Consider the following 52,439-nt stretch of genomic DNA (forward strand, 5'->3'; position numbering starts at 1 on the left):
CAAAGAAAAGTAGTTTTTCGGTCATCGTGGTTTTCCCGGCGTCCGGGTGAGAGATGATCGCGAATGTTCTTCTTTTTTGAACTTCATCTATATATTTCATGTAAATTTTCCTTCCGTTATCACGAATTGTATCTAAAAAAATATATCACAATTAAAAAGGAACTACAACGAGAATTGATTCCAATTCGTACTGATGAAAAATCTGAAGAATAGGTTAATGTGTGATACAAATCACAGATTTGCATGTAAGTTCTCACTATACTAAAAGTAGCAATAGAAAATATATGAATGAGGTGATCTTACATGTTTGTAGCATATTTCCTAACTGTAAGTATTATTCTGATCTGTGTCGGTTTTACATTCCAAATTATGAACGGTGTTAAAGAATTGGATAAAAAAGACTCACTTAATCAATAATCTAAGTGAAAAATGGGAGAGGCCAGTTTTTCAACTAGCCTCTCCCATTTTTTCGTCATCAAATAAAGGAACCCTTCCATTCTATAGCAACCCGGCCGCCATAGAGAATTCTCCTTAGGCCCGTGGCTTTGCGTCATCGTTTTTCAACAATTTTGCCTTTTGTATAGTTTGGTCTTTTATCTATGAAGTATATAATCTATCTTGTTTGTTTTAGTTGTTTTTTATCTAATTGCTTTACTCATACGCTGATACTTGCGTTGGATACTAATTGGGCTCCGGTTTAGTCTTTTTCCAATATCGGAAAATGGAGTGCCTGTGGCGACTAACTCAATCATCGAGTGAATTTCAACGGTTGTCCACGCTCTGTATGTAACCCTTTTGCGCTTAGAACGTTCGCTTTCCACCCAATGAGGCTCTGGAACAATTGCATTTTTTTCAACTTTCGAGAAGTCAATTCGGTCTTTATTGTTCAGTGCCCAATCCCAAAAATCTTCAGGTTTAATAAAGTAGAACTTTCGTGTGTTTCGTGTTGCCTTTTTTGTGTACTTCAACCCATGGTTATCAATCCATAGCTTTACAGACTTTGGATCAATTTTTAATAGAGTCGCCAATTCATGCATGGTTAACTGGCCCGTGAAGGATTTCGTATTTGAAATTCCTAGCCTCTTGATTTTCAACTCAACCGCCGTTTCTGTTCGATTTAGGTGGTTGGCAATCGTAGAAATTTTCATTCGCCCAACATTATCCTTCAAAAACTCTATTTCCTCATACGTCCAAGTTCTTTTCTTCAACTCAAAAAACTCCTTTTCATTCTTAATTGTACTAAGAATGAAAGGCCTTTTGATGACATACCACTATCATATCATACTATTGAACTAAAAAAATACAAGATTCTTCAATTCCAGAGTAATTGTCAAGTGCTATTTAACCTTTTCTGGATTGCAAATAAGTTTGCAACAATCTAGGTATAAGAGGATTAATATTTTCAGGAAGATTATATAGACCAAAGAATTTTGCATCCAATCCCTCTTCTCTGTTCACCTCAAGTTCACCACCGATAATATCTCTAGTGACATAAGCAATTGTAATTGGGTAAAACTGATCGCCGTTCGGAAGTTCAACAAAATATTCTTTACCGGAGATCACTCCAACTAGCTCTAGTTTTCCAATCTGTACTCCTGTTTCTTCTAGTACTTCCCGCCTACCAGCATCTTCAGTAGACTCCCCCAATTCTAGAAATCCACCTGGAACACCCCAAACTCCATTCAGTCGCTGTTGGAGTAAAACCTCACCTTTTTCATTGATCACGCCTACTGCCACACCTACTAGATTTAACGGACGATTTCCAACTATCTTTCTTAGATTTTCAATATATCCCATATACTCTCCTCCTTGACAGAAAATTTTAACTTAATAAAATAATAACACATACATATATGTATATTTACAATAATTACCTTATTATGACGACAATTTTTATATCCAAATCTAAACAATTAGCCTTAGATTTTAAAATTTGCTGTCACTTGATTTAACATGCTGTCGTTTCCCGGGAAATGTTGTCGGGAATAGAAAATAATGTCGTTATTCCCCCTAATAAAACAGGCCCAAACCGTTGTCCTGGTTTAAGCCTGTTTTTATTATTCTATTCCTGTATTATTGCTTGTTAGAATTAGTTTTGCAGTTTCCAACTTATTTCCACGATAGAAGCTTAACTCAACCTCATCACCTATTTTTACTTTTGTATATAGATATTTACGTAGGTCCATTGAGCTTTTAACTTCTGTATCATTTATCTTAACGATAACATCCGTCATTTTTAATCCTGCTTTTTCAGCTGCAGAGTTTTGAGCAACACTAGTTACGATGACTCCCTCTTTGATATCTTCAGGAAGATCTGCATAATACATTCTTGGAATTTCACCAAGATCCGCTAAACCAATACCGATAAATGGCCGCTCAATTTTACCACTTTCAATTAAACTGTTAATAATCGGTACCACATCATTACTTGGAATCGCAAACCCTAATCCTTCCACTCCACTATTTGCAATCTTTAAACTGTTGATTCCAATGATTTGTCCTTGTGTGTTTAAAAGGGCACCACCACTGTTACCTGGGTTAATCGCTGCATCCGTTTGAATAACATTCAATTCCCAGCTACCTGCAGAAGTATCAACAGAAATACTACGGTCCTTTGCACTCACAATTCCTGATGTTACTGTTCTTGATAAGTCTAGTCCAAGTGGATTCCCAATTGCATAGACTTGATCACCAGGTCGAAGTGTTTCAGAATCACCAAATTGGAGGACGGCCTCCACGTTTTTTGAATCTATTTGTAAAACGGCAAGGTCGGTTAACGGGTCGGTTCCAATTAACTTAGCCATTGTTTTTTCACCATTATATAATGAAATTTCTACTTCATTTGCATTTTCAATTACGTGGTTATTTGTAACAACATAGGCTTTATCGCCATCCTTCTGAAAAATAACCCCTGATCCTGTACCACTTGGAATACTCTGTGAATTATTTCTGTTAAAAGGATTTTGTTGTTGTGCTTGCATGCTAGTGATTCCGACAATTCCTTTAGATGCTTCCTCCACCATATCTGCAACTGAAGCAGCTGAGTCTTGAACGGCAGTTGGTTGGATTTGAACTGGTCCGGTTGCCTCGATTACCTCTGTGTTCTGCTCTGATGTTGCAGAATCAGAGTTGAAGTATCCTTGAAGACCGTCAATATGAGGCGCAACTCCTAGGGTTAATGCAGAACCTAGAACCCCGGCAGTGACCATAGACAAAAAGCTTTTCATCTTTGAATTTGATTTTTCCTTTTTGAGCATTGAGGTACGGAGTTTTGTTTCCTCAGTGACCGCTGCTTGATGAAGAGTCTCCATTTGAGGCTGTTGTGGATGTATTGTTTCCTCTTCACGGTATTCTGCCTCAAGAATCGGCTCTTCTTTGTTGACTACTGTATCATTATCATAACTATCTAAGTTGTTGGGTTGATCATCATTATGATTAAATTCATCAAAACGTTTATCGTTTTCCATTATGAATTCCTCCTTAAACTTGCTCCATACATATATGATAGTCAAAAATTATGAACAAAATATTAACAAACCTTGAAAAGAACTGGAAAAATCGAATAAAAATCCACCAGAAACGGTGGATTTACTCAATTGGGAACCGAATTTCGAACTTGGTTCCCTTTCCTTTTTCACTAACCACCTCAATTTTCCCATTATGAAGATGGACAAGCTGTTTCACTATTGAAAGTCCTAGACCAAATTGCCCGAATGGCGTGCCTGTACGAGAAACATCCGCCTTGTAAAAACGATGCCAAATTTTCTCGATTTCTTCAGCGTCAATTCCCATACCTGTGTCCTCAATTTCAATAATCGTTTCATTCTCTCCAGCTTTTCCCCTTATCCAAATCGTGCCGTCTTCTGTGAATTGGATGCTGTTTTTAGTAATATTGATTAAAATCTGAATAAGTCGATCATAGTCTGCATTTATTAATAACGATTCTGGTACATCAATAATGATCTGATCATTTTTCTCTTCTGCCTGTGGCTCTAGAGTCTCTTGAACAACCTCAAGTACTTCACTCAATTCAATCGTTTCCTTTTGAAGGGTAACTTGATTTGAACGAATTTTTTCATAATCAAGGTTTTCGTTAACGAGGCGAATTAATCGCTTCGTTTCCTGACTCACTAACTGTATGCCTTTTTCCTTTTCCTCTTCAGGAATCAAATCATTTCTCAATCCTTCGATTACACCACTAATGGTTGTTAATGGTGTTCTCATCTCATGAGAAACATCAGCCATGAATTTCCTTCTCCTACCCTCAAGGCTCTCAATTTCCTCCATTGATTTTTGAAGACGTTTCGCCATTTCATTAAAGTCTTTGGATAGCTCGCCAATTTCATCAAAATCAGATGAAGGCAATTTCACTGAATAATCTCCAGTAGAAATCATGGAGGTTGCCTGCCTCAATCGTTTAATGCGCTTCACATGGATGGTTGATAAAATCCAACTCATTAAAAGAGCAACGACGAGAGCGAGAAACATGGTGTAAAATAAGTATTGATTGATTTCCTGAATCATCTCCTGTGTCCCACTTATTGGTGAAGCAAGAAGAACTCCTCCAATAAATGTCTGTCCCAGCATGTATGGAATGACAATAAATGTTACCTCTTGTTCAAAGCGCTTATAATCTTGTTTGACCGATACAATATGTCCGTTACGGACCTTGTCCCATTCTTTCTTTCTTAGTTCTACTTGCGGGACAAATCCACCAACCGTACTCAAGCTAACGCCTTGTTCATCAAATACCGTAAAGAAAATATTCCGTTCTCCGAGCATACTCGAATATTGCCGTATTAATGAATCGACATTCGAGGTTCGTTGGATATCATTAATAATATTTTCACCATAAACGGTCAGTTCTTCCACCTTTTCCTCGAAAACAAGATTTTCAACATAATGGGCAAAAACCATGCTTAAGATTAAAAAAGCGACTACGATAACACTTATATGGCTAGTTAGCTGTTGAAACATATAGCGAAATTTCATTTTACTTCCTCAACGGATTCGTCAAATTTATAACCTACTCCCCACACTGTATGGAAAAAAGGTTGATCAGCAGTACCTACCTTTTTTCGAAGTCTTTTGATATGGACATCAACCGTGCGCTCATCACCATAAAACTGGTATCCCCAAACACGATCTAGTAATTGTTCCCTTGAAAATACTTGTTTTGGATGCTGAGCAAAATAATACAGTAAGTCAAATTCCTTTGGGGTTAAATTTGTAATTGGCTTCCCGTTCAGAATAACTTCTCTTGTATTCTTGTTGATTTTAAAATGATCCGTTTTTAGTATTCCGGTTTCGACCTCTTCTGAAGGTTTGCTGTTGTAGCGTCTTGTAACCGCCTTTATTCGTGCCATCAAAGCGAGTGGACTGAATGGCTTAGTGACATAGTCATCAGCGCCCATCTCTAAGCCCAATACTTGGTCGGATTCGCTATCCTTCGCCGTTAACATAATAATGGGAACAGAGTTTTGTTCCTCGCGAATCTTTCGACAGATCGTTACCCCATCCATACCTGGCAGCATCCAGTCAACAATTAGCAAGTCCCAACTATCTTCTTTGAAACGGTTGTAGCCCGCTAAACCATCATGGACAAACTCACCTTGTATACCTTCCTTTGAAAAAAACATCTCAATCATTGAACAAACACTTTCATTATCTTCTATAACGAGAACTCTCATGTCTCCCACTCCTACTATTAAGTACTTTTATTTTACAATATAATAGTCATTTATTGAAAGAAGGGACCATCCAAAGGATGCTCCCAAAGTGAATCTAGAAAACTTATACCCGCATTTCTCCATGCTCAATCTCTGATTTTTCAATTTGAATCGTGGTATGTTCGATTTTAAATATGTCTCGTATTTTATTGATTGCTTGTTGTAAAATTTCCTGACTATCATGGTCGTCCTCAATTAAAATATGGCATGTCAGCGAATCCATACCTGAGGTAATCGTCCAAATATGGAGATCATGAACATCAATAACCCCATCGATTTCTTCAAGTACAGCTTTGACTTCTATTTGATCAATCGTAATCGGAGTGCCTTCCATTAAGATATGGATAGAATGTGTTAACACTCCCCATGCACTTTTTAGAATAAGGATTGCTACCACAACCGAGATAATAGGGTCTGCAATATACCATTCAAACAATAGCATTAGCAGTCCTGCTATGATTGCCCCAACTGAACCCAGTGCATCACCAAGTACATGAAGATAGGCACTGCGAAGGTTGACGTTATTTTTCACATCACCTTTGCTAATTAAAGCCCAAGCACTTACTAGGTTTGCTAAGAGACCAACTCCGGCAATAATCATCATTGTTCCACTAGCAACTTCCGGTGGTTCTACGAATCGTTCAAACGCTTCAAACACAATAAATCCAGCGATAATGAACAAGGTCACTGCATTAAATAGAGCCGCTAGAATTTCAAATCGGTAAAATCCGTATGTCTTCTTCGGAGATGCTGGTCTTGTTGCAAACCAGAAAGCGATTAAACTTAATAACAGTGAACTTGAATCACTTAACATATGTCCCGCATCGGAAAGTAGAGCTAAGCTATTCGTAATAATTCCGCCCACAAATTCAAGTAGCATAATACCCGTCGTAATAAGCAACGCAATCAATAAGCCCTTTTTATTTCCTTCTCTCACATCATCAAAATGATGGTGATGATGATGACCATGGTGATCATGGCCGTGATGATGGTGGTGATGTCCCATCATACTTCCCTCCTATTCATGTTCAATATGATGGATGACTTGGTGTAGTAATGTGATAACATGTTCATCATCATATGTATAAAGGAATGTGTTTCCTTCGCGTTTATATGTGACTAGACGTAGATTTCGAAGAGTGCTGAGTTGGTGTGACACAGCGGATTGTGACATTTCAAGAACTTCTGCGATATGATTAACCGAGCATTCCTCTTGTGATAGTAAATAGAGGATTTTGATTCGCGTCGGATCAGCAAGCGCCTTAAAGATACGTGATGCTTCGTCAATTGTCGACGCTGATAAAAAAGAATGATCGTTTTGTTCCACTTCGTAAACCTTCTTTCTTATTTGAGAGTAGTAGCTTGAATATGCTGGAATATGTATTTTGCGTCATCTGCGACCCCTTGTAATAAAGCCGAGCCTCTACGGCTTTGCCATGGTAATCCTAAGAAGTACAGACCTTCGATGTTCGTTACTCCCTTTATATGTTGTGGGTGGCCATTTTGATTGAATACGCTAGGAACCTGTAACCATTCATAATTAGGTTTGTAGCCTGTAGCCCAAACGACATTCAAAGCCTGTGTTTCACTATTATCTTCAAAAACGAACGAATCTTCCTTTATATTTACTGTTCTAGGTTTTATCGTTATTTTTCCAGATTTCACGGCTTTCTTTAATTCATATCCAAATATCGGATCCGGACGATTTTTTAGTAAAGTACCTATCTTTGTTGCTGCATTTACTTTAAGGATACCTATTTTATCAAACCACCAAAAAATGCTTCTGCCACCTAAGTCCTGCGGAAGATAGGTGAGTTTTTGACTCACCGAAAGGTACACCTCCCACCGCTCAGAAAGTTCAACAGCGATTTGTGCCCCGGAGTTCCCTGCCCCCACGATTAAAACCGGTCCGTTCTGAAGTTGAATTGGATTTTTGTATTGTGAGGAATGGATCTGAAAAACATGTTCTGGTAGGTTTTCTGCAAATCTTGGGATTGAAGGTTCCTGAAATGGACCAGTAGCAATTACCACATTTTTAGCTATGAGTGATTCATTGTTTGCTTCAATTTTAAATCCTCTATCTGTATTGATCATACGAGTTACCTTTGTATTCAATTGAACCGGGAGGTCATGATATGATACGTAGTTTTTTAAATAATCGACAATATCGTTCTTTGTAGGGTAGCCTTGCCTTGGACCTCTCATCTGAAAACCAGGGAGTTCGCTATAAGCTCTTGGTGTGAAAAGGGTTAAAGAATCATACCGACTTTCCCAAGTCTCACCAATTTTCTTAGCCCCATCCAAAAGAAGAAAGGAATGATTGGTCTTCTTCAAAAAATATCCCATCGCTAAGCCTGCTTGGCCGGCCCCAATTATCACAACATCATACATAGTATCCCCGCTTTACTAATAACTATATGAACATATGCTCATATATAATATTATGATAATTTAAAAAATGTGTCAATTCATATTCAAAAATTGTTCAATTTGATTTGACACTTACTATGTATTACTAGAAAGAAGGAATAAAGGTGGATTAACAATTATTGTAAATCATTTTATACTTTTAGATAACCCTTTCAAATTGGAGGTATTTTAATGAAAATAATAATGTGTGATGATTCTGTAGGGAAATTAATTACATCTAAAGAAACTAACTTTGTTGCAACAAGATTGATTAGAGACGGTGTTGGAATTCGAGTAGGGTATATGTTTTTTAAAAAAGGGGATAGAGTTGAGTTTCATGAAGCCTCAGTTGACCAACTATTCTTAGTGATAAATGGAGAAGGCTGGGTGGCTGGTACAGATCGCGATTCTGTAGAAATACACAAAGGCGAAGCCGCTTTCTGGAAACAAGGAGAGATGCACGAGGCTGGTACAGAAAAAGGAATGGAAGTCATTTGTATTGAAGGTAAGAACCTAGACGAATACAATACACCAGTCCTACAATTTGATAAATAATTCATAAAAATAATGGGGGATTCTATGATTAAGTAAAATGATATAAAATCCCCCATACAACTAGTAATAACATATCTAAAAGGTCGGCATACTATTTCTCTTTCTCCCACTCTTCTCTAAGCAATCCCATGCGAATCGAATCATAATAGACACCGTTATAGTATCGACATTTTCTCATCCGGGCTTCTAGTGTCATCCCAAGTTTTTGACCGACTTTAACCATCCGATGGTTACCTGACCATGTTGTATATCCAACTCTTTCGATGTATGGGATTGACTCAAATAAGTAATCAATCCAAAGCTTTAACGCATCAGTTCCGTAGCCATCTCCCCAATATTCGGGACGATAGATCACAATCCCCATTTCAAGCCATCTTGTTGCTTCACTTTCCCAATAGAAAATAACCATGCCGATGATTTGGCCATCCGCTTCGATAATCATTTGATCTAAAGGATAGTGCTGCCTTGATAGTTCATACTCAGCCTTATTTATATACATTTCCTTATCAATGAACTTATGCGTAAAATACGGAGCATCCCACTTTTTCCATTCTGGGTCTGGGTCACCGTAGCGTAACTCCCATAGTGTTGGTAAATCTGCTTTTTCAACTTGACGTAGTATTACCTTTTCTCCCTTTATTTTGACTAGATTCATCTTAATCCCCCTGATAATCATTAAACATGGATTTCCAATATATTACCTATTCATATAGTTTTTATTCGGTACTATTAAGTAAAATCCCTTCTTTAATTAATGAAAGTGTAATTTCCCTCTTATTAAAGAACAAAAAAAAGCATGCAGTTGAGTCCTCCTGCATGCTTACCTTCCGACTACTTCTAAGAAATTATCTTTGAATGATTCTTCTTTTTGGAATTGCATTTCTTGTTGCTGCTCGATTTCAGTTCGTCTTCCAATCTCAAATTCTTTTAGTCTTGATTTACTAATGTCTCCATCAAGTAACGCTTGTTCGAGAATCGGCGCCAATACATGAGCATCTTTAATCGCGCAGTTAATTCCAATAGCAGCTGTTGGTGTCATTGTATGTGCCGCATCGCCAATGATCACTAGACCATTCTCCGCCCAAGTATCCGCATTTGAACTGAACACGTTTAAGCAGACGAAGTTCTTCCAAGACTGAATATGTTGTCTTACGATTGTTTCCAATTCTGGAAAGCTTGTTAAAAGTGGTTGTAAAAATACTTCAAGAGACTGCTTACGTAAGGTATTGAATGTTCCTTTTTCAATGTTCCAGCCGATTTGAATCATGCCGCCAGTTTGTGTAAACAATGCAAGCTGATGACCATTAGCAAGAACCATTTTTGTTGAAGGCTCCCAATCAGCTGGCGCCGGAATCTTTGCCCAGAGGACATCATAACCATGAGTTTCCTCCGTTGCTGAAATACCTGCAAGTTTTCTCACTGTTGAAAAACGCCCATCTGTTCCCACAACGATTGAACTTGAGATATTAATCTCTTGTCCATGTTGCTTCGCTCTTACTCCTGAAAAGTTTCCATTTTCATCCTGTACCAACCCCGTAACACTAGTGTTTAGAAGCAGTCGGTAATTCGGAAACCTCGCTGCTTCGTTGGATACAGCAGTTAAAAAGTGCGGCTGCGGTATATGAATTCCAACATGATCATCTTGAGTTGGTGTGATTGTTTTAACGATATGACTTCCATATATATATTCGACTTTCTTCATTTTTAATAATCCAAGTGCTTCTATTTTATCGAAAAGATGATGTTCCTTTAAAATGGCTTCCGTTTCTGCGTTGATGTGCTCGCCTCTAAATTCACGTTCTGTTCCGGACGTGCGTTCAACAACGATGGTCTCTATTCCTTTTTCCGCTAATAAATAGCCGAGCAATGCACCCGCTGGACCTCCGCCAACGATACATACATCTGTTTGTAGATTCATGTATTCACCTTCTTATTATCATAAGATGCAAAAAAAGTTTTGTCATAAGAAACAAAGTTCACTAGTTAATGATTAAATGATAACAACCAGTTTATAATTGGTCAACTTATATTCATTTCCAATTAGGTTTCAAAAATAATGGATAAAACAGTAATTAAGTAATAATATAGAATTTAACATACTTGAGTAGTTCAAGGGAGAGAAAAGAATGAAGAAAATTCTACTTTTAACTATTTTCACCTTACTTATAGCAGGTTGTAACAACCAACAAACAACTCCTTCCCCAGAAAAGAATGTAGATGAAAACACAGCCTCCCAACAAGCAGAGTCGGAGGAAGACAAAGAACAATCATCTTCGCAACAAGAAAAAGAAGATAAAAATGAAAATACATCTTCACAATCTCAAGAAGAGGATACGAAAGAAGTACCTTTTGAAAGCGATACAGCGACTTTTGAGGATGGGCAACTTACGATTCACTATCCTCAACTAACAGATATGCAAGATAAAAAGCTCGAGCAACAAATGAATAATCTCATTAAAGAGGAAGCAACGTTATTTCTAACGCAATATCAAGATAGCGACGCACCACTAACTTTGGAATACGAAGTTTTACTACCAGAGTCTGATACAATCAGCATTCTGTATAAAGGGAATTATAATGGAGGGATGTATCCCACAAACCTATTCTTCACGACTACTATCGACTGGAAAAAGGGAGAAAAAATCAGGTTTTCCGAAGTTTTTGTCGTAGACGAAGCATTTATTGGGACCTTAAAAAAGGCTAGCTATCTTGACTGGGAGCAACCAACACAGCCAAATAAGGAAAAACAGGATGCCTTATTTGAATACTTAGACACATATACAACTCAGGATCTCATCGAGTTTATTTCAAAAGCCGACCAACCAACTCCCGAAGCAAATCCATATGGTGTTTATTCATACTACACTAACAATACAGTTGTCCTCAGTATACAAGTACCACATGCACTAGGTGACCACGCTGAATTTGAGATTAACCTTGAAGATTTGGTAAAGAAATAGGCATTAAAAACACTAGTTGATGTAACTAGTGTTTTTTTAACTCTTTTCCAGGGGTTTGTTGCATCCCGCAGGGAGCGTTAGAACTCAAAAATTAAAAACAGCGTTACCAAGACTGGTTTAACGCTGTTTTCACCTTCAAAATTATTGATCCAATACACTAAATCCAATCCAACCAATAAGTATAAATACGGGAACTACCAATAAAACCGCTAACCATATTTTACTTTTGGAAAGTGACAAGGCTGCTCCTAAATAAAAGAATGGGAAAATGAGTCCCCAAAATTCAAATCGCGGTGTAGCTGCGAGATACAGTGACATAGGTACTATTAATATTGAAGATAGTACGAGCAAAAGGGGCTTTCTTCGCGATATTGATAATATGGAAAGAAGTAATGATGCAATCATGAACGGCCAAAATAGAAGTGCCATATAAACCTCCTCTATATTTTTCATGTTACTTAGATTCAACGAAAAGAAGTGTTAATCCTGCATGATTAACACTTCTAAAGACTGTTTATGTTTTTAAAAAAAGCAAGACGATGAGAAAAATAATGAGCCCAATCATAAAAATCGTTCCTAGACTCGCACTGTAAACGATATACACATTCACATGAAGAATCACATGCACAATTAGGACAACCAGTATCAAAACCAGCAATAAGATTGCCATAGGAATATTTCGGTTTCGCTTCAAATAATCAGCACCTTAATGAGATTTAAAAAGGGGTGTAATATACGTTTATTCCTTATTTGAGAACATTATTCCTATGACGGCTCTATCCCATTTAGCTTTTCAGTTAACGGCATTTAATTTTTGAATAAGAGTAACAGCCTGATCAATATGGTTCACATCGAATATTTCTATGTTTAGGTTCCTAGATTGTTTTACCTGATTAGCTTCTTTGGCATTATCGCTGGGTACGATGATGTAAGGAAATCGTTTTTTCTCTGCAATCCTGACCTTTTCTTCTACCATGCCGATTGGTAGTACATCACCATTTGGTTTTAATGCACCCGTAATCCCAATTGTTTTATTGTTCAGTAGCTCCCCTTCAGCAATTAAAGCGGATAATGCTAACCCCAAACCCGCACTGTCTCCTGAAAGATCCTTTCGTTTTAAGAACTCATCTATGCTTGTTGTGTTACCGGCGAGATAACTATTGATGTTATCTACCATTTTAGAAAATTCGTCTTCTCTTTTCAAAATCCAACTCACTAACTCACCATTTTTGCTTTTATAGCGAAATGTATTATCGATTTTTTGTAAATTAAGGACATCTTTATTTTCATTTTTAAAGCTATCCAAGATGAGGTTTTTATCTTCTATATATTCGATGTCCGTTGAATTTACAACCATTAGATGTATGCCTGATTCTTCAACCACCTCTACGGGAGATGCAAATATACTTACATGGTATGTAATGGATTCATAATGTAATAGTTTTAAGTCAAAAATTAAAAAAATAATTAATAGAATAGTGGAGATTCTGATTATCCTTACATTTGCGTTGCGATAAATGATTAAAACAATTACTAAAAATAATAATAATACTAGGAGTACCCCAATTAAGATAAATGCATTGGCAGCATCAAAAAGATACAAGAGCCACATGGATACATACAGGAGGATTGCCGCTATTCCAATGTAGTTTAAATACTTGCTCATTTCTTATCTTCTTTCACTGCAAGTATTTGAGTTTCTTCCCCTAGTTCCTTTCGGATGTTTTTTCTCGCTTCTGCAGGTGTTCTTGCATTTACAGATTTCACTTCTGTTTTTCCATTAACCTCAATGTGAACAATAAAACATTTTGCTCCACATCTCATGAGAACTCCTCCTTCTCAAATCCAATTTCATCCATTTTTAACATACCATCTTCATGACTGTTAGTAAATTTTATTTCAAAATTGTAAAGAGAATACTTAGAACCCTCTAGTACTTTTGAATGGTTAATATTTCCTAGCATAAAATGCCACCCCATGCCCTACATCAAAAATACCTATTTTCATATACCTGTAATTAATAGTTTTGGTTAAAATGTATCTATTTTACCTTTATAAAGAATGCCTCCACTTGCTACATTTTTCCTATTTTACCCATTTAATCTTTTATTTACTTCCTAGTAAAACGATATCAACACTCAAAATTTATACTACTCCTATAAACATTTTAGGAGGAGATCACATGAAAAAGAAATCTATTAAAAAGAAACTAATTCCGTTTGCTGTTGTATCATCACTCGCACTTGGTGCACTAGCCGGGGGCTTTGTTGCTCCTACTGCGGATGCGAAGTCTAATCCGCAAAATCACAATAATGGTAAAGTAAAAAATGTCATTTTGATGGTACCTGATGGATATTCTGCATCTTATGCGACAAATTACAGATGGTATAAGGGTGAGGAGACGGTGTTAGATTCGATGCTTGTCGGAATGCATCGTACCTATTCCTCTAACTCAGAGGTTACAGACTCAGCTGCGGCAGGTACTGCAATGGCAACGGGAGTCAAAACAAATAATGGGATGATTAGCACATCACCAGATGGCAAAGAATTAAAAACCATTCTTCAAGCTGCTGAGGAAAAAGGAAAGTCATCCGGCTTAGTTGCGACTTCGACGATTACACATGCAACACCGGCTGTTTTTGCATCACATGTTGCTTCTCGTTCAAGTGAAGCAGATATTGCCCCTCAATTACTTGAAAATGATGTGGATGTTATTCTCGGTGGAGGAAAAAAGTACTTCCCTGACTCCTTATTGAATGAGGCAAAAGAAGATGGTTATCAATTTGTTACAAATCAAGATGAGCTGAAAAACAGCAAAAAAGCTGAAAAGCTTATTGGACTATTTGCTGAGGATAGTATGGCACCAGAACTAGACCGCGATGAAACGAATGAACCTAGCCTAGCAGAAATGACAGAATCTGCAATCGATGTTCTACAAAAGGATAAAGACGGATTCTTCTTAATGGTTGAAGGTAGCCAGATTGATTGGGCTGGTCACGATAATGATGCTGCATGGGCAATGAAGGATTCTGAAGCTTTTGAGCTTGCATTAGAAAAAGCAGTCGAATTTGCAAAGAAAGATGGAAAAACATTAGTAGTAGTTGCAGGTGACCACGACACTGGTGGAATGTCGGTGGGTGGTTATGGAAAAGGTGATGCAAATCTTGAAATCTTGCGTAATGTTACAGCAACTGGTGATTTCATGGAAAGTAAATTGAATGCTGATCGTAGTAATGTAAAGGAAGTTGTTAAGGAGTATACAAACCTTAATCTAACAGACTCTGAAACTGAAAGAATCAAAACTGCTGATTCACCGTCAATGGCTATCAACCAAGTTATTTCTGAACGTGCTATCGTTGGCTGGTCCAGCACAGGTCACACAGGTACAGACGTTCCTTTATATGCATTCGGCCCAGGGTCTCACCTATTTAGTGGACTACATGAAAATACAGACTTACCTGTATTAATGGCTAAAGCAATGAAAATTAAGTTTACCCCCGGAAAATAAGGTCACTCTGAAAAGGAGCTGTTTAATTACAGCTCTTTTTTTGTTGAGAAAAATCCAAATACCATAAATCATGTTATACTTTATAAAAAAGGAAAATTAAGGGTGTTATTTATGAAAGAGCTCTGGGACAAATATTGGCCGAAGTTACTGGCGTTTGCGGCATTTATTGTTATCATCTACACGATTTATGATAACGTGCAGGAGCATCAGGAATTCCTAGTAAAAGCAGAGCAAAATCAAGTAGAGGAGAGGGTTTGGCGCAAGTATGTCGTCAATCGGCTCTTGGAAGGCCCCATTTATTCTGTCCAAATTGGTGCTTTGCCAAAAAGCAGTATTCCAACAAAACATAATGATTCAATGGTTTCAATTAGTCAGGAATTATTTGAGAGGATAGACATTGGAGATACCATTCCCGGTTATGAAGTTGACGGGAAATTTTACACCGAAACACTGTTAAAAGAGGAAGTACGCTGGTTTTATATTTTGTTAACGGTCTTTAGCCTTTATCCCATCGGTTATCTTTTGTATTGGCTATTTAAAATCAAGGTGGTATGGAATGTGTTAACGACTATTTCAAGCCGATTATATCTTGATAAAATTGCTGGTTTTCTAATTTCCTTCTTACTATTTGGAGGTTTAAGTTTTCTACTCCTTTTCTTTTTGTCCACTGAAACGAAGTCAGCACTCGAAAATGGATATGAAAAATATTTCGGAGACAATCATGAGGAAGTAACTGCAACTGTAACAGATCGTGGGTTTGATAGACGAACCTCAAAGTACAACAGGAGCGAGTATTATCTATCTTTAATGTATATACCGAAAGACCATGAGCCCATTTATCTAGTAAAAGGTGTTACCTATCATACATACAACAAATACAAAACAGAAATGCCGATCACCTATAATGTTGATAACCCCTATCAAGTATTTGCTCAAGAGATGGATTTTTATGATTACACACTTGTTCTGTTAACAGATACAGTACTTTTAACGGTTGTAGGCATTTTTCTAATTACGTTATTAAGCTGGCTTCCATACCTTCTATGGAAACGGAAAAAAGGAAAACTTTAAAAGGACCATCCACTTTAATTTGGATGGTCCTTTTGTAACTCTTAATCTCTTTCTCTTGCTTTTTGTGTATCGCGAATGTTCTTCTGCACGGTAATTGCTGCAAAGATACTTAGAACATACGCCATTCCATAAAATCCTTTTTCACTTAAAACGATACTTCCTGCGTTATATAAACCAATGCCCATCAAGGAAATAGACACAATCAGTGCAACCCAGCTAATCCCGTAATAGATGCTTGTTACAGGGATTCCCTCTTCCTTATCTCTTACCGCCTTTTGCAAGGATACTGCTGAATAGAGACCGAATATTAATATTGCAAAATAGTATCCCTTTTCATTTAGTTCCATTGCTGCATTAAATAGACCAATTAGATATGCAGAAACACCAACTAGAAGCGCTGCCCAAGAGGCTCCTTTAAAGGCTGCAGTGGGTTCTCCATCTTTCCTCTCTATCTTCACTTTTGGCTTTTCCTGTTTTTCCTTATCAACTAAAACCTCATTCTCCATTGAATATGTCCCTCCGTTTATTCATCTAAAGTGGACTTACCATACCATTGAGGCAATCTACATAGATTCATTATACAAAAACCGATTACAAATAATGATAATTTTTTTATTAATTTCCAATTTATTTTCATTTTACGACTCTGAGTACATTTTAAGTAGTTTTAAGCCACCTATTAGCACATAAGCTATGAATCCGATAACGAGGACAATTCGTATGATAAAACATGACACGAAATAAAATAAAAGAATCATGGTTATAAGGTATATGCCCACAATTGACGTAAATTTTGTGTATCGAATTGCTAGATTGGAAAACTCTGGCTCATCTCTGAACATCCACCTTTGTCCGAACAACATACTTTCCTCAGGTTCAAAATAGGTCCAAATCAGTATGCCGAGTACTGGAATCATGAAAATGAAATACAAAATCCCTTCAGCCAAGAGGCAGTCCCCCTTTTTATTATAATGGCCTTTGTAAAATATACGTACTGACCCTCTAAAAGGTTTCAAATAATTCTGTCTTTTAGCATCGCGACTTTTTGTTATCCTTCAACAAACCTACCTTAATTAAAAAACTCTAACCACCACGGATAATCAAATTGTCCTTCTGAGATTTGGAAAAATTGACCCAAAAAGCCCAAATGAACAACCCCATAATGCTCCGTCTTTTTTTCCTTTGGTGCATACGTCGAAAAGAAAAAGAAATTAATCCTCTCTATCTCAAATATTAAATTATTATCTAGGCTTCTACTATGGTCCTCTTTGTAGTCTGCATGTTTTATATAGTCTTGCTCCGTGGGATTCGTCAACACCACTACTAGCATAAAAATGAAAACAAGTCCTCCTAAAAGCAATCTTCTTTTACCACTTTTCATTTGTAATCCTCCATATCACATATCGATTCTTAAACATGCGGGACTATTACCCATTTTCATTGAGAAACGTGGCAATTTAAGTCTAGGTGAGTATACTGTAGTGAATTTAACTATTAGAGAAAGGAAGTAAGAATATGGAGCTAAATGTCTCAAACGTTAATGCAGCGTCTTTTCAAACTCCTTACGTTGCACCACAACCACAACCGACCTATACTGCACCTAGCTATGCCGCGCCTAGTTATGGCTACGGATACGCTTGTCATGAACAAAGCTACGATCCCTTTGTATTGATTGTTGTATTGTTTATTCTATTAATTATTGTAGGTGCTTGTTTCTATCCTAAATGTTAGTAATTGATATGTATTTAAAAACACACCACAAAAACGAGAACATTCGATTAGTGTTCTCGTTTTTTAATGAGAAGATTTAATGAACGAAAAGTAGGTTAGCAGTTCATTTTCACTAACCGAGATACTATTTGTTAAATCTTTCGTTCGTAGTACAAACTCCTTCACACCGATAAACTCGGACTGAGCAACAAGGTAAAATTGAGTACCTTTTTTATATTCTTTGAACTGTTTTTTTAGCCTATATATATCCATGCTGATCCTTCCTAAATTACAATACCGCGTATAAAACCTATTATAATTCGATTCTGTTTAATAAAAAAGGAAAAACAATTCTGCCCCTACCCCGCTATTGCGTGGTATAATTTACCAGTAGAGGAGGAGTTTCTATGAGAGAAATTGGAGATATTGTTTTTTTATTACTCGCAAATATAATTTTTATTGCATTTATTGCTTCTATCTTTTGGGCAGTACGCTCATTTTTTGTTAGCCGAACTAAAGAATCGACAGTTGATAGTAGTTACCTAGAACGAAGAATTGACTTGCTTGAACAAAAATTAGATAAAATCATAGACCTACTTGAACAAGGGAAGAAGAAATCATAACAACGCTACCCCTTCAACCTCACATCTTATTTTGTAGAAGGTCAAAATGAATGGATGCGTATCTTGTGTTATCTCTATTTTTTTTAGTCTTCTTTTTCCTAACCGTCTATCAAGCATTGAATATGCTCGAATAATGACATTTTCTGATTCCATTGCTTCATCAATAGACAAAGAACCATATTCTAAAAAAGCAGAATAAAGATGGTAACTTTCGAAAATGCTCTGGTCTATTAGGATTTCTTCTACATCGTCTGAGGCCCTTACTAACTCTTGTCGTTCTTTAGAATTAAACATGACATCCCAATCTGAGTTATAGGGAATTGCCTTCAAGCTTCTTTCATCTTGCATTTGTTGATACAGTTTTTGATGCTTAACTGCATAAGTTGTATCAGATGCACTGATTATCTCTTTCTTATCGAGTGTGAACCAAACTCTACTTGGTCCATCATGAAACTTCCGATAAACTGTGGCATGTAGTTGAATTCGCCCTCTTAACTTTTCACATAAGAAACCTTCAAGTGTTGCTTTTGTTTTACTCCATTTCATCAAACCCCACCCCATTTATATATTCTTCAGAAGCTTTTTATTTTCCTTTTTATATTCAACTCACCTTATTCCTCTGTGCATATAATCGTGAAATTCCACATATATTTGGATGGGACAACTAATATGTGGAGGGATTAATTGAGTATGCCTGAGGAAGTTTCAACGACAAAGACTGATAACAGAAACTATATAAGAGTCAACAACCACTTTAATTTCACGAATAACTTTGGTGACTCTTTGAGCTTGATAGCCCTAGTTGCAGGAGTCTTTTTCATTATAAAGATTTCTAGTAAATCACCAAAAAAGAATAGAAAAAAGAATGCGTTGATCCTCCCATAGATTGACGTCTTGCCGTTATTGACGCGGTGCAAACAGCATAACTGAGACACCAATTATACAAATTCCGGCACCAAGCCAGTCGTATAAGTCTGGTGTTTTTTTATCGATTCCCCAGCCCCATAGGACCGAAAGGATGATAAAAACCCCACCGTAGGCGGCATAGACTCTACCAAATGAAGGAAACGTCTGAAAGGTCGCGATTACTCCATAAAGGGCCAAGGCAATTCCACCACCAATGCCCCAATATAATGGCTTCCCTTCTCGTAACCAGAGCCAAATCAAATAACCTCCACCAATTTCGGCGATCCCTGCTAAAATAAAAAAGAAAATTGCATGTAAAATAGTAACCACGTCCTAGATATGTATAGTAAATACCTTACTATTATAACAACCGTTCGCATCTTTTGATAAAAGGACAATTTCTTTTATACTGCTGCTGATTTATTATTTTACTGTCGCTATTCTGATTTTACTGGCACTATCCTGGATTTACTGCCACTAACCAGATTTACTGCCTCTATCAAACTATATACGTGACTCTTCATCTGTATCTTCCTCCCACCAGTTGAAAATACTGTAAAAATAGATTGACCCATACATCTCCACTTTTTAAAATGAAGGTATTACAGGTAGGAGGTTTTTGTTTGCAAAACTTATGTTTAGAGCTGGGATTGCACCATTTATAGCATTATAAAATTCAAAATACGAAGAGGAGACTATAAATGGAAATTATCATCAGACAAGAAATGCCAGAGGATTATCAGAAGACAGAGGACATTGTTAAAAAGGCGTTTTCAAATGTGGAAATTAGTGATAAGACGGAGCATTTTCTAGTAAATCGAATTCGAACATCTAATGCTTTCATACCGGAGCTTTCACTAGTAGCGGTAAATCAAGATAAAGAAATAGTTGGTCATGTCCTTCTCTCAAAAATTGAGATTGTAGACGGCGACCAGTCAGTCGAATCGTTGGCACTTGCACCCGTTTCAGTCACACCCGAATATCAACAACAGGGAATTGGTAGTCAATTAATTAGAGCTGCACTCGATAAAGCAAAAGAACATGGATATCAATCAGTGATTGTGCTTGGACATCCCGATTATTATCCACGTTTCGGCTTCAAACAGGCGATGTTATGGAGGATAAGAGCTCCGTTTGATGTGCCGAATGAAGTTTTCATGGCTCTGGAAATAGTTGAAGGGTCGCTAAAAAAAGTTCAAGGTGTAGTGAAGTACTCGGACGCTTTTGAAGAATAGGATTTGGGGTGATCAGGACCTATCAGGCGGCTCCTCATCACCCCTTTTATCTTATGAAAGTTTCAAACAATAGATTGGCTCAGGATGATGCCCCTCTTCTATCTCTCCGGTTGGTTTAAAGCCTGCTTTTTCATACGTCCGAATTGCACGTTCATTGTCAAAAATGACAGATAAATAAATCTCATCACATTGATAGGTATTGACCATGTCCTCAATAATCGCGTTTAAAATAGGCGTTCCATACCCTTTTCCTTGAAACCGATGACCGAGCATCATGCTTATTAATTCATAGCGTTTGGTTTGTTTTTGATATCCATGTGAGGCAAACCCGATAAGAGTTTCATTATCATAAATTGCTTTTGGAGTAAAACCAAATGTTTGACATACGGCTAGGAAATACGCGTTCGATCCAACCCATCGTTCATAGATTTGGAAATACTTCTCTTGGATTTCGTCCGATTTTAAATGAATCACATCATAAAAGTTTTCCTCTGTTACATCAACCAATTTAATCTTCATGGGAGCTCTCCTTTTACTTGTAAAATGAATACCCAATCTTATAAATTCAACGGAATACGAGCACATCCTTCTTTAGAATCACGCATACTTGTAAGTTTTTTTTCGACAAAACTGCATCAAAAAACCTCCAAATCCCTTAGTGGAAATTGGAGGTTTTCTTATCTTATTACATATTTAATACGAGGTCCCTTTGCTTTTTTGGTTCTTTTTTTTCGACAAGACCAAGTAATTCTCCTGTTGAGGCATTGATTTTCTCGAGGAGTTCTGGATGCTCCATGAGCGATAGCCCAAAGGAAGGAATCATATCTTTGATTTTTGGCTCCCATTCTAGCATATGCTCTGGGAAACACTTTTTGATGATTTGAAGCATGACATGAACTGCAGTTGAAGCACCAGGTGATGCACCTAGTAATGCGGCAATTGAGCCATCCTCTGCTGTAATAACTTCAGTACCAAATTGAAGCGTTCCTTTTCCACCCGCTTCAGTATCCTTAATAACTTGAACACGTTGACCCGCAACGATTAAATCCCAATCCTCGCTCTTTGCGTCTGGGATAAATTCACGTAATTCTTCCATTCGTTGTTCTTTTGTTAACATTACTTGCTGAACCAAGTATTTAGTTAAGGACATTTCCTTTACGCCCGCAGCCAACATGGTTAACAAATTATCCGGTTTTACTGACGTAATGAGATCAAGATTTGACCCATTTTTCAAAAATTTAGGGGAAAATCCTGCGAATGGTCCAAATAATAACGACTTTTTATTGTCGATGTATCTTGTGTCTAGATGTGGAACCGACATCGGTGGCGCGCCAACTTTTGCCTTTCCATACACTTTAGCATTGTGTTTTTCAATGACATCTGGATTTTTACAGACCATAAATATTCCACTTACTGGGAAACCACCGATATTTTTTCCTTCAGGAATGCCAGACTTCTGAAGGAGGTGAAGACTTCCTCCGCCACTCCCGATGAAAACAAATTTAGCTTTATGGTATTCCACCGCACCAGTAGTAAGATTCTTTACTTTCACTTCCCATTTGCCATCCTTGGTACGTTTAACATCTTTAACACTATGATTGTAATTCATGTTAACATTTTTACTTTTTAAATGGTCAAACAGCATACGTGTTAAGTTTCCGAAGTTGACATCTGTTCCGTCATCCACTTTAGTAGCAGCAATTGGCTCATTTGAATTGCGATTGTTCATAATGAGTGGAATCCATTCCTGTAATGTCTTAGGATCCTCAGAATATTCCATTCCTCTGAATAATGGATTTTTTGACAGCGCTTCAAAACGTTTCTTCAAAAAGGCTACATCCTTTTCACCTTGAACCATACTCATATGTGGAAGTGGCATAATGAAGTTTTGTGGATTTTGGATAAGATTGCTCTTCACCAAATAAGCCCAAAATTGCTTAGAAACTTGGAATTGTTCGTTAACATTAATGGCTTTTGCAATGTCTAAAGTACCGTCCGGTTTTTCAACAGTGTAATTCAACTCGCACAATGCCGCATGCCCTGTCCCAGCATTGTTTAATTCATGAGAGCTTTCTTCTCCTGGCTTGTCGAGCTTTTCAAATACAGTAATGTTCCATTCCGGCGCTAATTCCTTCAAGAGTGTCCCCAATGTCGCACTCATGACGCCAGCACCGATTAAAATAACATCTGTCTTGGTTTCTATGTTGCTCATTTTTATCAACCTTTTCTAATCGAATTTTAAAAAATAAGATGAATGCGGTCACAAAATGGGACTCGCTATTTTCGTATCAAACCTTGCTATATAATTATGAAAATTATTTAGATTCATATATCTACTATTATATGATAATTATAAAATATTGAAAAGCCTGATATCAGTGAGAAGTCAATTCTAATGAATGAAAATGGAAAATTATACTTTTGAACTATCCAAAGGTTATTCCGTTTGTAGGAGTAGATGAGGATGGAGAGAATCGCTTGTTTTCGAGGGATATCCTGGATGTAAAGAATAAAAAGTTCTTATACAAAGTTATTAGGTATGATTTACCTTTAACCAACTTTATCCTTTTCTATCGAACAAATTTGTGCCTTATCACCATTTTTTCTTTTTTATCGCCTTCATTAAAAAAACCCCGCATATCGTAGTGACATGCTGGGTTAAAATAACGAATCAATCTCTTTTGAGCGTCTCTAATAATTCAATAAGTTCAGGGGTAAATCCCTTAACAGCGCGATTTCCTACAACTGTAACAGGGACACCTAAGAAACCGAAACGCTCCACTTCTTTCCTATGGTCTTCATTTTCAGCAATATTACGTAAGTCAAAAGGAATCTTGTTTTCAGTCAGTACCTTCTTCACAAATGTACATTCGACGCAATCATTTGTCGTATAGACAATTACTTCATTTTCCATTGATGTTACTCTCCTTTATTCAGCCGGAGGGCCAAATTTTCCAGCATGAAAATCGCGATAAGCTTCCTGTACTTCTTCTTTCGAATTCATAACAAACGGACCGTATGCTACAATCTGTTCACGTAATGGAACCCCAGAATAGACAAGAATCTTTGCACGGCTGTTTGCTTTGATATCAAACTCGCTTTCATTTTCGCCATGTTCATCAAAGGTTAGCGTGGCTACCCCTGTTTTTTTCAAGAGCGTCTTACCTTCACCAAGCTCTAATTCACCAGATAGTACGCATACAAATGCGTTATGATTAGCAGGCAGAATATGCTTATATGACGCACCTTTCATGAGGGAAATCTCAGTCATCGTGATTGGTACTAAACTGTCCAATGGGCCTTTGCTACCCGCGATTTCTCCTGCATATACTTTTAACTCTCCTCCATCAATTTGAACGCGAGGTACGTCCTCCACATACACGTTTTGATAGGTAGTTTTGGTGTTTTTCAATGATTGAGGAAGGTTCAACCATAGCTGAAGTGTATGTGCGATATCATTGTCAACCGCTTCCTCAGCATGTCTAGCCCCGCTGCCAGCATTCATGTATTGAATGTCCCCAGCTTCTAAAATGGAATGACCACCATGGTTATCGATGTGCTCTAATCGGCCATCAATAACATAGGTAATCGTCTGAAAACCACGATGTGGATGGTCAGAGAATGCACCACGCTTAAACCAATCCTCCGCCATCAATAAGAACGGATCAAAGTCCTCAAACCGATTCGGAGGTAGCACGAATCCTTGCTGCACATGAGGATACCCATTATTGTTGTACGATATATACCAATGATCTTTTAGATCTCTTTTAAAAAGGGAACTCATTGCGTTCACTCCTTGTATGTTCTTTCTAGTATTTTGACCTATTTCACTTTATTTTGACATGCTAGAAGAAATTTGTACAAAATTTAATACTATCGGTTTTATAGAATATTTTACCATTTAATCATATAATGAGCTAAAGAGCCTGTTTTTCTGGGGGGGAAATCGAATGGGGTTCATATTATTGTTATTATTTTACCTTCTTGTGTTTGTTGACAGATTTGTAGGAAAAAGAATAGAACCCGGCTATGACATTACAGACTCAGATGGAAGCGTGAAATACCGGGTAGGTATGGGGGTTTATTTAGTCCTGCTATTAATTGGTTTTTTTACTATTCAAGAAAACAATATGGTTTCCCTTAAAAACAGTATGGATACTCTTAAATGGTATCTAATCTTTATGCTGATTTTATTTTGGGGATTCCAATCATATATGGAATGGAAATATGTAGAAGGAAAAAAATATAGAGTATCTCTATTGGTAATGATTATTGGTGTCGTGGCTACTATTGGAGTCTTTTTTGTGGATGAAAAAATAACCCATACCACATTCGGTGAAGAACTTGAGGAATTACTAGACAACAAGGAAATCTCTAAAATTGAAATTTTGAGGACCAATTTTGGAGAAGACGGAGAATCTACACATAAACAGGTAACAATCAACGATCAGCATATGATAAATAAATTTTCAATTCAACCTTCAGAAATGGAACTAAAAAAATCCAAATCAGCATTCCCTGGTATAGATTACATGATGACGATCTATACAAACGATGGAGTGCATTACCTAAACTTTTCGGAGATGGATATTCAGATACAGGCTGAGAAGTATTTTATACTAGATGAAAATGAACTGTTAAAGCTAATTGAAAGCGAAGACCTAGAATGGGAGTCGGAATCCTTTTGAAAACAAACTCCTATCAATAAATATGTGCAAACATAGTTGATTGAAGCGGAAGGCGGCGACTCCAGCGGGAATAGCATGAGGTGAAGACCCCGCAGACAAGCTTGCTTGTTGAGGAGGCTGAGGCCATGCCCGCGGAAAGCGTCCGCCTGAAGCGTAAATCAACGGTATTAGAAACAACAAAATTTAGGTGAATAGCCCCCCAAAAAAACCTCAAAGCCCGAGAGCTAAGAGGTTTTTAGTAATTTATCTATTTCTTCTTCAGTCACATGTTTCCATTTTATATCTTTCCACACATCTTTATCCATAGCTTCTATAAGTAGGTCGATTTCATCATAACTAAACTTTATTGTACGTTCATTCATGTAAGCCCACCAAACCTTTCACTACATATTTCGAGAGGGCTTAACTTGGTTTGAGGGTCAAGTCTAAGAATTAATTATTTTTTATCCGTTTTCTAATACCTAGACATCGAAGTAATAGAGTAGTAGTCCGATAAATGGCCATATAAGCGTGATTACTAATGCTTGCACAAACGTTAATTTGATATCTTTCTTCCATGGATTGCTCTTTGGGTAGCGATTACCGATCCGTTGAAAAACAAGAAACGTAATCCACAGGATGAGAAACACATATATAAACGTACTAACACTCTCGTAATACATATTTAGCTCCCCCCATTTAGGTATAAAAGTTCGGACTTATACAAAGAGATTTTTTGACGTAGAATGAATCCTTCTTTAGACTAATAGAGAAATGTTATATTTTTTTAAAATACTGAAAAGGAAAGAGGTGCACGAATGTTCCAACTTCTGAACGAAAAAGATAAGCAGGCTCTAGTAGCTTTACTAGATAAGGACCGGATACATAATCTCCAGTTCTATGAGTATCTCCCTTACCTCTCCAATGAAGACAAACGCTTTGGCTACTACGGGAAATATGCTGAAGGAGAGCTTATTGGCGCTATCTATTTTAGTCCGTTCAATATGGGCTTTACAATAGAAAACCAACTTGATGTGGATGAGGTCCATGAACGATTATGCACGCTGCCTTCCAAATTCCTATTTGGACGTAAAGATGTATTAGAAAAGTTGAAACCAATACCTAACCGAAATGTCTATCCTTATAACTATGGCTCTATACCTATTAACAATTGTACATATAAGGAATTACCTACTGTTCAACAGGCGACAAAGGATGATATACAAAGTCTTTGTTCTTTTTATGAAGGGAAAAATATTCAAATTGAAATCCCAGAACTCATTGAATCCTTTATCGAAAAAGGAGACGTATTCATTGTAAAAGAAAATCAAGCGATTCTTTCCGCAGCACTTGCTCACTCTATTAGTGGTTCTCATGCAATTATTGGTGGGGTATATACAGAGGATGGTCACCAAGGAAAGGGGTATGCCCATGAATGTGTAGCTGCTCTAACCCAGCATCTTCATAGTAGACAGATTACTCCATTTTTATTTTATGATGCACAACTTAACCATTTGAAGCGATTTTACGACAAACTTGGCTTTCATTTTGAATGTGAGTATTTATTCATTCATGAATAAATATGGTGGTTAATTCAGTAGGATTAACCACCATGTTCCCTTATCGCCTCTCGATAAGACCAAACCCCACTCCTGTTGGGTCGACCATATAAGCCAAATAAAACGAATCAAACTCCATTTTTTCACGTACAATCAGAGCACCATTCTCTACTGCCGTTGCGATTGTTTCGTCAATTGAAGCAACCTCAATTTGGATTCTCGTTCCATGTGGATAATCATGTGGACCTTTGCTTATCCCTCCTTGTATTTCTACCTGCCCCATGCTTTTGACAGGCCAAAATCCCCAATTCGGGTCCTCCATTTTCCATCCAAACACCTTATTATAAAACTGAACTGCTTTTTCAGGATCTTGGCTACTAATCTCAAATCCTACTACTCTTGCCATTTTACCTCTCCTTTAACTTATTTTTTTACACACATAGACCATTTGATAACTGTCTTGTGTGAGTGGTGTTTCATTCCAATCCTTGTATACCGCTAGAACCTCAAATCCCCTTTCCTTTAATAACCGATTCATTTCTTGTGGAAAGACATAGCGCAATTGAATATTGGTCTTCTTCTCAGAGATGGTCTTGCCGCTATCATCCTTTAGCTTCCGAATGGTCGTATAGTGTTGAATCTGCACAATGGAATCGTAGCTACTGATTGTAAAAACGTCTATCTCTCTACCCGTTTCGTCTTTGTAACTGCGCCAATACTCTTCAGTCGTTGGCTGGAGCAACTCATCTAGACTTGGGAATCTTGTACCAAAGATGAAAATTCCTTCATCCTCTAGATGCTGATGTACGGTTGTTAAGAACTGATCTTGTTCTTCATTCGTCAGAAAATGTTGGAACGAATTTCCCACACTATAAATGAGGGGACTCTTGACTTTCAATTGAATCTTCGTACAATCACCTTGTATCCACTCTATGCGAAGATTCATTTTTTCTGCTTTCTTTTTCGCTTGTGTTATCATTCCATGATGAAAGTCCACACCCATGAGAGTGTGTCCAGCCTGAGCCAAAGGGATCGTTGCTCTACCAGTTCCACATGCGAAATCAATGATTGGTCCATTCACTTTCTTCGCCCATTTTTTTAAAAATGCCACATCATCTTGAAATGGATCGTTTTCTATGTCATATAGGATTGGGTCTTCGTATTCTTCAAAGTTAGTATTTTGATTCATTTTGTACTCCTTTATTGGCTATTAGTAAGTAGTTTCCACAAAAAGGTAGTGATTTCCTTCATTCATTATAGGAACTCCTCAATTTTATGGTAATATTAAAAAGGAAATTCTAATCTTGAAAGTGAAAGGCTTGGTTTTCATGGCAAACACAAAGAAGAAAAAGGTTTTAACAGAGGTTAAACAACTTATTATGATCACCATTGGGGCACTTGTTGCGGGATTTGGACTCGAACTATTTCTCGTCCCTAATGATATATTGGATGGTGGGGTAATTGGTCTTTCCATCATTGCTTCTAAGATTTTCGGAGTTCCGATGAGTATATTCCTGATTATATTAAATATCCCTTTCCTCATACTTGGCTATCGAAAAATGGGGACAAAGTTCACATTACATACACTATATGGAGTACTTGTTTTATCAGCATTCACTACGTATCTCCACCATTTCGACCCCATTACCGATGATTTATTTTTAGCAACCATTATTGGTGCTGTCATTTTAGGTACTGGTGTTGGATTGGTTATTCGTACAGGTGGAGCATTAGATGGGACGGAGATTTTGGCGATTCTTGTGAGTAAGAAACGACCTGTTTCTGTCGGTCAGCTCGTTATGATTATGAACGTGTTTATTTTTATCCTTGCTGCCTTACTCGTTTTCAGTTGGGAAACAGCAATGTACTCGATTATTACGTATTACATCGCTTTTAAAATGATTGATATTGTCGTTGAAGGTATGGAAGAATTGAAATCTGTCACGATCATTTCAGATGTTCCTGATGAACTTGCGGATGAATTGAATAGAGTTCTAGGACGTGGAATTACCTTCATTCATGGTGAAGGTGCCTACACAAAAGAACCAAAGAAGATTATCTATACAATTGTTAGCCGAATTGAACTTTCAACTCTGAGGGAAATTACGCTCGACCTTGATCCAGGTGCATTAATTGCAATTGAAAATATTGCAGATGTCACAGGTGGTAATTTCGAAACGAGTACTGGACATTAAATAGCGGTGCAGAGGTTTTGTGACCTCTGCACTTTTTGCTTTTATATCGGGGAATTTGATAAAATTCTTGTTGATTCTATAGAAAATAGGTGAAGAAAATGATTAATAAAATTGGTAAAGTAACTGTATATGTTGAGAATCAAGAACAAGCAAAGGATTTCTGGATTAACAAACTTGGTTTTGTTCTAAAGCTTGAACAGCCAATGGGACCTAACTTTGTGTGGCTAGAGGTCGCTCCTAGTGATGACGAATTTACTACCCTTGTTCTATATTCAAAGGCTGCTATGGAGCAGCAAAATCCATCGATGGTTTCTCATCCATCCGTTCTTTTCAGTACAACGGATATTGACTCAGCTTATGAGAACATGAAGAAGAACGACGTAAAAGTTGGGGAATTGCAAAAGATGCCGTATGGCTCTATGTTCACATTCTATGATCAAGATGGTAATGAGTATTTACTCCGTGAAGATAAGTAAGGCAGACAAGCATGGTTCGCCCGCCATGCTTTTTTACTCGAATCATATGCATACAAGGATGGGGATATTCATATATATGTCCAAAAGGACAAAAGGACGGATATCATGAAAAGTTCTGGGTATGAGCAAATGTTCATTTCAAGAATTGCCTTCTTATTTATCTTCACCGTGCTACTCTCATTTACTATTGCGTCAAGCATATCCACTATAAATAAAGAATGGATTAACTTTCGTGAATTCGATAGTAACATTCAAACCCTTCCCTCTCAATTTTTTGTGAAATTACTTGAATTTGAAAACGGCTATTTCGGACAAACCTCTTCAGAGAAACAAGAGTCTTTCACAAAATTAGTCATTGAATCTACCCTACAATTTAAATATGGGGATTTACGAAGCTTTTTCGGTCATGAGCTTCCTGGTTTATCTTTGTATCATTCAGACATTTTGATATCTGGAGAAGGCACTGACTACACAAATCTCCCACACGAATCAGCACCTCCTTTAGATGTGTTGCTACAAGAAAGAGAAATGGCTCAAAAGGAGTTGGAAGAATTTAATAAGGAGAACCCGAAAACACCACCAGTCAATCCCGCAACCGATAAAAAAGTGTTCATCTATCACTCCCATAGTTTTGAATCGTACTTACCTCTGCTTGGACTTACGGGTGACCCTGATATGGATAAAGCGGTTGATTCAAAAACAAACATTACACTAGTTGGCGAACTTCTCGGAAAAGAATTAGAACAATACGGTATAAGTGCGATTGTGGATAAAACGAATATGGGCCAAGAATTGAAGAAAAAAGGCTGGGGAACCAACCAATCTTATGCTCTGTCACGTGGGATTGTTCAATCTGCTATGGCAACTGACTCTGGTATTGATTTTATAATTGACCTTCACCGTGACGGTGTTCGAAAAGAAATAACAACCGCAACGATTCACAATAAGCCATATGCAAGGGTGTTTTTTATTGTCGGTAAAGCGAGTGCAAATTTCGAACAAAGCTTTGCATTGGCACAAGCCCTTAATGAATCGATTGAATCACAGTATCCTGGAATCAGTCGAGGTGTTCTGGCGAAGGGGTTAGATCAAGGAAATGGGGTTTATAATCAGGATTTATCCGAAAACTCACTCCTTATCGAGGTCGGTGGGGTTGATAATGATATGAAAGAGTTAAAAAATACAGTTGAGGCTCTAGCAAAAGTGCTTAGCGACCATATCATTAATGCGGAGAAAGTGAATGCTTCGGATGAATAAGGAGTTGCTTCTTTGGCTATTTTGGCTGTTTGTCTCCACACTTTTTTGCTTTTTTTACCTACCATTTGGATACACAATCGCAGCATTCCTTACAGGAATCATCATGTGCTGCAAAGCTCTAATCAAACAGTCGATTAAGGAAAATAAAAAACAACAAGGATAAAGATTGTCATTTATTATGATTATGCATTACAATCAAGGAAACTGTAAAATAATGGAGGATTTCTGATGGCAACAATTGAGGATTTTTTAAAATTGGATATTCGAATTGGCACTGTTGTTAAAGCTGAACCATTTCCTGAAGCAAGAGTACCTGCAATTAAATTAGAAATTGATTTTGGAGAGATTGGTATCAAACAGTCTTCCGCCCAAATCACGAAAAGATATAAACCAGAGCAACTTATTGGAAATCAAGTCGTTGCAGTCGTTAACTTTCCTCCACGTCGTATTGCTGGTTTTAAATCCGAAGTATTGGTCATCGGAGGTGTCCCCGAAGAAGGTGACGTTATCCTTTTAAAGCCAGATCAACCTGTTAAAAATGGAACACCAGTAGCATAATACTGTCACTATCGAGAAAATACTGTCACTATCCGAAAAATACTGTCACTAACAGAAATAGGCGCAAAATCAGACGTTCAAAGCCCCAAGATTATGTCCTTGGGGCCTCAGAATTACTTCACTGGAATCCAAATCTCTGAATAATAAGCAGGGTCAGATGGGTTACCAGCAGGGTAGAGTTCAAATTCTGCCGTTCCCGCATATTCATACCCACTTGATGGAAACCATTCTGAATAGATCTTTTTCCACGTGTCCTGGATGGCCTGAGGCATTGCTCCGTGGACTTCGAATACAGCCCATTTTGAAGCAGGTATGTCTAAAATATCAAACGTACCCGAAGTTCCGTCTACATTTTCTACCGCTACCCAGTAATCAATCGTATTTTCTTTTGGTTCACTTACACAAACACCTAAGATGCCTCCAATGTCTCCTTTCATCATTGGAATCAATGAATCACACGTCCCGTCTGTATTCACTTCCACCCATAACTTTGTAATCCCATCTTGATGTTCATCATTCACACATGAAAAAGTACGTTTGACTCCAACTGCTTTAAATCCTTCCTTCTCAACAATTCGATACTTCACTGGATTTGCTCCTTTCAGACTCACCTGGATCACCAGGCGGCTATAAGATTGCAGCTTTCCAATCCCCTTTCGGATGTCGCTCGGCGTTACACCATGCTGTTTTCGAAAGGCTTTTGTGAAAGCCTCGGGAGTGTCGTAGCCGTATTTGTAAGCGAGATCAATAATCTTCTTATTCGTTCTCAAGAGTTCTTCGGCAGCAAGTGTTAACCTTCGCCGACGGAGGTAATCACCTACTGTAATATCCGTCAAAATCGAAAACGTGCGTTGAAAATGAAAGGGAGAAGCGTTTGCTCGTTTTGCAATGTCTTCGATTGATACGTCTTCAAGCATATGATCCTCCATATAATCAATTGCATGCTGTAATGACTCTAGCCAACTCATTCTCCTCACTCCTTGCCTTCATTTTAACTTGTGTATGATTTATCATCCGGTCATTTTGTGCTGAGTTGTGACAGGTGTCTTGAAAAGAAGCTTCGGGTTTCATCATGTGTGAGCCTACTCATAACCTCTTCTTCAGTAAAATATTGAAGTTCAGTAATCTCCTCATCTGCTGGCAGTAAATCCTTTGTGGAACCAGTATGCTCGACCAAAAACATCGTCGTCTGCTGGCTTTCAAATCCAATTTTCTCTTTAATCTTTTCAGGAAAATCAAAACAAATCTTTTCATCAAACTGCTTCTTGATCAAAAAGTGACTTGTGCCTGTTTCTTCTTTTAATTCGCGAAGAATGGCGTGTTGAGGCGATTCATCAATTGCTTCAATTCCTCCCTTGATGAAATCCCATTCTCCCGTAATTTTTTCCGGCCCAGATTTAGTGATGATTTGTTTTTTATGTACGAGCAAAAATTGACTATCCTTATAAACAATCGCGCCAACCGCCTGTCTACTCATAAATGTGTAATTCACTTCCTTCACTTTCAATCAACTGTCCACTTCTCACATACAATCCGGAATTTTCGTCAATTCCATACCCGGTGACTTGTAGCTTTGAAATAGCTTCAATAAGGTTTTTCTCTTCTTCATATTCAGTAAAGTGAACTGATATAACACAGTCACTTATTAGCCCTAAGCCATTTAAGTAAAGCTGCTGTTGAGCTGTGTTTTCTGGTGAGATGACGCAGTGCTCACACGAAACAAGTGCACCAGCTGAAAATCCCGCTACGGGTACTCCTTCATAAAATCGGTTTCGGATGATATCCCCAACTGGTGTTTCAACAATATAATTCTGATAAAGCTCAGTATCTCCTCCGCAAATAATGATTCCCGTGCAATTTTCAAGTTGGTAAAGCTGGTCGTCCGTAGGATTTTTTGATAGTGTAAAATAAACATAATTGCTGATTCCATGCTTGTTTAGCACCTTCGTATACGCCGGCATATACTCTTGCCAACCTGTCCGTTCAAGAAACAAAATTGCAATCCTGGCTGAGCTATTACCTGCTAATCCTGAAAAGATCTCCCCTAATTTCTTATTAAAAGGAGGACTTCCTCCAAATAAAAACAAATGTGTTTCTGACATATTAATTTTCCGCCTTATTTATAAGATGTATATGTATTTCGATGATAAGTAACAAATTCCTCTTTATTAATAAAAGACTTCATAAAAAAAGCCAGGCTCGAATCGCCTGACTTACCTACTTACCATCTACTAGTGAATTTCTATCAGCTGCATGTGGGGGTTTCTCAAACCAACCTTCATCGATCATAATGTTTGCACCGTCCTCAACGTATCTTCCAATATCTAAGATGAACTTACCAAACATAACTCCAATATCCCTTCTGCCGTTTAGCGACATAGCATTGGCATATGATCTGATTTTCATTGAGAACATATCAATTTTATGAAAAGTCATTAGTTTGTCCGAAAAAGGCGGAATAGTGGAAGTCTGAACCAAATCATCTACTAATGGATGGCCAGGTAAGCTGTCTTGATGTAACTTCTCTGTACATTCTTTAATATGGTTCATTGTAATTTCCTTACCACGTATCATGAATTCCTTTACTTTTTTATGTTCTGCTACTTGACTAAATCCGATAAGTAAACCCTTACTAGCTACATTATTTTCTAGGTTATCATGAAGATGAGCGACTTCTAGAGCATGAAGAGGTCTCACATCCCCCACAAAACCCGCTAGATAACTCTGTTTCTCAACAAAACTTACTTCTTTTGGAATTGGAATGACAGGTGGCTTTGTCAAGAATCCCTTTTTTTCTAATAGTTCATTTAAACTAACTAATAGTTTAACGGTATCCACATTAAATTGGATAATCATGTCTCGTACATCTGGCCGAATCATAATAGGGATTGCCGTTGAGTAAAGACTTAACCCTGCTTTTGCAGCATATTTCAAATAATGGAGATAAAACTCATCTGCAAATAATCGAGGGGCTTCTAGATTCACGTCCTTCTTTACATCAAATCCAATTGGAATTGGAAATTCATCTTTATTGTAAATTTTCGTGATTTCCGAAATAAACTTCGTACTGGTACTTTTGGCTTTATTAAGAATATCCATAATTTCTGGATCGTCACAATGCTGTTGAAAATAGCTTAACACACAAATGGACATTGAATTTCCCATATATACTGCCCATAGTTTTCCCATTTCCGCTGATGTAAGTTGCTGATTGTTAACCATATCTATAACTCCTCACCACTTTTTATATAGTATTTTCAAGTTAAAGAGTTGTATTCATTAATCCAGATTTGGAAATTTTTTTCGACAAGAATCTCTTCAATTTCCTAGATTTTTTATACTTTCAACACGATTGGATGACGTTTATCCTTCTAAAAAGGGACTTGGTGACATTTTTCAACAAAATGGATTTTATTTACATTTGATTTCATCGTTCTAATCATGTAGTATACAAATACAAGCTACATTGTACGTAATCATAATAAAGTTTAACCTTTGAACTGAAATAGGGAGTTTAACATTGAAACTGGAATGGCAGGCCTTCGTCCATGGCGACTTGAAGGACATACAGGAACGTTTCTGCAAACACCCACTTTGAGGAGTGGTGGTTTTAAACTTTCTTAGGGTATTACGGCAATTGTGGCTTTTCCTAATTTGACGCCAATCCATTTTCCTACAGGAGAGTGGATTTTTTATTTGGTATTCGGATTTCTTGACGATTTCTAGGAATTCCTTTTATAATTATTTTCTAAAGGTTTTTTTCATGTCCCAGTAGCTCAGTAGGATAGAGCGACAGCCTCCTAAGCTGTAGGTCGTAGGTTCGATTCCTATCTGGGACGCTATATTTAAAAAAGGATGTCCTCGACTGGACATCCTTTTTCTATTCCTCATATGCCTTTGTTAATTGATTGATATTTAATTTCGCCTTCATCTGAAGGAGAGCATTCATTACTCTTTCTGCTTTGTCAGGATTGGCATCGTTAATCATGTCATTTAACGTCGAAGGTACAATTTGCCACGAAACACCATACGTATCCTTTAACCATCCACAAACTTGTGCCTTCGGGTCTCCACCCTCGGAAAGCCTTTCCCAATAAAAGTCCAGCTCCTCTTGCGTATCGCAATTAACAATAAACGAAATAGCTTCCGAAAATTTGTATCTTGGCCCTCCATTTAAAGCGACAAAATGTTGGCCATCCAATTCGAATTCAACGGTCATTACTTTGCCTTCTGACATACTCTTGTTCCGATTTTTTCCATAGCGAGTGATTCGGTTAATTGACGAGTTATTAAAGATGGATACATAAAATTTCGCTGCCTCTTCAGCTTCGTCATTAAACCATAGATTCGTTGTGATTTTTTGTATACTACCCACTTCGTCCTCCTTATTAAAAAAAGAGGCATTATGCCTCTATACGTCCTTTTTCTTCGTTTCTTTATCAACGTAAGCTGAAAGTCCTTCGGTAATTGTGCGATCGATATCGAGATAGGGCTTGCCGCGTGTTGCTTCATTTGAAAAAATTTCGATGCTCTCTTCTTTTGTATCCTTTGTCAAACTGACCACCTCCACAATGGCTTTGGAAAATTTCTACATTAGCCATATTGTGGGCAATCTAAACAAGATTCATGCATTCCGGGATCTAACGATTTGCTGAGGTTTCGAGCCCGGGATTCGACTGATGACTCCACGGGCTTCTAAATCCAATTTCACAGCTGTACAATACCAGGATGGAGAGCCCTCGAACGTTGGTTTTAACCGTAGTGTCACTTCTTCCATCAATTCTTTAAATACAATTTTCCCTCTTTCATCGATGATATCTAGAATTGTTTGTTTTACCACTTCATATTTTTCTTCATCAATTGTGGCACCTTTTTTAGCTTGGTCTGGATTGAGTAACTGGATTTTCAACGGGTACACCTCTATTTCCATTCTAAAAATTCCAAGCGATTGCCGAAAGGATCATGTGCATAAAAGCGGTTCGCCCTTGGGAGGTTATTGTCTTCAATTATTGGTACGTTATTGATTTGAAGATGCTCTTTTAAGAGATTAAGGTTCTCGATTTCAAAGGCAGGATGTGCTTTTTTTGCGGGTACAAAGGGATGCTCAATACCGATGTGGATTTGCACAGTACCATATGCAAACCAAACTCCACCATTTTTTTGAAGTGTCTCAGGTTTTTCGACTTCTTCGCACCCCAAAATTGTTGCGTAAAAATGACGGGCTTCCTCCTCACTTCCTTTTGGCGCAGCAAGTTGAATATGATCAATCGCTTTTATTTTATAGGTCATGTTAATTCCCCCAAATGGTTTGTTACTAGTATCGTACTCCATTTTTAGGAATAACAAAATGTGATTAATTTTATGGATTTACATTAGTTTTACTTAATTATCTGGATAAAGTTCTTGTAAAAAGGTTACAGACTGCTTGATTAGCTCTTTTAGCACCTCAACATCAATATCCGCCAACTTGTTAATGTAGACACACGCCTTTCCAGTTGTGTGCTTACCAAACCTTTCGAGGAGCTCTTCTCGCTTCGGGTCACCCGGTGCAAAATACAAACTAATCTTTGCCTTGCGCGGTGAAAAACCAACAAGCGGAGCATCTCCCTCATGGCCTGAGGCATATTTGTAATGATAAGAACCAAACCCAATAATACTCGTCCCCCACATTTTTGCCGGGTACCCGGTCGTTTCGGTGAAGATGTCTAGTATTTTATAGGCATCCTCTTTCTTCTTAGGATTGTTCACCATTTCAATAAATTCAATAACACTCGCATCGTTTTCTTTTGTTTTCAATTCATACATTTCAATCGGCCTCCTTGCTAGTATGTAGGATTGACACTTTTACATACTTCAAGACGTGGGGTTCGGATTCCTGCTTTTGATTTGGGTGTATTTGCGCAGTGGCAGTATTTCAGAATTAGCGGCAGTATTTTTTAGATAGTGGCAGTAAATATGATATAGTGGCAGTATTTTACAATTAGTGGCAGTAAGTTCTCCCGAATGTACATTTTTAGAGTAAGTTGACTTCTGATTTTAGGTCTTGGTCTTTTAAAATGTATGTTCTATCCTTGTATGAACCTTTATAATCTAAATTCAACGAAGATAAGATGTTAGTTGCAGTAGAAACCGACTCAATATCAAGAAAATCACGTAATCGTCGATTCGTAATTGAATTTCCATAGAGTAAAATATATTCATGTAGGGATTTAATATATGCTTTTGATGAAGAATAATGACAATTTGGACAGCTCCACGATCTGTGTTTTCTAACCATTGGGAGAAAGTCACATTTAGGACAGCGCACACCTTTAATGAGTTCGTGCTCTTTTATACCGTAATGCGCCAGGATATCGTGATCAAAAGGCGTATGTTTCTTTAAGAGCATTTTTGAAAGTTTTTGAAGTTGCTTTTTGTCTAAGACCTTATTGCGATTCCTTTTTTCAAACAACTCGATTTTGGAAATAAAACTAGGACTTTTAATTATTTTATGAGAGTATTTAAAGTCTTTACTCGCGTCAAGAATCGCATTGGGATTAGTGAAAACAACTAGAGTTTCAATTGGGGGAACAGTGGGCAATTTGAAGGTTTCAAGGAGTTTGCTTAGCTGAAATTGATGTCTATTGATCTGCGCAACTGGGCATTGAAATGATTTCCTCGTATCTTGGTAGGTTTGAATCAGTTGATTAAACGTATCATCAAAATATAATTCGCCGCGATAATTTTTCGCATCAATGATAACGATGAATGCTGGGTTAACCAGTAGGATGTCAATTTCAAAAAAGTGCTCACCGGAGATATCAGGTAGACGAAGATTGTGGAAGATTGTGTAGTTCTTTTCTTTCAAGAAGGTTAGGTGATACCTTAAAGATTGCTCGCCACGGTACCCTGACATCCTTCTGCCAAATTCATCGCTAATTTCTTGGTATTTCGGGTACGATTTTAGCAATCTTTTAAGCACGACCTCTATCTTATTAACGCGTATAGGGATTTCAAGTTCTTTTTGTCTCATGTATCAAAACTCCTTTGTGATTGCTACTTCTTTTTTCGACAAAACTCCCTAAAATCCTTTATTTATAATATGGTACATTTTTTGGCTGTTAACACAAAAATACGGCCATTAAATCTCGATCACACAAATATCCACCAATACGCTATAGCCATGAAAACTAATATCGCCACGAATTCAAATAAAAATAGGATGTACTGCTTTTTTTCAGGCTCATATTTCCAGTGCATAAAGGCACGGAACAAATTGAGAATAGAGATAAAACCCAAAATATATAGAAATACATTATCCATAAAGAACCATAGGCTAATCATATAGACTACAAAAAGAAAGATTTCAATTCCAGTCTGTATCTTATTAACAGATCGCGCCCATCCTTTCCTTTTCTCGATATTGAATTTGTTTCGTAAATAGGCAGTACCTATCCAATCAATTATAAATGCAGCAATCACCAAAATAATGAACTTTAAAATCATGGATTCACCTTAACCTCTCCGCAGATTCACACCGATTAAATTAACTAAAGCCACATAAAATGGATACACAATACACAAACCAATCAATACTAACCCAACGCCAGGATGGGGAATCTCCCCCGGATCTTTGATTGGGAAGAGTGAAGCAAATATATAAACAAAGATTACTAGATAAGGCACCCATAGCAGTGCGGACCAGTAACTAGATTTTATCCCCTGCATCCACCGTTTTGTTAGAAAAATAAATACAAATGTTGCTCCGATAAATCCCACAAAAATAACGATAGGCACTAAATTCGATACACTCCCAAGCTCCAAACCTGTGAGTCTACTAATCCGATACACATTTAACATAAGTTCAATCGCTACAAACAATGCAAGAGCATAAAAGATGCTAATTGCATTAAGCTTTATGAAATATTTCATAACTCCATTTTAAACTCCAATCTGGCTGGAGCTTCTCGATGTGGAGTCTGATAGTCTTTGAATTGTAACGTTAAACCCTTCAATTCATCTGGTAATGGTGGTGATACGACAAAACGATATGACATGTGACTACCAGATCCACTGCCACCTTCTGTTCTGCAATTATACCCTTCTCCGATTTGTAAATCCCAGAATGTGTGTACATGGACTTCTTCTAACTCACCTGAAGCATCCCAATCTATATTTAAATTGATCACGCTAGCATTCGAGTATTGTCGAATAAAATTGACTGTATAAAGTACGTTATTGATTTCAACCGCTTTTTGAATTGGTATGTGCTTTCTAAATCCTTCGGGCTCGACACTTGGCTGGAAATGTTTTTCAGAACGTAATGTTTCAAATACAACATGCAAAAACTCCTCGTAGAATCCATATCTGTTTGCCCATTCTGAAATTATGTCTTCCTTTGGTAATCCAGGATTATCATTCGATAATTCCTTTCTCTTCTTTAAAAGCGCACAAATTTGCTCATCTACTTCTAGAAGTCTTTCTTCATAATGTACCTCTGGTCGCTCGAACGGTAATCGTTTCATCTTCACTCCTCCTCACAAAAACATTTTAACATATTCTGGTATAACCTATAAATAAATCCAGCAACTACTGGTCAAACTATAAACACGATTTTTGAGGTAGGAGGCGAGATTATTGGATAAAGGATTATCTATTTTTGCACTTGGCGGGATTAACGAGATTGGAAAAAACATGTATGTGCTTCAGTATGATGATGATATTTTGGTGATTGATTGCGGATCAAAGTTTCCTGATGAAAGTCTACTTGGCATTGATTTGATTATACCGGACATTAGCTATTTGGAGGAAAATCGCGAAAAAATTCGTGGAATGCTTGTTACACATGGGCATGAGGATCACATTGGTGGAATTCCCTATTTTCTCAAAAAACTCAATGTGCCGATTTATGCGACACGCTTTACACTTGGTTTAATTGAATTAAAGCTTACGGAAAATCGACTTCTAGCGGACACTGAGCTCATACAAATTGATGCGGATACAAAAATTGAGTTTGGAAAAATAGCCGTTTCTTTTTTCAAAGTGAATCATAGCATTCCTGATTGCCTCGGCATTGTGTTTGACACGCCTGAAGGCCGCATTGTACATACTGGTGACTTCAAGTTCGATTTGACACCTGTGAATGACCAGCATTCCGACATTCATCGCATGGCCGAAATTGGTCGAGAGGGTGTGCTTCTATTACTATCAGAAAGTACAAATGCAGAACGCCCTGGTTCGACTCCGACTGAATTAAAAGTTGGGAATAGTATTGAGGAAGCTTTTATGAAGGCAAAACGGAAGGTCTTTGTATCAACATTTGCTTCGAATATTAGTCGGGTCCAGCAGGTTGTCGATGCCGCTATGAAGACGAATCGCAAGCTTGCGCTATTAGGGCGAAGCATGGTGAACGTTGTTGATGTCGCTGTCGAACGTGGATATTTGAACCTACCTGATGGGATGTTGATTGATGCGAAAGAGATAAATAATCTCGCACCGGAGAAGGTTTGTATTTTATGTACTGGAAGTCAGGGAGAACCAATGGCAGCACTCTCTCGCCTATCAAACGCAAGCTACCGAGATGCGCAAATCTTGCCTGAAGATACAGTGATATTGGCGGCTGGGCCAATTCCAGGTAATGAGAAAAATGTATCTCGCATCATAGATAATCTGTTCCAGCTTGGAGCTGTTGTTTTATATGGTGGCAGTGCGACTGGTATGCATGTTTCTGGACACGGATATCAGGAGGAACTGAAGCTTATGCTGACCTTAATGAAGCCGAGATATTTTGTTCCGATTCACGGCGAATATCGAATGCTTCATCAACACAAATTGCTGGCAGCATCCGTTGGAGTGGATCCGGATAATACGTTCATCATCCAAAATGGTGATGTCGTTGATGTTAAAAATTCGGAGGCTGTTCAAACGCGAAAAGTTCCTTCTGGTGATACATATGTGGATGGAATTGGTGTCGGCGATGTGGGCGACATTATACTCCGTGACCGTAAGCAATTGTCAGAGGATGGAATGGTCGTTATCGTTGTAACGCTTAGTAGAAGAGATCAGAAAATCCTTTCAGGACCAGATACCATCACAAGAGGATTTGTGTTCAACCGAGATTCGGAGGAGCTGCTCCGTGAGACAAACCGGCTTGTGAAAAAATCTATACTTGATCTGCAAGGTGAAAACAAATACCAATGGAATGCAATGAAACGAGAAATTAAAAAGACTGTGGGGCAATACTTATTTACTCAGACGAAACGTAAGCCGATGATATTACCATTTATCATAGAAGTATAACCCTCCGATTATGAACTGCACCTCGAATTGTTCGTTTTGTGTCTAACAATTTTGGTGCAGTTCAAATACTGTAGGGTTATTCTAATTCCAAACGTCGTCTAACTTATCCGCGTAGAATTCAATTGCTCGTTTGTATTGCTGAATATTCTTGTCTTTAGAAGACATGGCTAAGCCCTTTAATAGTAGTTCCATTGCTTCCTGATGTCGATTGAGATTATAAAGTGTCATCGCAAAAAAAGCCTTTAAAGCCTGGTTTTCAGGAAACAATTGAACACCTTTTATTAAGACTTCCGAAGATTTTTCATATAGTCCAAGTGTGCGATATGTGCTGCCTAACCCCAATATTGCTCCTTCCAAATCTTCACCATCTAAGCCGAGTTTAATGGCCTTTTCATAAAAAGAGATAGCCTTCTCTTCTAATCCCAACACATCAAAACTCCAAGCAACCTGATAGTTTACTTGAGGGTCATCCGGGAACTCCTTTACCAAACTCAATAATCTTTCGTTCGATTCCTTAAGTTTACCCTCTTTCCTTAGTTCAAGAGCTTGCTCCATATTGATAGCTCTCCTTATACTCCTCAAAGTCTAGCACCTCAATAACATCTGACCAGTGCAAAGCCGTGCCAACGAAATCCCTAATATCAAGATTAGCCATCTCATAGGTTTCACCGTCGTTTGTAGTTCCGGTGGCATCCTCAATAAACGTTACATCGTATCCACGGTCAAAAGCTGAAATAGCGGTAAACATACAACAGAATTCTGTATTAAATCCCGTAATAAAAATCTGTTTAACACCTAACTCATCTAAAAGCCCTGCAAGATTCGTTTGAAAAAAGGAGCTAGGGGTTGTTTTTTCAACAACATAATCTGCATACTCTTTAACTGATTCATGCAACTCGGAGCCTTCAGAGCCTCGATAAAGAGGACTTTCCTCCACTTCGTCAAAATGGCGAACCATGATGACCGGTAGTTTTTTCGCTTTAAAATCCTGAATAATGTGTTGAATTTTGGTTAATTCCTCACTAAAATCTTTGAAATTCACGATTCCATTTTGCACATCTATTACTAGTAACGCTTGCATTGTATTAACCTCTCTTTTTAAAATGTGGGCTCAGTTCACTCCAGACATCAAACCGATTGCCGTCAGGGTCACTAAAGACAAAGTTATACCCAGCATGACCACGATCTTCAATGTCTCCAACCGTTATATCCCGTTCCATAAATTCTTGATGTACATTCTCTAAAGCTTGTAAACCATCAACCTCAAAGGTTAGTGAAAAACGCTCATTCCCCTTGGCGTCAATAAAATTTGCGGTTTGACCTGGTTGTGATGCGACTAGAAAAAAGCTTTGATTAGCTAACTCAATAATGGCCTTGTCCTCATCAATATAATTTAGCTGCCCACCTAGTTTTTCTGTGTACCAAGCTGCAGATTGCTCTACGTTTATAACAGGAAGATATGTGGTTCCAACACGTAATAATTTCTGTGACATTGGTGTGTGCCTCCTTTATACAACAGAATTTCAATATGTACTCTATTCGAGTTTTATACAGATATCCCTTTTATTACATGAAAATTTTCCCAACAAAAAAAAGCCTCGTCCATATTTGGAAGGGCTCATTAGTTGGTAAACCTTTTAATTGCTTGTATATATTTTTCATATAACGGTTTCCATAGTGCTTCTCGGTTCTCTACTTTTTTGCCATCTAACAAAACACCAATGACATCCAAACAAACATGCCAACCCGCCAAGTCCTTTGGAGTATGGTCGGTTAAAGTAGTGATAGTTTCATTTAAAAGCAGCTTACAACCTGCAGTTTCAGGTGAAAGTTCAAAACGAACATGGTCGTCTCCCCACGTGTATTCCAAAACAGAGTGGCTGCTGAAATCTGTGATAATCATTTCCTCAAAGTTGCCATCTCCCATATCAAATAAGAGGCGCCCACCCTTACGAAGGTCATCTACTTTTAATTCTTGAAACCAGGTTGACAATTTATCATTATCTGTCAGCATCGCCCAAACCTCATCAACAGAGTGGTTATAATGACGTTCAAATGTAGCTTTGAAATTATGTTCACTTTTTTCAATCGTTGCGAGCATACCCATCCTCCTTTTGCTTTACGTTAGTATACTACTCCCTCACCTCTAACGCAAAAGCATAAAACGCATCCCCATTTGATACATTTTCCTGTTTTTCATCCATCCACCAGACCCCGTAATCATAGTAATATACACCTTTTTCCTCTGGCGCTGCAAAACGGTGATCTTCTACCTCTACCTCCGTTTCCTCCCCGTCGATTGTTTGTAATAGGTGGAACTCATTTGGGAGTGGCTCATATTCCATCACAATTTGGATTTCCTCACCTGGCTTCACGACAATTGGACTTTTCCCTTCCAATAGGGCCTCAGCTCCAGCAGTGTCTACGCATACACTTTGTGAGCCTGTGGTCCAGCAATAGGTGCCAAGAATGGTTTGATATGTTTCGTCCCCAACTTGAATATTCGTTTCGGGTGGTTCGCTTCCTGTAAGCTTACTAGAATTATTTCCACAACCGGCTAATGTAATTGAAATGCCTACTAAAAGTACAAGTATCCACTTTTTCACTTTGTGCCTCCCTTATCCGCTATACCCTAACTGACGAAACATTCTAAAAAAAGGTTACATATTTTGAAACCGAAGGACTTATTTCAACGTATAATTGGTATAATGGATTATATACGTTGAAAGGGTATTTTTGTAAGGAGGTTAATTTATGACAGGTATAGTTGCGGTTGTCATGGTATTTTCGATTCCACTTGTTGCCATTATTACGAGCCATTTTCAAACTCAATCAAAATATAAACATAAAATGATACAAGAAGAATTAGAGCTTGAAAAACTCAAACATGAGAACTATTTGCTTGAAACAGAAAAAATGCGCGTTGAGCTTGAGAAAATGAAGCTTGAGGCCCCAAAGGATGAAACGAAAATTATATAATCGAAACTGATTTTGAACTAGGTAGACAAAGTCATTTATGGCTTTGTCTACCTAGTTTTTTACATCTACCAACACGAAGCGTTCACAAACAAGAAGCATGTCCTCTGAAAACTCTAAGCCTACTTGTTTTAACTCTTCTGTGAAGAACTTGATATGTACGTCTTTCCAATACTGATAGGTCCGATCACCTTCACCTTCAGCAATTGCGAATTCCTCAGGAACCTCGTTCATTGGCTGAATGGTTACTTCAACGTTCTTAATGATTGCTACCGGGTCATCTTTACTATTTAAGAGAATGCTATAGTGGTCCACCGTTGGTAGTGGTTCATTTTCAATCTCGTAAAAAACATGTCCAGAACAGGTTGCTGTTTTAACTCCATCAATTACTAATTGAGCTAGGTAATCTGGGTCTGCCCCAAATTGCCATGCATTCACTGATTCTGGTTGCTCTTTTCCTTTCCAAAATTCATCCCAATATTGTTTAGCGGCTCTATTCATTGCACTCACCTCCTACTTCAATCTATATTATAATTTGCTGATAAAGTCGTTAATTTCCCTTTTACCTCTTAAAATAATCACTGTCTTTTCCTTCGAAAGTCGTTCAAGTCGTTCCTGCATTTTTTGTAAACGAGGCTTATATGTTGTCCAGATAAATTTGATAAACTCCCATTCCATTCTTTCGGTGCACCCGAGGTCTGGGCGTTTTTTTCCAATATGGGTAAAATAGCGTCTAAAAACCCGATATAGACACAGATATCGTGGAAGTTCGAGATAGATGATTGTGTCTGCCTGCTTGGCTCGTAGTTCGAAAGTCTTCGTGTAATTACCATCAATAATCCAGCTGTCGTTTTGAAGTATTTCTTCATGGCTAGCTGCGAACTCTTCATATGTCGCTTCAACCCAGCCAGATTTCCAAAAGTAACTGTCTAAATGGTAGACATTAATTCCAATTTTCTTTCCCAATTTATGAGCAAAGGTTGATTTTCCAACTCCTGGTGATATACCGATGACCATGACTTTCTTCATATAACACCTCGCAAATTTTTATCCTCTCATGCTATAATTTTGGTAGTTTGTTAGACTTTATAAAAGGGGTAAATTAACGTGTATCCATTTATTGCATCAATCGTAAAGGGCATACTAACCATTACAGGCGGTATTAAGGTTTATAATAAGAGTCAGTTGCCAAAGGATGGCGCTTATGTCGTCGCTTGTACCCATACAGGCTATATCGATATTTTATGGCTGGGTGTTTCCTTATTACCACGTCAAATTCACTATATGGCGAAAAAGGAATTGTTCAAGACTAAATTGATTGGCGGATTTTTATCTAGGCTCAATGCATTTCCCGTGGACCGTGATAACCCAGGTCCGAGTGTGTTAAAAATTCCTTCGAGATTGCTTTCAAAAGGCGAAATCGTTGGTATTTTTCCAAGTGGGACGCGTACAAATGAACAAACCGCTTTAAAACAAGGGGCAATAACGATTGCCCAGCGAAGCAAAGTTCCTGTGATACCGGCTGTTTATTTGGGGCCGAATACGTTCACAGAGTTATTGAAGTTTAAAAAAGCAAAACTTATCTTCGGTGAACCTATGTATATCTATCACCCCGAGATGGATGCAAAGCAGGCACGCGAGCATTTCACACATGAACTCGGAAAAAGACTCTCACTTTTACATGACGAACTAGCAAAAAAATAAAGTAAACCGCTTTGAAATACAAGCGGTTTTATAATTCGAATTTCTCTTTAATAATGGTAGCTACTTCTTCAGCACTTAGGTTTGTGTTGTTAATTTTAATATAATTTTCAAACGTAATTTCACCTTCAAGAGAATTCAACCGATGCTTTTCCATCGTTCGTTTTATATCATTTTCAGACCATTCAATGTCGCGCTTTTTAGGTTTATGTTCCAATCGATTAGGAGTTTGGTTTCGTTGCAGCCTCTCCTCTAAATCCGCCTCAAGTTCGACATAATAAATAGTCGCCCCTCTTGATTCAAAAAGCTCAGAAAGCTCTTGTACATATTTCCAATCGGATTCCATATCGAATAACCACACATACGTAAAGATCATGCCATACAAATCACTCTTTGATACTTCCTCGAAGATCTCCCGGCGAAACAAATTGACTAAATGTTTCCCTTCCTTCGTGCTATAGTCAAAAAAATGACTCACTAAATCAATCGTCATATGGTTATGGAATAGCTTCAATTCTGTAATTTTCGCTAACTCCTGTCCAACTGTCATTTTACCAACTGCTTGAGGTCCAAAAATATGTACAAATTTCATAAGTTCTCCTCGTTTCTTTTTGAATATTTTAGCATATTTTTACAATAAATCACGGAATATTTTTTATTTACGTAACTTTTCAAGCATTCCCTTCGCCTAATTAAGTGAGGTGATAACATGAAACGGTATGTTTTGCTTACTTTTTTATTTATTTTCATGCTTGCTGGCTGTGGCACCAGTAGCCAAAACGGGGATATCGATCAGACCACGATAACTGCATATATTCTCGAGCTTGGCAATCGGGTACTTGTAAATCAACATATCACCGCTGATGAGCTAACGACAAAAACAGAGAAGGAAATTTATGATGAGTACTATTTATCGAGTATTTATGTAAATGTGGATTCCGTCGATGATTCAATAGTTTCAAAACTTGAAGTTGGGCAAAAAGTGAATGTAATCGTTGGTGCCATTGCAGAATCTGCACCTGCTCAGGCGAAGGCAAGTAAGATTGAAATTGTTGATGAGTGATGCTGCGACTTTTTATGGTCACAGCATTTTTTTGTATTGTATTAAAACAGCAAATTTAGATTATCGACTTTCTGCGAAAGTAATAACAGTTTGTATAGTTCATGAGTCGACTAAATTAGACCGCCTTTTCCTCCGAAAAATATACTTTTTTCGTTGGCTGGGAGATGAGAATGATTACAAAAACAGCAAGCACGACACTTATTGCAGATAGTGTGATAATCGTGTATCTCAATGGTAGTAGGTCGCCTATGAAACCAATAACTAATAGGAAGATGACTGAAACCGCACTTTGTAGCATACTAACAATACTTGTGACACGCCCCATGATTTCCACAGGCACATTGTTTTGATAAAAGGTGTTAAAGCCTGTGTTTGAAAAGGCAAAGAAGAAACCTAAAATAATAAAACCAGTAGCTGCCATCGCAAAGGAAGTTGACAGAGAGTAAATTAAATAACCTGTCGCGAGCATAAAAAGTCCCGTTCCAATTAATGCGCGAATAGATAGAAACCTTGTAATAAAAATGACGAGTATCCCCCCGGCGGCATAGCCAATTCCGGTCACACTCATTAGCAAACTATACTCAACCTCCGTTAGACCAATCACCCTCTGCGTAAAGACAACCTCCTGAGAATCCATAGCCATTGTAAAAATATCAAATACGATAAAGCTAGAATATATCGTCATTACATACGTTGCCTTTTTTCCATAACGGATGACCACTCGCCAATCCTCGAGTAAACTTTTTATTTGGAACTTCTCTTTTGCTTGATTTCGGATATCGATATTCGGCAAAAATGCGATGAGGATTGCTGAAATGCCTAACAAAATTGCGTTACTGTAGATCGCTATTTCCAGACTACCTATTATAAAAAGCATTCCAGCAATAGCTGGGCCAGTAATAAACGCCCCAGAGGAGACCAAGCTTCTGATTGAATTAAACGTCTTCCGCTGTTCCTGTGGAATGAAGGCTGTTATATATGTAGTTGATGTGGGTGTAAAAAAGGATTTAGCAACACTAATGACAATTAAAACTGTATAAATCATCCAAATACTTGGAAGTAGTGGGATGATAGCAACCGCAATAGCCCGAACGATATCGGTGATAATCATGATTCTCTTTTTATTTGAGCGATCAATGATGCTCCCAGACCACCCATTTACAAGGATCGACGTGACGGGTCCGATAACCCATAGAGCAGCAACGGCTGCAGCCGAACCGGTCATTTTTAATACAAGTAGATTAATAGCTACTAGATAAATAAATTCTCCCAATGAGGATAATCCCAGCCCAGTTAACAGCAATGCAGGGGATTTCCACTTCTTAATTAGTTGCTCCATTTGGCTACCTCTTTTTTTGAAATATTCCCTCTTTAATGAATACTACATGAAAAAGGGCATGAAAAGAAGTCCAAACTTGTATCTTAAATTAACATCATTTACGATTAAGGTATTCGTCCATTAAGGAGTGTGGAAAATGCCAAGTGTGTATGATTTTGAAGTGAAAATGCCGAATGGTGAGAATAAGTCATTAAAGGAATACGAAGGAAAACCACTTATTATTGTCAATACGGCAAGTAAATGTGGATTTACACCTCAGTTTAAAGGCTTGCAAGAGCTTTATGATAAATATCAAAATGATGGTTTAGTTGTTCTTGGGTTCCCGTCCGCTCAGTTCGGAAACCAGGAATTTGAAAATGTGGATGAGACGACTTCATTCTGTCAGGTTAATTACGGTGTAAGCTTCCCAATGTTTGCAAAAGTTGAGGTAAATGGTGATAACGCTGATCCCCTATTTAACTACCTAAAAGACCAGCAAAAAGGTATGTTATCAAAGGCAATCAAATGGAATTTTACGAAGTTTTTAATCGACAGAAACGGGCAGGTTGTAGGACGTTATGCCCCACAAACCGAGCCTGCAAAAATTGAGGAAGACCTCAAAAAAGTTTTATAAATAGGTTTTAATCATTTCCCACTCTTGGAGCTTGCCTTCAAGAGTTTTATTATATTTACCGGGAACGGGGCTCGTGGAGGGCAGTCTGACTACCTCAATCTCCGGAAATCGATCAAGCCCAATGTATTTTTGATAACTTTTATAGGCTTTTGTACCGTTACAAATAATTAAGCGAAGACCACGATGTGTTTTTACAAAATTCTCAATCTCGTTTGGCTCTTCATTTCTAATATTAGCATCTAGGCTACCTTCGCGGTGGCAACTATACAGTACGTCCCAAAGTGCGACCCTTTTTTCTTTTAAAAAGGCAATTTTATCGTCGTATGCTATTAGTTCAGGACTGTCAAAGAGTTGGAACATAATTGGCCAAAAGTGATTGCGTTTGTTCCCATAGTACTCCTGTTTCTGAAGAGACTGCTCGCTAGGCATTGAGCCAAGTATGAGGACTCTTGCGTCCAAGTTAGCCACTGGTGCTAAGCCGAAAATTTTCTCCACATTGCTCACTCTTTCTGTTATGTTAAAGGTAATAAACCATTCGAGGTACAAAATACAATGAAACTATCTATCGTTATTGAGGCACCTATTACAGATGTTTATGAGTGTCTTTCAAAGGCTAGCATGCGCGAAAAGTGGTTCCCAAATGTCACCTCTATTCGCTATTCAAACCTTGCAGATGAAGGTCAGCCCCATGCAAGTTTTCAGTTGATGGCTAAGGAAGAAAAAGAACATGTAACATTAATAGGTAGAAATAAAGAGGTTTCCAAGCCTACTCTTTTCACGTTCGAACTAGAATCCCAAACCTACATCATGACTTTTTCCTATTATTTGCAGCAACAGGGCGAATCAACCATCGTTGAGCAAGTGTTTGAAACAACGTATCATCGACCTATTATGAACGTAATTGATAAGCTTTTTAAGAGCTCAACAAAACAAACCGGTGAATTTGTGCTTTCCAGTTTAAAAGAATTCTGTGAAGCTAAGGTTAAACCTTAGCTCTTACTCTGGTCGATTACAGACGTTATGATATGCAATGAATCCCATTCACCATCAGAAACAAACGTAATCGGATATTTTTTCCGGAATAGCTTTTGATCAATTTCTTCTATGGAGAGACCATTTTCATAGAGATTTTTCACTTCACCAGAGAGATTTTCAAGATAGTCTAATTTGCGTTGCATCTTCCGTTTTCCATCTTGTATGTATCCCGCATGACAGCAAAACATCGAACCGAAATCATGGGTAAGAACCATGCGAATGGAATTAATAAGTTGGGGAATGGATTCGTCTCGCATGATCACTTTTGTTTTTGGCGAGACATATAAATCACCTGAAAACAGTGTTCCTGTTTCTTCATCCAAAAGTACAATATGGTCATCTGCATGGCCTGGTGTCTGAAAAACGTTCCATTCTATATTTCTAGATTGAATGGTATCTCCGATTGGAAGGGGATGAAATCCCTCTCGATTTCCCCAAACAGCCTGACGATATTTTGGATAAGGTGCTGTTAGTGAACATACCTCAATCCCTAGTGGCGAGATATAGATTGGAATATGTAGGTTCCGTTGAATCCATGGTGCTGTACCCGTATGGTCTTCATGACTATGTGTTAAAGCTACTTTGTCAAACGACGCCTCTTGTAAAAAGGGGATAATTTTCGTTTCAAAGCTTTTAGCTCCTGTATCCACTAGCATTCCATCCGTAACAAACAGATACAGATCTGGCATATTCGGAACCTCTATTTCTACACAGGTCACATTCTCTCTTTCATATACCTCAAACAACTTGTTTTCACTCTCCCTGCCTTAACACTTTTTATTAATATAGAGATTGGGGACTATCAGACATCGTGTTTGCGAGAATAATATAGATAAGCACATTCGCAGGTAATAGAATAAAAATAAGTCTCACCGCAAACGAAGATATACCGAGAAATTCCGCGATTCCTCCGCAAACACCTACAATTGATTTATCCGTTGATGATTTTCTTAGTTTCATTTTACATCCCCCTCTAAACACACATCAGTTGAAAAATGTCATACTTAATCCTATGTAAATCAAGATCGAGACAATGACAAAACCTGAAACGAATAACCCTTTAGTGAAAGTTGACCAATTTTTCATCCAACCCCATCTTTTCTTGTCAACATCAAACCAGAAATAGTCAGCAGCAACAGCTAATCCAATAAGAAAAAGGACAATAAAAGGATTCATTCTTACCTCCATCAATTACTTATTTAGTAAACAATGTAGTCTGCTCCTTCTCTAAAGAAATCGGTGATCCAGATGATTCCCATAAATAAGACCCAAATTAGAATTGGTATGGCTAGTCCTTTGAGGACATGGCTCCACTTGAATCGTTCCCTTTTCAATAACATGCGTCCTACTAAAAAAAAGAGCATGGCAGCCATCAGACTTACCCATTGGAGCACTAAACCAAATAGTAGATGAAAAAGGACGGATAGGTATGGCTCTATACGTTTACGTTTATTTTTCGCTATCTGTCCAGCTAGGAAGTCACTTAGGATAGATGTTAACGTTCCGTATATGAAAATGACTGGAAAACTATATATCAGATAGAGTGGCACAGACGTTGTAAAACTCCAAAAATAGTCTTTAATTGAATGAATATCATCACCAAATGGGCTCGGAACAACGATACCTAGTAAGACTGCAAAAAGCGCACCAGTAATGGATGCTGTTAGTAGTTTTCTAGGTAATACATGGTTTATTTTTTCGATAAGTGTCAAGATTATTCCCCCCTGGTAAAGATCACCTTTGCTTCGAGCGTAACACAGTGACCCCTACCAAGACAATCACAGCTATCCCAGCGATGCCTAAAAAATAAAAGTTTGTTAGAACGTCCATGAGATGAAAGGGAGAATCATGTGCATAGACTGCTTTTGCATAGTGGTCTTTTTCGACCTCCACTGCAATTGCTTCATCAGTTGAAATACCCGTTATCTCATAATAGCGCGTGCCAATATCATAGTAGTTAGAAGCATTACCATAGTAATCGCCCGTATACTCATCTGCCTTGGTTTTCACTTTTCC

At 37.8% G+C, this 52,439-nt stretch carries 77 protein-coding genes, 1 tRNA gene, 1 other RNA gene and 1 riboswitch (2 of these 80 running past the window's edge); of the genes, 21 read left to right on the forward strand and 58 right to left on the reverse strand.

What is annotated here, in order from left to right:
• The 9 genes from CZ490_RS14150 to CZ490_RS14190 form a co-directional block, all read right to left on the reverse strand.
• On the reverse strand, window positions 1-100 hold the 5' end (the start) of the coding sequence (locus tag CZ490_RS14150) for a peptide chain release factor 3 (RefSeq protein ID WP_077619489.1). Its footprint begins 1,484 nt before the window's first position; only the first 100 of its 1,584 coding nucleotides appear in the window; its start codon is at window positions 98-100; its stop codon lies beyond the left edge, outside the window.
• Window positions 101-499: 399 nt separating this feature from the next.
• Window positions 500-584, reverse strand: a riboswitch (cyclic di-GMP riboswitch).
• A 54-nt stretch (window positions 585-638) separates the two neighbouring features.
• Window positions 639-1,208, reverse strand: a complete 570-nt coding sequence (locus CZ490_RS14155; protein WP_077619490.1) for a hypothetical protein — start codon at window positions 1,206-1,208, stop codon at window positions 639-641.
• Window positions 1,209-1,341: 133 nt separating this feature from the next.
• Window positions 1,342-1,797 carry an NUDIX hydrolase gene (locus tag CZ490_RS14160; protein ID WP_077619491.1) on the reverse strand — a complete coding sequence of 152 codons (456 nt, stop codon included), beginning with the start codon at window positions 1,795-1,797 and terminating at the stop codon, window positions 1,342-1,344.
• Between the two features lie 260 nt (window positions 1,798-2,057).
• Window positions 2,058-3,467, reverse strand: a complete 1,410-nt coding sequence (locus tag CZ490_RS14165; protein WP_200801589.1) for a S1C family serine protease — start codon at window positions 3,465-3,467, stop codon at window positions 2,058-2,060.
• A 121-nt stretch (window positions 3,468-3,588) separates the two neighbouring features.
• Window positions 3,589-4,992 carry a sensor histidine kinase gene (locus tag CZ490_RS14170; protein ID WP_077619492.1) on the reverse strand — a complete coding sequence of 468 codons (1,404 nt, stop codon included), beginning with the start codon at window positions 4,990-4,992 and terminating at the stop codon, window positions 3,589-3,591.
• Window positions 4,989-5,690: a response regulator transcription factor gene (locus CZ490_RS14175; RefSeq protein WP_077619493.1), complete on the reverse strand. Its 702-nt coding sequence runs from the start codon at window positions 5,688-5,690 to the stop codon at window positions 4,989-4,991. The genes CZ490_RS14170 and CZ490_RS14175 overlap by 4 nt, the downstream gene beginning before the upstream one ends.
• 103 nt (window positions 5,691-5,793) lie before the next feature.
• Window positions 5,794-6,735, reverse strand: a complete 942-nt coding sequence (locus CZ490_RS14180) for a cation diffusion facilitator family transporter (protein ID WP_077619494.1) — start codon at window positions 6,733-6,735, stop codon at window positions 5,794-5,796.
• A 12-nt stretch (window positions 6,736-6,747) separates the two neighbouring features.
• Window positions 6,748-7,056 (reverse strand): ArsR/SmtB family transcription factor, encoded by a 309-nt coding sequence (locus CZ490_RS14185; protein WP_077619495.1) that lies wholly within the window; start codon window positions 7,054-7,056, stop codon window positions 6,748-6,750.
• Window positions 7,057-7,073: 17 nt separating this feature from the next.
• Window positions 7,074-8,120 (reverse strand): flavin-containing monooxygenase, encoded by a 1,047-nt coding sequence (locus CZ490_RS14190; protein WP_077619496.1) that lies wholly within the window; start codon window positions 8,118-8,120, stop codon window positions 7,074-7,076.
• A 210-nt stretch (window positions 8,121-8,330) separates the two neighbouring features.
• Between CZ490_RS14190 and CZ490_RS14195 the strand changes: the two genes are divergently transcribed.
• Window positions 8,331-8,693 carry a hypothetical protein gene (locus tag CZ490_RS14195; protein WP_077619497.1) on the forward strand — a complete coding sequence of 121 codons (363 nt, stop codon included), beginning with the start codon at window positions 8,331-8,333 and terminating at the stop codon, window positions 8,691-8,693.
• A gap of 91 nt (window positions 8,694-8,784) precedes the next feature.
• Here the strand turns inward: CZ490_RS14195 and CZ490_RS14200 are convergent, their stop codons facing one another.
• On the reverse strand, window positions 8,785-9,348 hold the full coding sequence (locus CZ490_RS14200) for a GNAT family N-acetyltransferase (protein WP_077619498.1): 564 nt from the start codon (window positions 9,346-9,348) through the stop codon (window positions 8,785-8,787).
• Between the two features lie 165 nt (window positions 9,349-9,513).
• On the reverse strand, window positions 9,514-10,611 hold the full coding sequence (locus tag CZ490_RS14205) for an FAD-dependent monooxygenase (RefSeq protein WP_077619499.1): 1,098 nt from the start codon (window positions 10,609-10,611) through the stop codon (window positions 9,514-9,516).
• 208 nt (window positions 10,612-10,819) lie between these two features.
• Here CZ490_RS14205 and CZ490_RS14210 point away from each other — a divergent pair, with 208 nt between their 5' ends.
• Window positions 10,820-11,653: a hypothetical protein gene (locus CZ490_RS14210; RefSeq protein ID WP_077619500.1), complete on the forward strand. Its 834-nt coding sequence runs from the start codon at window positions 10,820-10,822 to the stop codon at window positions 11,651-11,653.
• Window positions 11,654-11,794: 141 nt separating this feature from the next.
• Here the strand turns inward: CZ490_RS14210 and CZ490_RS14215 are convergent, their stop codons facing one another.
• The 5 genes from CZ490_RS14215 to CZ490_RS22355 form a co-directional block, all read right to left on the reverse strand.
• Window positions 11,795-12,082 carry a hypothetical protein gene (locus CZ490_RS14215; protein ID WP_077619501.1) on the reverse strand — a complete coding sequence of 96 codons (288 nt, stop codon included), beginning with the start codon at window positions 12,080-12,082 and terminating at the stop codon, window positions 11,795-11,797.
• Between the two features lie 85 nt (window positions 12,083-12,167).
• Window positions 12,168-12,323 (reverse strand): hypothetical protein, encoded by a 156-nt coding sequence (locus tag CZ490_RS22350; protein WP_159439956.1) that lies wholly within the window; start codon window positions 12,321-12,323, stop codon window positions 12,168-12,170.
• A gap of 123 nt (window positions 12,324-12,446) precedes the next feature.
• The gene (locus CZ490_RS14220; RefSeq protein ID WP_077619502.1) at window positions 12,447-13,319 is read right to left on the reverse strand and encodes a S16 family serine protease; all 873 of its coding nucleotides are present in this window, start codon (window positions 13,317-13,319) and stop codon (window positions 12,447-12,449) included.
• On the reverse strand, window positions 13,316-13,477 hold the full coding sequence (locus CZ490_RS22535) for a hypothetical protein (RefSeq protein WP_200801590.1): 162 nt from the start codon (window positions 13,475-13,477) through the stop codon (window positions 13,316-13,318). The genes CZ490_RS14220 and CZ490_RS22535 overlap by 4 nt, the downstream gene beginning before the upstream one ends.
• Window positions 13,474-13,617, reverse strand: a complete 144-nt coding sequence (locus CZ490_RS22355; protein WP_159439957.1) for a hypothetical protein — start codon at window positions 13,615-13,617, stop codon at window positions 13,474-13,476. Before CZ490_RS22355 ends, CZ490_RS22535 begins: the two co-directional genes overlap by 4 nt.
• 218 nt (window positions 13,618-13,835) lie before the next feature.
• Between CZ490_RS22355 and CZ490_RS14225 the strand changes: the two genes are divergently transcribed.
• Window positions 13,836-15,161 (forward strand): alkaline phosphatase, encoded by a 1,326-nt coding sequence (locus CZ490_RS14225; protein WP_077619503.1) that lies wholly within the window; start codon window positions 13,836-13,838, stop codon window positions 15,159-15,161.
• A gap of 111 nt (window positions 15,162-15,272) precedes the next feature.
• Complete coding sequence (locus CZ490_RS14230) at window positions 15,273-16,232, forward strand: hypothetical protein (RefSeq protein ID WP_077619504.1); 960 nt, start codon at window positions 15,273-15,275, stop codon at window positions 16,230-16,232.
• 41 nt (window positions 16,233-16,273) lie between these two features.
• Here the strand turns inward: CZ490_RS14230 and yiaA are convergent, their stop codons facing one another.
• The 3 genes from yiaA to CZ490_RS14245 form a co-directional block, all read right to left on the reverse strand.
• Window positions 16,274-16,738: an inner membrane protein YiaA gene (gene yiaA / locus CZ490_RS14235; RefSeq protein ID WP_077619505.1), complete on the reverse strand. Its 465-nt coding sequence runs from the start codon at window positions 16,736-16,738 to the stop codon at window positions 16,274-16,276.
• Window positions 16,739-16,870: 132 nt separating this feature from the next.
• Complete coding sequence (locus CZ490_RS14240; RefSeq protein ID WP_077619506.1) at window positions 16,871-17,179, reverse strand: hypothetical protein; 309 nt, start codon at window positions 17,177-17,179, stop codon at window positions 16,871-16,873.
• A gap of 122 nt (window positions 17,180-17,301) precedes the next feature.
• Window positions 17,302-17,613 carry a hypothetical protein gene (locus CZ490_RS14245; protein WP_234987239.1) on the reverse strand — a complete coding sequence of 104 codons (312 nt, stop codon included), beginning with the start codon at window positions 17,611-17,613 and terminating at the stop codon, window positions 17,302-17,304.
• Between the two features lie 134 nt (window positions 17,614-17,747).
• On the opposite strand from CZ490_RS14245, the gene CZ490_RS23050 reads away from it, so the two are divergent.
• Window positions 17,748-17,963, forward strand: a complete 216-nt coding sequence (locus CZ490_RS23050) for a YjcZ family sporulation protein (protein WP_077619507.1) — start codon at window positions 17,748-17,750, stop codon at window positions 17,961-17,963.
• 63 nt (window positions 17,964-18,026) lie between these two features.
• On the opposite strand, the gene CZ490_RS14255 is transcribed toward CZ490_RS23050, so the two are convergent.
• Window positions 18,027-18,215 carry a hypothetical protein gene (locus CZ490_RS14255; RefSeq protein WP_077619508.1) on the reverse strand — a complete coding sequence of 63 codons (189 nt, stop codon included), beginning with the start codon at window positions 18,213-18,215 and terminating at the stop codon, window positions 18,027-18,029.
• A gap of 134 nt (window positions 18,216-18,349) precedes the next feature.
• Between CZ490_RS14255 and CZ490_RS14260 the strand changes: the two genes are divergently transcribed.
• The gene (locus CZ490_RS14260; protein ID WP_077619509.1) at window positions 18,350-18,565 is read left to right on the forward strand and encodes a hypothetical protein; all 216 of its coding nucleotides are present in this window, start codon (window positions 18,350-18,352) and stop codon (window positions 18,563-18,565) included.
• Here CZ490_RS14260 and CZ490_RS14265 read toward each other — a convergent pair.
• Together CZ490_RS14265 and CZ490_RS14275 are read right to left on the reverse strand one after the other, a co-directional pair.
• Window positions 18,560-19,111, reverse strand: a complete 552-nt coding sequence (locus CZ490_RS14265) for an SF0329 family protein (protein WP_077619510.1) — start codon at window positions 19,109-19,111, stop codon at window positions 18,560-18,562. The two genes, CZ490_RS14260 and CZ490_RS14265, sit on opposite strands and share 6 nt — an antisense overlap.
• A 354-nt stretch (window positions 19,112-19,465) precedes the next feature.
• Window positions 19,466-19,801 (reverse strand): YnfA family protein, encoded by a 336-nt coding sequence (locus CZ490_RS14275; RefSeq protein WP_407639790.1) that lies wholly within the window; start codon window positions 19,799-19,801, stop codon window positions 19,466-19,468.
• 371 nt (window positions 19,802-20,172) lie between these two features.
• Here CZ490_RS14275 and CZ490_RS14280 point away from each other — a divergent pair, with 371 nt between their 5' ends.
• A complete protein-coding gene (locus CZ490_RS14280) occupies window positions 20,173-20,706 on the forward strand; it encodes a GNAT family N-acetyltransferase (RefSeq protein WP_077619512.1) in 534 nt (177 codons plus the stop codon).
• Window positions 20,707-20,757: 51 nt separating this feature from the next.
• On the opposite strand, the gene CZ490_RS14285 is transcribed toward CZ490_RS14280, so the two are convergent.
• The 4 genes from CZ490_RS14285 to CZ490_RS14300 form a co-directional block, all read right to left on the reverse strand.
• The gene (locus CZ490_RS14285) at window positions 20,758-21,225 is read right to left on the reverse strand and encodes a GNAT family N-acetyltransferase (protein WP_077619513.1); all 468 of its coding nucleotides are present in this window, start codon (window positions 21,223-21,225) and stop codon (window positions 20,758-20,760) included.
• Window positions 21,226-21,391: 166 nt separating this feature from the next.
• A complete protein-coding gene (locus CZ490_RS14290) occupies window positions 21,392-22,918 on the reverse strand; it encodes a malate:quinone oxidoreductase (RefSeq protein ID WP_200801591.1) in 1,527 nt (508 codons plus the stop codon).
• A 459-nt stretch (window positions 22,919-23,377) separates the two neighbouring features.
• Window positions 23,378-23,620, reverse strand: a complete 243-nt coding sequence (locus tag CZ490_RS14295; protein ID WP_077619515.1) for a glutaredoxin family protein — start codon at window positions 23,618-23,620, stop codon at window positions 23,378-23,380.
• Between the two features lie 15 nt (window positions 23,621-23,635).
• A complete protein-coding gene (locus CZ490_RS14300) occupies window positions 23,636-24,490 on the reverse strand; it encodes a pirin family protein (RefSeq protein WP_077619516.1) in 855 nt (284 codons plus the stop codon).
• A 166-nt stretch (window positions 24,491-24,656) separates the two neighbouring features.
• Here CZ490_RS14300 and CZ490_RS14305 point away from each other — a divergent pair, with 166 nt between their 5' ends.
• A complete protein-coding gene (locus CZ490_RS14305; RefSeq protein ID WP_077619517.1) occupies window positions 24,657-25,394 on the forward strand; it encodes a DUF4181 domain-containing protein in 738 nt (245 codons plus the stop codon).
• 224 nt (window positions 25,395-25,618) lie between these two features.
• Here CZ490_RS14305 and CZ490_RS22360 read toward each other — a convergent pair whose 3' ends face one another.
• Together CZ490_RS22360 and CZ490_RS14310 are read right to left on the reverse strand one after the other, a co-directional pair.
• Entirely contained in the window at window positions 25,619-25,756 is a 138-nt protein-coding gene (locus CZ490_RS22360) for a hypothetical protein (RefSeq protein ID WP_159439958.1), read from the reverse strand.
• A gap of 99 nt (window positions 25,757-25,855) precedes the next feature.
• Entirely contained in the window at window positions 25,856-26,056 is a 201-nt protein-coding gene (locus CZ490_RS14310) for a hypothetical protein (protein ID WP_077619518.1), read from the reverse strand.
• 135 nt (window positions 26,057-26,191) lie between these two features.
• On the opposite strand from CZ490_RS14310, the gene CZ490_RS14315 reads away from it, so the two are divergent.
• Window positions 26,192-26,953 (forward strand): GNAT family N-acetyltransferase, encoded by a 762-nt coding sequence (locus tag CZ490_RS14315; RefSeq protein ID WP_077619519.1) that lies wholly within the window; start codon window positions 26,192-26,194, stop codon window positions 26,951-26,953.
• 40 nt (window positions 26,954-26,993) lie between these two features.
• On the opposite strand, the gene CZ490_RS14320 is transcribed toward CZ490_RS14315, so the two are convergent.
• Both CZ490_RS14320 and CZ490_RS14325 read right to left on the reverse strand, forming a co-directional pair.
• A complete protein-coding gene (locus CZ490_RS14320) occupies window positions 26,994-27,338 on the reverse strand; it encodes a VOC family protein (protein ID WP_077619520.1) in 345 nt (114 codons plus the stop codon).
• A gap of 12 nt (window positions 27,339-27,350) precedes the next feature.
• The gene (locus CZ490_RS14325; RefSeq protein ID WP_077619521.1) at window positions 27,351-28,121 is read right to left on the reverse strand and encodes a class I SAM-dependent methyltransferase; all 771 of its coding nucleotides are present in this window, start codon (window positions 28,119-28,121) and stop codon (window positions 27,351-27,353) included.
• A 139-nt stretch (window positions 28,122-28,260) separates the two neighbouring features.
• Here CZ490_RS14325 and CZ490_RS14330 point away from each other — a divergent pair, with 139 nt between their 5' ends.
• The 4 genes from CZ490_RS14330 to csaA all read left to right on the forward strand — a co-directional run bounded on the left by CZ490_RS14330 (window position 28,261) and on the right by csaA (window position 31,418).
• A complete protein-coding gene (locus CZ490_RS14330) occupies window positions 28,261-29,127 on the forward strand; it encodes a YitT family protein (RefSeq protein WP_077621080.1) in 867 nt (288 codons plus the stop codon).
• A gap of 98 nt (window positions 29,128-29,225) precedes the next feature.
• Window positions 29,226-29,603 (forward strand): VOC family protein, encoded by a 378-nt coding sequence (locus CZ490_RS14335; RefSeq protein WP_077619522.1) that lies wholly within the window; start codon window positions 29,226-29,228, stop codon window positions 29,601-29,603.
• 105 nt (window positions 29,604-29,708) lie between these two features.
• Window positions 29,709-30,860 (forward strand): stage II sporulation protein P, encoded by a 1,152-nt coding sequence (gene spoIIP, locus CZ490_RS14340; protein WP_077619523.1) that lies wholly within the window; start codon window positions 29,709-29,711, stop codon window positions 30,858-30,860.
• Between the two features lie 228 nt (window positions 30,861-31,088).
• Window positions 31,089-31,418 (forward strand): chaperone CsaA, encoded by a 330-nt coding sequence (gene csaA, locus CZ490_RS14345; protein WP_077619524.1) that lies wholly within the window; start codon window positions 31,089-31,091, stop codon window positions 31,416-31,418.
• Between the two features lie 113 nt (window positions 31,419-31,531).
• On the opposite strand, the gene CZ490_RS14350 is transcribed toward csaA, so the two are convergent.
• The 4 genes from CZ490_RS14350 to CZ490_RS14365 all read right to left on the reverse strand — a co-directional run bounded on the left by CZ490_RS14350 (window position 31,532) and on the right by CZ490_RS14365 (window position 34,640).
• Window positions 31,532-32,386, reverse strand: coding sequence for an AraC family transcriptional regulator (locus CZ490_RS14350; protein WP_077619525.1), 855 nt, complete (start codon window positions 32,384-32,386; stop codon window positions 31,532-31,534).
• Between the two features lie 50 nt (window positions 32,387-32,436).
• Complete coding sequence (locus CZ490_RS14355; protein WP_077619526.1) at window positions 32,437-32,895, reverse strand: NUDIX domain-containing protein; 459 nt, start codon at window positions 32,893-32,895, stop codon at window positions 32,437-32,439.
• On the reverse strand, window positions 32,888-33,520 hold the full coding sequence (locus CZ490_RS14360; protein WP_077619527.1) for a Type 1 glutamine amidotransferase-like domain-containing protein: 633 nt from the start codon (window positions 33,518-33,520) through the stop codon (window positions 32,888-32,890). Before CZ490_RS14360 ends, CZ490_RS14355 begins: the two co-directional genes overlap by 8 nt.
• A 115-nt stretch (window positions 33,521-33,635) precedes the next feature.
• The gene (locus CZ490_RS14365) at window positions 33,636-34,640 is read right to left on the reverse strand and encodes a DUF3231 family protein (RefSeq protein ID WP_077619528.1); all 1,005 of its coding nucleotides are present in this window, start codon (window positions 34,638-34,640) and stop codon (window positions 33,636-33,638) included.
• Window positions 34,641-34,873: 233 nt separating this feature from the next.
• Here CZ490_RS14365 and ssrS point away from each other — a divergent pair.
• A non-coding RNA gene (ssrS, locus tag CZ490_RS14370) (6S RNA) lies at window positions 34,874-35,068 on the forward strand.
• A 115-nt stretch (window positions 35,069-35,183) separates the two neighbouring features.
• Window positions 35,184-35,257: transfer RNA gene (locus tag CZ490_RS14375), tRNA-Arg, on the forward strand.
• A 41-nt stretch (window positions 35,258-35,298) separates the two neighbouring features.
• Here CZ490_RS14375 and CZ490_RS14380 read toward each other — a convergent pair.
• The 9 genes from CZ490_RS14380 to CZ490_RS14415 form a co-directional block, all read right to left on the reverse strand.
• Window positions 35,299-35,784, reverse strand: a complete 486-nt coding sequence (locus CZ490_RS14380; protein WP_200801639.1) for a VOC family protein — start codon at window positions 35,782-35,784, stop codon at window positions 35,299-35,301.
• Between the two features lie 45 nt (window positions 35,785-35,829).
• Window positions 35,830-35,973, reverse strand: a complete 144-nt coding sequence (locus CZ490_RS22365) for a hypothetical protein (RefSeq protein WP_159439959.1) — start codon at window positions 35,971-35,973, stop codon at window positions 35,830-35,832.
• Window positions 35,974-36,042: 69 nt separating this feature from the next.
• Window positions 36,043-36,327, reverse strand: a complete 285-nt coding sequence (locus tag CZ490_RS14385) for a DUF6958 family protein (RefSeq protein ID WP_142255382.1) — start codon at window positions 36,325-36,327, stop codon at window positions 36,043-36,045.
• Between the two features lie 11 nt (window positions 36,328-36,338).
• Window positions 36,339-36,707, reverse strand: coding sequence for a VOC family protein (locus CZ490_RS14390; RefSeq protein ID WP_077619531.1), 369 nt, complete (start codon window positions 36,705-36,707; stop codon window positions 36,339-36,341).
• A gap of 93 nt (window positions 36,708-36,800) precedes the next feature.
• Window positions 36,801-37,223: a DUF1801 domain-containing protein gene (locus tag CZ490_RS14395; protein ID WP_077619532.1), complete on the reverse strand. Its 423-nt coding sequence runs from the start codon at window positions 37,221-37,223 to the stop codon at window positions 36,801-36,803.
• Window positions 37,224-37,431: 208 nt separating this feature from the next.
• Window positions 37,432-38,430 carry a nuclease-related domain-containing protein gene (locus tag CZ490_RS14400; RefSeq protein ID WP_077619533.1) on the reverse strand — a complete coding sequence of 333 codons (999 nt, stop codon included), beginning with the start codon at window positions 38,428-38,430 and terminating at the stop codon, window positions 37,432-37,434.
• A 119-nt stretch (window positions 38,431-38,549) separates the two neighbouring features.
• The gene (locus tag CZ490_RS14405) at window positions 38,550-38,903 is read right to left on the reverse strand and encodes a DUF4181 domain-containing protein (RefSeq protein ID WP_077619534.1); all 354 of its coding nucleotides are present in this window, start codon (window positions 38,901-38,903) and stop codon (window positions 38,550-38,552) included.
• 9 nt (window positions 38,904-38,912) lie between these two features.
• Window positions 38,913-39,329 (reverse strand): hypothetical protein, encoded by a 417-nt coding sequence (locus CZ490_RS14410; protein WP_077619535.1) that lies wholly within the window; start codon window positions 39,327-39,329, stop codon window positions 38,913-38,915.
• A complete protein-coding gene (locus tag CZ490_RS14415; RefSeq protein ID WP_077619536.1) occupies window positions 39,326-39,922 on the reverse strand; it encodes a hypothetical protein in 597 nt (198 codons plus the stop codon). Before CZ490_RS14415 ends, CZ490_RS14410 begins: the two co-directional genes overlap by 4 nt.
• A 169-nt stretch (window positions 39,923-40,091) precedes the next feature.
• Here CZ490_RS14415 and CZ490_RS14420 point away from each other — a divergent pair, with 169 nt between their 5' ends.
• Window positions 40,092-41,696, forward strand: coding sequence for a ribonuclease J (locus CZ490_RS14420; RefSeq protein ID WP_234987312.1), 1,605 nt, complete (start codon window positions 40,092-40,094; stop codon window positions 41,694-41,696).
• 81 nt (window positions 41,697-41,777) lie between these two features.
• Here CZ490_RS14420 and CZ490_RS14425 read toward each other — a convergent pair whose 3' ends face one another.
• The 5 genes from CZ490_RS14425 to CZ490_RS14445 all read right to left on the reverse strand — a co-directional run bounded on the left by CZ490_RS14425 (window position 41,778) and on the right by CZ490_RS14445 (window position 44,302).
• On the reverse strand, window positions 41,778-42,251 hold the full coding sequence (locus CZ490_RS14425) for a tetratricopeptide repeat protein (RefSeq protein ID WP_200801592.1): 474 nt from the start codon (window positions 42,249-42,251) through the stop codon (window positions 41,778-41,780).
• On the reverse strand, window positions 42,235-42,777 hold the full coding sequence (locus CZ490_RS14430; protein WP_077619538.1) for a cysteine hydrolase family protein: 543 nt from the start codon (window positions 42,775-42,777) through the stop codon (window positions 42,235-42,237). Before CZ490_RS14430 ends, CZ490_RS14425 begins: the two co-directional genes overlap by 17 nt.
• Before the next feature lie 4 nt (window positions 42,778-42,781).
• Window positions 42,782-43,189 (reverse strand): VOC family protein, encoded by a 408-nt coding sequence (locus CZ490_RS14435; RefSeq protein WP_077619539.1) that lies wholly within the window; start codon window positions 43,187-43,189, stop codon window positions 42,782-42,784.
• A gap of 128 nt (window positions 43,190-43,317) precedes the next feature.
• On the reverse strand, window positions 43,318-43,797 hold the full coding sequence (locus CZ490_RS14440; RefSeq protein WP_077619540.1) for an SRPBCC family protein: 480 nt from the start codon (window positions 43,795-43,797) through the stop codon (window positions 43,318-43,320).
• Window positions 43,798-43,828: 31 nt separating this feature from the next.
• Window positions 43,829-44,302: a hypothetical protein gene (locus CZ490_RS14445; RefSeq protein WP_077619541.1), complete on the reverse strand. Its 474-nt coding sequence runs from the start codon at window positions 44,300-44,302 to the stop codon at window positions 43,829-43,831.
• Window positions 44,303-44,450: 148 nt separating this feature from the next.
• On the opposite strand from CZ490_RS14445, the gene CZ490_RS14450 reads away from it, so the two are divergent.
• Window positions 44,451-44,675, forward strand: a complete 225-nt coding sequence (locus tag CZ490_RS14450; RefSeq protein WP_077619542.1) for a hypothetical protein — start codon at window positions 44,451-44,453, stop codon at window positions 44,673-44,675.
• A gap of 51 nt (window positions 44,676-44,726) precedes the next feature.
• Here CZ490_RS14450 and CZ490_RS14455 read toward each other — a convergent pair whose 3' ends face one another.
• Window positions 44,727-45,173 (reverse strand): ASCH domain-containing protein, encoded by a 447-nt coding sequence (locus CZ490_RS14455; RefSeq protein ID WP_077619543.1) that lies wholly within the window; start codon window positions 45,171-45,173, stop codon window positions 44,727-44,729.
• A gap of 27 nt (window positions 45,174-45,200) precedes the next feature.
• Window positions 45,201-45,701, reverse strand: coding sequence for a P-loop NTPase family protein (locus tag CZ490_RS14460; protein WP_077619544.1), 501 nt, complete (start codon window positions 45,699-45,701; stop codon window positions 45,201-45,203).
• A gap of 78 nt (window positions 45,702-45,779) precedes the next feature.
• On the opposite strand from CZ490_RS14460, the gene CZ490_RS14465 reads away from it, so the two are divergent.
• Window positions 45,780-46,376 (forward strand): lysophospholipid acyltransferase family protein, encoded by a 597-nt coding sequence (locus tag CZ490_RS14465; protein ID WP_077619545.1) that lies wholly within the window; start codon window positions 45,780-45,782, stop codon window positions 46,374-46,376.
• 28 nt (window positions 46,377-46,404) lie between these two features.
• Here CZ490_RS14465 and CZ490_RS14470 read toward each other — a convergent pair whose 3' ends face one another.
• Window positions 46,405-46,965, reverse strand: coding sequence for a DEAD/DEAH box helicase family protein (locus CZ490_RS14470; RefSeq protein WP_077619546.1), 561 nt, complete (start codon window positions 46,963-46,965; stop codon window positions 46,405-46,407).
• 117 nt (window positions 46,966-47,082) lie between these two features.
• Here CZ490_RS14470 and CZ490_RS14475 point away from each other — a divergent pair, with 117 nt between their 5' ends.
• Window positions 47,083-47,436, forward strand: coding sequence for a DUF3221 domain-containing protein (locus CZ490_RS14475; RefSeq protein ID WP_077619547.1), 354 nt, complete (start codon window positions 47,083-47,085; stop codon window positions 47,434-47,436).
• Between the two features lie 115 nt (window positions 47,437-47,551).
• Here the strand turns inward: CZ490_RS14475 and CZ490_RS14480 are convergent, their stop codons facing one another.
• The gene (locus tag CZ490_RS14480) at window positions 47,552-48,775 is read right to left on the reverse strand and encodes an MFS transporter (RefSeq protein ID WP_077619548.1); all 1,224 of its coding nucleotides are present in this window, start codon (window positions 48,773-48,775) and stop codon (window positions 47,552-47,554) included.
• 136 nt (window positions 48,776-48,911) lie between these two features.
• On the opposite strand from CZ490_RS14480, the gene CZ490_RS14485 reads away from it, so the two are divergent.
• The gene (locus CZ490_RS14485) at window positions 48,912-49,388 is read left to right on the forward strand and encodes a glutathione peroxidase (protein WP_077619549.1); all 477 of its coding nucleotides are present in this window, start codon (window positions 48,912-48,914) and stop codon (window positions 49,386-49,388) included.
• Here CZ490_RS14485 and CZ490_RS14490 read toward each other — a convergent pair.
• On the reverse strand, window positions 49,383-49,883 hold the full coding sequence (locus tag CZ490_RS14490) for a DNA-deoxyinosine glycosylase (protein ID WP_077619550.1): 501 nt from the start codon (window positions 49,881-49,883) through the stop codon (window positions 49,383-49,385). The two genes, CZ490_RS14485 and CZ490_RS14490, sit on opposite strands and share 6 nt — an antisense overlap.
• Before the next feature lie 57 nt (window positions 49,884-49,940).
• Here CZ490_RS14490 and CZ490_RS14495 point away from each other — a divergent pair, with 57 nt between their 5' ends.
• Complete coding sequence (locus tag CZ490_RS14495; protein WP_077619551.1) at window positions 49,941-50,381, forward strand: SRPBCC family protein; 441 nt, start codon at window positions 49,941-49,943, stop codon at window positions 50,379-50,381.
• On the opposite strand, the gene CZ490_RS14500 is transcribed toward CZ490_RS14495, so the two are convergent.
• The 5 genes in view from CZ490_RS14500 to CZ490_RS14520 are tightly spaced (at most 34 nt apart) and all read right to left on the reverse strand, a layout consistent with a single transcriptional unit that may run on beyond the window.
• Window positions 50,378-51,169, reverse strand: a complete 792-nt coding sequence (locus CZ490_RS14500) for an MBL fold metallo-hydrolase (RefSeq protein WP_142255383.1) — start codon at window positions 51,167-51,169, stop codon at window positions 50,378-50,380. The two genes, CZ490_RS14495 and CZ490_RS14500, sit on opposite strands and share 4 nt — an antisense overlap.
• A gap of 34 nt (window positions 51,170-51,203) precedes the next feature.
• Entirely contained in the window at window positions 51,204-51,383 is a 180-nt protein-coding gene (locus tag CZ490_RS14505) for a PspC domain-containing protein (protein WP_077619552.1), read from the reverse strand.
• A gap of 24 nt (window positions 51,384-51,407) precedes the next feature.
• A complete protein-coding gene (locus tag CZ490_RS14510; protein ID WP_077619553.1) occupies window positions 51,408-51,599 on the reverse strand; it encodes a hypothetical protein in 192 nt (63 codons plus the stop codon).
• Between the two features lie 23 nt (window positions 51,600-51,622).
• Entirely contained in the window at window positions 51,623-52,135 is a 513-nt protein-coding gene (locus CZ490_RS14515; RefSeq protein WP_077619554.1) for a hypothetical protein, read from the reverse strand.
• A 22-nt stretch (window positions 52,136-52,157) separates the two neighbouring features.
• Window positions 52,158-52,439 carry the 3' portion of a hypothetical protein gene (locus tag CZ490_RS14520; protein ID WP_077619555.1) on the reverse strand. The gene runs 159 nt beyond the window's last position, so the window shows 282 of its 441 coding nt (coding positions 160-441); its start codon lies beyond the right edge, outside the window; it ends in the stop codon at window positions 52,158-52,160.

The organism is Litchfieldia sinesaloumensis (assembly GCF_900156865.1).
Taxonomy (GTDB): domain Bacteria; phylum Bacillota; class Bacilli; order Bacillales; family Bacillaceae_L; genus Ferdinandcohnia; species Ferdinandcohnia sinesaloumensis.

Excerpts from the sequence above, each read along its gene's own strand:
- CZ490_RS14160 (WP_077619491.1), bottom strand. The coding sequence starts at position 1,797 with ATGGGATATATTGAAAATCTAAGAAAGATAGTTGGAAATCGTCCGTTA.
- CZ490_RS14165 (WP_200801589.1), bottom strand. The coding sequence starts at position 3,467 with ATGGAAAACGATAAACGTTTTGATGAATTTAATCATAATGATGATCAA.
- CZ490_RS14170 (WP_077619492.1), bottom strand. The coding sequence starts at position 4,992 with ATGAAATTTCGCTATATGTTTCAACAGCTAACTAGCCATATAAGTGTT.
- CZ490_RS14175 (WP_077619493.1), bottom strand. The coding sequence starts at position 5,690 with ATGAGAGTTCTCGTTATAGAAGATAATGAAAGTGTTTGTTCAATGATT.
- CZ490_RS14180 (WP_077619494.1), bottom strand. The coding sequence starts at position 6,735 with ATGGGACATCACCACCATCATCACGGCCATGATCACCATGGTCATCAT.
- CZ490_RS14190 (WP_077619496.1), bottom strand. The coding sequence starts at position 8,120 with ATGTATGATGTTGTGATAATTGGGGCCGGCCAAGCAGGCTTAGCGATG.
- CZ490_RS14195 (WP_077619497.1), top strand. The coding sequence starts at position 8,331 with ATGAAAATAATAATGTGTGATGATTCTGTAGGGAAATTAATTACATCT.
- CZ490_RS14200 (WP_077619498.1), bottom strand. The coding sequence starts at position 9,348 with ATGAATCTAGTCAAAATAAAGGGAGAAAAGGTAATACTACGTCAAGTT.
- CZ490_RS14205 (WP_077619499.1), bottom strand. The coding sequence starts at position 10,611 with ATGAATCTACAAACAGATGTATGTATCGTTGGCGGAGGTCCAGCGGGT.
- CZ490_RS14210 (WP_077619500.1), top strand. The coding sequence starts at position 10,820 with ATGAAGAAAATTCTACTTTTAACTATTTTCACCTTACTTATAGCAGGT.
- CZ490_RS14215 (WP_077619501.1), bottom strand. The coding sequence starts at position 12,082 with ATGGCACTTCTATTTTGGCCGTTCATGATTGCATCATTACTTCTTTCC.
- CZ490_RS22350 (WP_159439956.1), bottom strand. The coding sequence starts at position 12,323 with ATGGCAATCTTATTGCTGGTTTTGATACTGGTTGTCCTAATTGTGCAT.
- CZ490_RS14220 (WP_077619502.1), bottom strand. The coding sequence starts at position 13,319 with ATGAGCAAGTATTTAAACTACATTGGAATAGCGGCAATCCTCCTGTAT.
- CZ490_RS22535 (WP_200801590.1), bottom strand. The coding sequence starts at position 13,477 with ATGAGATGTGGAGCAAAATGTTTTATTGTTCACATTGAGGTTAATGGA.
- CZ490_RS22355 (WP_159439957.1), bottom strand. The coding sequence starts at position 13,617 with ATGCTAGGAAATATTAACCATTCAAAAGTACTAGAGGGTTCTAAGTAT.
- CZ490_RS14225 (WP_077619503.1), top strand. The coding sequence starts at position 13,836 with ATGAAAAAGAAATCTATTAAAAAGAAACTAATTCCGTTTGCTGTTGTA.
- CZ490_RS14230 (WP_077619504.1), top strand. The coding sequence starts at position 15,273 with ATGAAAGAGCTCTGGGACAAATATTGGCCGAAGTTACTGGCGTTTGCG.
- yiaA (WP_077619505.1), bottom strand. The coding sequence starts at position 16,738 with ATGGAGAATGAGGTTTTAGTTGATAAGGAAAAACAGGAAAAGCCAAAA.
- CZ490_RS14245 (WP_234987239.1), bottom strand. The coding sequence starts at position 17,613 with ATGAAAAGTGGTAAAAGAAGATTGCTTTTAGGAGGACTTGTTTTCATT.
- CZ490_RS23050 (WP_077619507.1), top strand. The coding sequence starts at position 17,748 with ATGGAGCTAAATGTCTCAAACGTTAATGCAGCGTCTTTTCAAACTCCT.
- CZ490_RS14255 (WP_077619508.1), bottom strand. The coding sequence starts at position 18,215 with ATGGATATATATAGGCTAAAAAAACAGTTCAAAGAATATAAAAAAGGT.
- CZ490_RS14260 (WP_077619509.1), top strand. The coding sequence starts at position 18,350 with ATGAGAGAAATTGGAGATATTGTTTTTTTATTACTCGCAAATATAATT.
- CZ490_RS14265 (WP_077619510.1), bottom strand. The coding sequence starts at position 19,111 with ATGAAATGGAGTAAAACAAAAGCAACACTTGAAGGTTTCTTATGTGAA.
- CZ490_RS14280 (WP_077619512.1), top strand. The coding sequence starts at position 20,173 with ATGGAAATTATCATCAGACAAGAAATGCCAGAGGATTATCAGAAGACA.
- CZ490_RS14285 (WP_077619513.1), bottom strand. The coding sequence starts at position 21,225 with ATGAAGATTAAATTGGTTGATGTAACAGAGGAAAACTTTTATGATGTG.
- CZ490_RS14290 (WP_200801591.1), bottom strand. The coding sequence starts at position 22,918 with ATGAGCAACATAGAAACCAAGACAGATGTTATTTTAATCGGTGCTGGC.
- CZ490_RS14295 (WP_077619515.1), bottom strand. The coding sequence starts at position 23,620 with ATGGAAAATGAAGTAATTGTCTATACGACAAATGATTGCGTCGAATGT.
- CZ490_RS14300 (WP_077619516.1), bottom strand. The coding sequence starts at position 24,490 with ATGAGTTCCCTTTTTAAAAGAGATCTAAAAGATCATTGGTATATATCG.
- CZ490_RS14305 (WP_077619517.1), top strand. The coding sequence starts at position 24,657 with ATGGGGTTCATATTATTGTTATTATTTTACCTTCTTGTGTTTGTTGAC.
- CZ490_RS22360 (WP_159439958.1), bottom strand. The coding sequence starts at position 25,756 with ATGAATGAACGTACAATAAAGTTTAGTTATGATGAAATCGACCTACTT.
- CZ490_RS14310 (WP_077619518.1), bottom strand. The coding sequence starts at position 26,056 with ATGTATTACGAGAGTGTTAGTACGTTTATATATGTGTTTCTCATCCTG.
- CZ490_RS14315 (WP_077619519.1), top strand. The coding sequence starts at position 26,192 with ATGTTCCAACTTCTGAACGAAAAAGATAAGCAGGCTCTAGTAGCTTTA.
- CZ490_RS14320 (WP_077619520.1), bottom strand. The coding sequence starts at position 27,338 with ATGGCAAGAGTAGTAGGATTTGAGATTAGTAGCCAAGATCCTGAAAAA.
- CZ490_RS14325 (WP_077619521.1), bottom strand. The coding sequence starts at position 28,121 with ATGAATCAAAATACTAACTTTGAAGAATACGAAGACCCAATCCTATAT.
- CZ490_RS14330 (WP_077621080.1), top strand. The coding sequence starts at position 28,261 with ATGGCAAACACAAAGAAGAAAAAGGTTTTAACAGAGGTTAAACAACTT.
- CZ490_RS14335 (WP_077619522.1), top strand. The coding sequence starts at position 29,226 with ATGATTAATAAAATTGGTAAAGTAACTGTATATGTTGAGAATCAAGAA.
- spoIIP (WP_077619523.1), top strand. The coding sequence starts at position 29,709 with ATGAAAAGTTCTGGGTATGAGCAAATGTTCATTTCAAGAATTGCCTTC.
- csaA (WP_077619524.1), top strand. The coding sequence starts at position 31,089 with ATGGCAACAATTGAGGATTTTTTAAAATTGGATATTCGAATTGGCACT.
- CZ490_RS14350 (WP_077619525.1), bottom strand. The coding sequence starts at position 32,386 with ATGAGTTGGCTAGAGTCATTACAGCATGCAATTGATTATATGGAGGAT.
- CZ490_RS14355 (WP_077619526.1), bottom strand. The coding sequence starts at position 32,895 with ATGAGTAGACAGGCGGTTGGCGCGATTGTTTATAAGGATAGTCAATTT.
- CZ490_RS14360 (WP_077619527.1), bottom strand. The coding sequence starts at position 33,520 with ATGTCAGAAACACATTTGTTTTTATTTGGAGGAAGTCCTCCTTTTAAT.
- CZ490_RS14365 (WP_077619528.1), bottom strand. The coding sequence starts at position 34,640 with ATGGTTAACAATCAGCAACTTACATCAGCGGAAATGGGAAAACTATGG.
- CZ490_RS14390 (WP_077619531.1), bottom strand. The coding sequence starts at position 36,707 with ATGACCTATAAAATAAAAGCGATTGATCATATTCAACTTGCTGCGCCA.
- CZ490_RS14395 (WP_077619532.1), bottom strand. The coding sequence starts at position 37,223 with ATGTATGAATTGAAAACAAAAGAAAACGATGCGAGTGTTATTGAATTT.
- CZ490_RS14400 (WP_077619533.1), bottom strand. The coding sequence starts at position 38,430 with ATGAGACAAAAAGAACTTGAAATCCCTATACGCGTTAATAAGATAGAG.
- CZ490_RS14405 (WP_077619534.1), bottom strand. The coding sequence starts at position 38,903 with ATGATTTTAAAGTTCATTATTTTGGTGATTGCTGCATTTATAATTGAT.
- CZ490_RS14410 (WP_077619535.1), bottom strand. The coding sequence starts at position 39,329 with ATGAAATATTTCATAAAGCTTAATGCAATTAGCATCTTTTATGCTCTT.
- CZ490_RS14415 (WP_077619536.1), bottom strand. The coding sequence starts at position 39,922 with ATGAAACGATTACCGTTCGAGCGACCAGAGGTACATTATGAAGAAAGA.
- CZ490_RS14420 (WP_234987312.1), top strand. The coding sequence starts at position 40,092 with ATGTATGTGCTTCAGTATGATGATGATATTTTGGTGATTGATTGCGGA.
- CZ490_RS14425 (WP_200801592.1), bottom strand. The coding sequence starts at position 42,251 with ATGGAGCAAGCTCTTGAACTAAGGAAAGAGGGTAAACTTAAGGAATCG.
- CZ490_RS14430 (WP_077619538.1), bottom strand. The coding sequence starts at position 42,777 with ATGCAAGCGTTACTAGTAATAGATGTGCAAAATGGAATCGTGAATTTC.
- CZ490_RS14435 (WP_077619539.1), bottom strand. The coding sequence starts at position 43,189 with ATGTCACAGAAATTATTACGTGTTGGAACCACATATCTTCCTGTTATA.
- CZ490_RS14440 (WP_077619540.1), bottom strand. The coding sequence starts at position 43,797 with ATGCTCGCAACGATTGAAAAAAGTGAACATAATTTCAAAGCTACATTT.
- CZ490_RS14450 (WP_077619542.1), top strand. The coding sequence starts at position 44,451 with ATGACAGGTATAGTTGCGGTTGTCATGGTATTTTCGATTCCACTTGTT.
- CZ490_RS14455 (WP_077619543.1), bottom strand. The coding sequence starts at position 45,173 with ATGAATAGAGCCGCTAAACAATATTGGGATGAATTTTGGAAAGGAAAA.
- CZ490_RS14460 (WP_077619544.1), bottom strand. The coding sequence starts at position 45,701 with ATGAAGAAAGTCATGGTCATCGGTATATCACCAGGAGTTGGAAAATCA.
- CZ490_RS14470 (WP_077619546.1), bottom strand. The coding sequence starts at position 46,965 with ATGAAATTTGTACATATTTTTGGACCTCAAGCAGTTGGTAAAATGACA.
- CZ490_RS14475 (WP_077619547.1), top strand. The coding sequence starts at position 47,083 with ATGAAACGGTATGTTTTGCTTACTTTTTTATTTATTTTCATGCTTGCT.
- CZ490_RS14480 (WP_077619548.1), bottom strand. The coding sequence starts at position 48,775 with ATGGAGCAACTAATTAAGAAGTGGAAATCCCCTGCATTGCTGTTAACT.
- CZ490_RS14485 (WP_077619549.1), top strand. The coding sequence starts at position 48,912 with ATGCCAAGTGTGTATGATTTTGAAGTGAAAATGCCGAATGGTGAGAAT.
- CZ490_RS14495 (WP_077619551.1), top strand. The coding sequence starts at position 49,941 with ATGAAACTATCTATCGTTATTGAGGCACCTATTACAGATGTTTATGAG.
- CZ490_RS14505 (WP_077619552.1), bottom strand. The coding sequence starts at position 51,383 with ATGAAACTAAGAAAATCATCAACGGATAAATCAATTGTAGGTGTTTGC.
- CZ490_RS14510 (WP_077619553.1), bottom strand. The coding sequence starts at position 51,599 with ATGAATCCTTTTATTGTCCTTTTTCTTATTGGATTAGCTGTTGCTGCT.